Source organism: Streptomyces sp. AcH 505, assembly GCF_000818175.1.
GTDB lineage: Bacteria > Actinomycetota > Actinomycetes > Streptomycetales > Streptomycetaceae > Streptomyces.
In genome coordinates this window covers 5,464,119-5,510,388 of record NZ_JTIY01000001.1, presented here as the reverse complement: position 1 = coordinate 5,510,388, position 46,270 = coordinate 5,464,119, and the positions used below count along the sequence as shown (strand labels likewise).

The following is a 46,270-nucleotide window of genomic DNA, read 5'->3' as shown; positions in this document are numbered from 1 at the left end:
GGCGCCGGCCACTCGGTCTACACCGGCGACCCGGCCGACGTACGGGCGGCGGCGGCCGGCCATCTGGCGCGCGGTACGACCACCATGCTGGCGTCCGTCGCCACGACGGCGCCGCCGGCGATGGAGGCGGCGGCGCGCGCCGTCGCCGAGGTGATCGAGGACGGCTCGGCGCCCTCGCTCGCGGGGATCCACTTCGAGGGCCCCTTCCTGTCGCCCGAGCGGCGAGGTGCGCAGACCCGTGACGCCCTGCGCACCCCTGACCGGGCGGCGCTGGCGCGGCTGCTGGCAGCGGCGGGCGGCCACGCCCGGTCGATGACCGTCGCGCCCGAACTGCCCGGCGCCGTCGAGCTGATCCGCGAGCACGCGGACGACCTGCTGTTCTGTCTCGGGCACAGCGACGCGACGGCCGAGCAGTTCGGCCGGGCGGCGGCGGCCGGCGCACGCGCCGTCACCCATCTCTTCAACGCGATGCCGCCCCTGCACCACCGGGAGCCGGGGCCGGCGGCGGCAGCGCTGCTCGACCCCAGGCTGAGCTGCGAGTTGATCCTGGACGGGCACCATCTGGCAGACGACACGGTCCGGTTGGCCCACCGGACGGCCGGGGCCGACCGGCTGCTGCTCGTCAGCGACGCCATGCCGGCCGCCGGACTCTCCGACGGCACCTACCGGTTCGCCGACCGGGAGGTCACCGTCACCGACGGCGTGGCACGACTGCGCGGCACGGACACACTCGCCGGCTCCACCCTGTTCGTCGCTGACGCCTTCCGCCGCGCGGTGCTCGGCATCGGACTGCCGCTCGCCGACGCCGTACGGATGGCGGCGACGAACGCAGCGCGGCTGCTGGGCCTGACCGACCGGGGCGCCCTGCTCCCGGGGCTGCGCGCCGACTTGGTGTCGCTCGACGCCGAGCTGCGCCCCGACCGGGTCTGGCTCGCGGGTGAGAGCGTGCACTTGTGACACTCCTGTGACCGGAGCTGTGGCCTCCGTCACGCGTGCGTGGTCAACGCCCTGATGGGATGACCCGATGAGCAGACCCTCCGCCTTCCGCCCGGCCCCCGCCGCGCCCGCACCCTTCCTGGCGGCCCTCGCCGCGACCGCTCTGCTGCTCACGGGCTGCGGGACGGAGCCCGCGGGCGCCGGGGACCGAGGTGCGGGCGCGGCCGGTTCGCCGTCCGGCACACCGGTCGACGATCCGGGCAAGGACGGCGTACGGGTCACCTCGGTGACCTTGCCGTCGCCTTCCCGCACGCCGTCCGACGACTACTCCGTCCACGCCGACAGCCTGTATTCGGGGATCTCCGCCGCCTACGAGGTCACCAACAAGAGCGCCGAGACGCTGACTTACACGGTCATCATCACCTTCCAGAGCGCTGACGGCGGCGCCATGTCCAACCGGACCGTGACCGTGCGCGACGTCGGTCCTGGCAGGACCGTACGCGGCACGGTCCAGGCCGAAGCGCTGACGCCCGGGGCGCCACGGACCACGGGGGCCAGGGTGCTGGAGGTGACCAAGGTCCCCGCAGCCGAGGCGCCGACCGAGCCGGGTGCCTGCCCCGCCTCGGGGATCCGCGTCAGCGTCGACCGAGGAGACGCGGCCATGGGACTGCGGGTCGTGGGCCTGCACCTCGACAACTGCGGCACGCGCACCTACACCGTCGAGGGCTATCCGCTGCTGCAACTCCTCGACGAGGACCGTAAGCCCGTCGACGGCGTGCAGATACTCGAAGGCAGCGCCGAGATCTCCACCGGCGCGGGACCCGACACGCCGCCGGGGCCCGTCACCCTCAAGCCGGGCGAGGAGGCCACCTCCGCCCTGGTCTGGCGCAACACCACCCAGATGGGGACGGCGGTGAACGTGCCCTACGTACGGGTCCGGGCGAAGGCCGGCGCCGACCCGGTGACGGTGACCCCGAAGCTCGACCTCGGCACCACAGGGAAGCTCGGGGTCAAACCGTGGGCGAAGGCGAAGCCGTAACCGCGGGGCGGGTCCGCGCAGTCTCCGCCGGGTGACTCAGTCGCCCATCAGCTTCAGGGCCTGCGGCCAACTCTGCTCGGCGGCACGGGCGTTGCCCGCACGCGTACCACCCAGATCCTCGCGCGCCCCGCTCTCGACGACCGTGCCGGAGGGGAAATAGGGAAGGTTCGTCACGCCGTGCCCGGCGCCCGGGTACACCAGCGCCCGGTACGACACTCCCGTGACACTCTGCCCCGAGGCGATGAGCTGCGCCGAGGTGGCCGAGTCCCACACCTTGTCGTCGGCGCCCGCAACGGCGAGGACACTTCCGCGTACGTTGTCGAGCGGTATCGGCGCGGCCTCGGCCGGCTTGCCGTCCTTCGTCCACGCGACACCGCCGTGCGGATAGCCCGGACCGGTGCGCGCGCTCGGGGCGAACACGACCGCGTTGCGAACCAGCTCCGGGTAGTCCTGGACCAGCAGTTGGGCCGGTTCGGTGCCCCGGGAGGCGCCGACGACCGTCGTACGTCCCGGAGCGGCGCCGGCCCGCCGGTCCAGCACCCGCGCCGCCGTGGCGAAGTACTCCATGGGGATGCGCTCCAGGCTCTTCGGCGGCCCGTCGTCCTGACACCCGAAGTAGCAGACAGCCAGGGCCGGATGGCCACGCGAGGCGAGCAGCGCCGCACGACCGCTGTAGCTCACCCCGCCCTCCGAGCCGCCGAGCAGCAGGACGGGCGCTCCCTGCCGGGCGCCTGCGGGCGGCAGATACAGCTCCCCGCTGACCTGGTCGCGCGCCTCGGTGAGCGTGGTGTGCCGCACCCCGCGCCCGACCGTGGTGCGGGTGAGCGTCTTCGCCGCGACGGTGCGGTCGCCCGCGCGCAGGGTGATCCGTACGGAGAACGAGGACGTCTGCTTCGGCGGCTGGAACCACGAGGTCACCGGGTCGGCGCCGCGCGGTGTCATCGACCAGAACAGCCCCATGGCGTCGACGCCCCGGTAGGTGCCGGACTTCGGGGCGTCGCGGTCGAGATCGATCACGCCGTGCTTGTCGGCGGTCAGGACGGCCTTGCCCGTCCACGTCCGGTGCCGGGCGTCCACGGCACTGGAACCCGCGGTGACCTCTTCCCCCGGGCGTAGGCCGGTGAAGCGCAGCCGCACCGGTGCGTCGGCGAGTGAGACGGGCCTGTCGACGCTCAACACGGCGTGCTCGCTGTGCTTCACACCGCCGCTTCCGCAGCCGGCCGCCACGAGCATGGCGACCGGGAGAGCGAATACCACCGAGGCCGTACGAACCTTCGACTGCCGCATCCTCCGATTGTTCGTTCGGGCCCGGCCGGATAGCAAGTGGGCGCTCCGTGGGCCGTGTTGGCGGTTGCCGAGCCTGGGGTCCGATAGCCGCCAGCGGCGTCGCCGCCGCGCCGCTTTCATCGTATGCAGCGTGCGGCGGGAGCTTCGTCCGTCGGCGCCTCACCACGGAAGAGGGAGACGGCTCATGTCCGCACTGGACGGCAGGACTGCACTGGTCACCGGCGGCAGCCGGGGTATCGGAGCGGCGACGGCGCTGCGGCTCGCGCAGGACGGCGCGGATGTGGCGCTCACCTATGTGACGGGCGAGGAGGCGGCGCTCGCCGTCGTACGGAAGATCGAGGCGACGGGGCGGCGCGGGCTCGCGCTGCGCGCCGATTCGGCCGACCCGGCGGAGGCGGCCGGGGCGGTGGACCGTACGGTGGCCGGCCTCGGGAAGCTCGACATCCTCGTCAACAACGTGGGCGTGGGGCTGCTCGGTCCGCTCGACGGCTTCACCGCCGACGAGGTGTCCCGGACGCTTGACGTGAATGTCCGGGGTGTGTTCCTCGCCTCGCAGGCGGCGGCGTCGCGGCTGGGCCGCGGCGGCCGGATCGTCACCGTCGGCAGTTGTATGACGCAGCGCGTGCCGGGCCCCGGCGGCACGCTCTACGCGACGAGCAAGTCGGCGCTGATCGGTCTGACGAAGGCACTGGCACGGGAGTTGGGCGAGCGCGGCATCACCGCCAACATCGTCCACCCGGGCCCGACGGACACGGACATGAATCCGGCCCACGGGCCGCACTCACCGGCCCAGAGCGCCATGACGGCGCTCGGCCGGTACGGCTCGGCGGACGAGGTGGCGGCGATGGTGGCGTTCCTGGCCGGTGACGAGGCCGGCTATGTGACGGGGGCGGAGTTCGCGGTGGACGGCGGCCACGCCGCGTAGGCCGGTCGCCCAGGCCCTGCTGCCGCAGCGCGTCCCCCGTCCCTTCGGTCAGCCGGTCAGCCGGTCAGCCGGTCAGCCGGTCAGCCTCCCAACTCCTGGTGGCGGGCCGCCAGTCGGGCCGCGCCCTGTTCGGTCAGCGAGCCGAAGAGGCGGAGCCGGGAGATACCGCCGTCGGGGAAGATGTCGATCCGTACGTGCGTGGCGACCGCGGCGGACGGCAGCACGAACCGGTGGTTCGTGTCCGGCTGGAGCCGGGTGCGGGGCAGGATCTCGGTCCACGCGCCGCTCTCGCCGTCGCGCACCGAAAGGGTCGCCCAGCCCGCAGCGTTGCCCTTGAGGTAGGCGGTGTCGATCTCGACGGCGCGGATCTCGGACTGCGTCGCCAGCGCGTAGCTGATCCAGTCGTTGCCCTGGTCGCGGCGGCGCCTGGTCTCCCAGCCGTCGTCCATCTTGTGGGAGCGACCCGGCTGGATGGTGTTGGTGGCCGGGGAGTAGAAGCGGTCGGACGCGTCCTCGACCCGGCCGCCGTTCTCCAGCGCGACGAGGTCGAACGTACCGAGCGCGGTCAGCCACCCCGGGTCGGGGGCGACCTCGCCGTACACCCGCAGCCGGGCGATCCCGCCGTCCGGGTGCTGGTTGAGCCGCAGATGGGTGAAGCGCTGTTCGGCGTCGACGCTGAAGCCGTTGGCCGCGTGGCCGCCGACTGCCGTACGGGGTACCAGCGTTGTCCACTTCACGTCGTCGCCGAGCAGCGTCTCGGGGGACGGCGAGCCAGGCACCGAAGCGCCTTCGACCGACACCGCCTGCGGGTAGTTGCCACGGAAGTGGGCGGTGTCGACGACGATTCCCCGGATCACCCCGGGCGCGCCGAGCCGGACGAGAGCCCAGTCGTGGTCGGTGTCCGTGGGGTGCGGTCGGCCCGCCGAGACACCGCGCCTGCGGCGGGTCTCCCAGCCGTCCATGATCTTGCCCTTGTGTCCGAAGCGCTCGGGGTCGAACTCGGCGACGCCCGGCTTCAGCAGATTCTCGCGCTCGGCGAAGAACTCGTCGTTGGCGGCGACGACACCGGCGCCGAGCCGCCGGTCGGCGAGATCGGCGAGCTGGGTGAAGGGCAGTTCGGCGGTGCGGTAGTCGGCGTACGGGTCGCCGCCGCCGTAGGGCGCGGCGTCGCCGGTGAAGGTGGTGGAGTTCAACGGGGTTTGTGACAAGGTCAGTTGTTCCTTTCGAGCAGTCGGCCTGCGGGCGGTTCCACGAGGGCGCCGTCGATCAGGATCCGGCTGCCGCGCAGCCAGGTCGATCGGACGACGCCGTGGAGCGTCCTGCCCGCGTAGGCGGTCACCTGATTGCGGTGGTGCAGTTCCGCCGGGTCGACGGTGAAGGTCGCGTCAGGAGCGACGACGGCGAAGTCGGCGTCACGGCCGGCCTCGATCGCTCCCTTGCCCGCGAGTCCCGCGAGCGCCGCGGGGGCCGTCGACATCCAGCGGGCGACGTCCTCCAGGGTGCGGCCGCGGCGGCGCGCCTCGGTCCAGATGGCCGGCAGGCCGAGCTGGAGGGAGGAGATGCCGCCCCAGGCGGAGGCGAAGTCCGGGGTCTTGAGGTCGGTGGTGCAGGGCGAGTGGTCGGAGACGACGCAGTCGATCGTCCCGTCGATCAGTCCCTGCCAGAGCAGATCCTGGTTGGCCGCCTCGCGGATCGGCGGGCAGCATTTGAACTCCGTCGCGCCGTCCGGCACTTCCTCGGCGGTGAGGGTGAGGAAGTGCGGGCAGGACTCGACGGTGATCCGCACGCCTTCGCTTTTGGCCGCGGCGATCAGCGGCAGCGCGTCGGAGGAGGACAGATGCAGGACGTGCACCCGCGCGTCGAGCCGTTTGGCCTGGGCGATCAGATGCGTGATCGCCGCGTTCTCCGCGCCGCGCGGCCGGGACGCCAGGAAGTCGGCGTACGCGGGGCCGCCGCGCTGCGGTGCGCCGGCCAGCTCGTGCGGGTCCTCGGCGTGCACGATCAGCAGACCGCCGAAGCCGGCGATCTCGGCGAGGGAGCGGGCGAGTTGGTCCTGGTCGAGCTCGGGGAACTCCTCGACACCGGACGGCGAGAGGAAGCACTTGAAGCCGAAGACCCCCGCGTCGTACAGGGGCCGCAGATCCTTGACGTTGTCCGGCACCGCGCCGCCCCAGAAGCCGACGTCGACATGGGCCTTCGGCCGCGCGACGTCCTGCTTGGTGCGCAGATGGGCGGCCGTCGTCGTCGGGGGCAGCGAGTTGAGCGGCATGTCCAGCAGGGTGGTGATCCCGCCGGCGGCGGCGGCGCGGGTGGCGGTCCAGAACCCTTCCCACTCGGTGCGGCCCGGGTCGTTCACATGCACATGGGTGTCGACCAGCCCGGGAAGCACGACGTCGTCGCCGACGTCCTCAAGCCGCGCTCCGGGCGGTACGTCGGATCCGTACGGCAGCACGGCGGCGATCCGTCCGTCGGCGACCGCGACCGAGGCGGCGCGCGTCCCCTCGGGGGTGACGACGCGCGTCGAGCGCAGCACCAGGCTCACATCGGGCACGCGGGGCCTGCCTCTCTGAAATTCAACGAAGTGTTGAAGAAGTCTTCCCCCTCGATTCCGGTCCGTCAAGACCGACTGCCATCGCTTTTTCCACCAAGCGAAAGTACTATTTCGTTGAGCAGAATGTATCTTTACCCAGGACCGGTAGGCTGTTTGTTCGCCCAGCCCGTCCCGAAAGGACACCTGACGTGCCGTCGTCCAGCGCCAGCATCACCGACGCCGCGAAATCCGCCTCCGCCGGCGGTGGCGTCCAATCCCTTGAGCGCGCGTTCGACCTGCTCGAACGGATGGCGGACGCCGGCGGCGAGGTCGGTCTGAGCGAGCTCTCCGCCAGCAGCGGTCTGCCGCTGCCCACCATTCACCGCCTCATGCGCACGCTGGTCGTCTGCGGCTACGTACGCCAGCAGTCGAACCGGCGGTACGCACTCGGCCCGCGGCTGATCCGGCTCGGCGAGTCGGCGTCGCGGCTGCTCGGCACCTGGGCCAGGCCCTATCTGGCCCGGCTGGTCGAGGAGACCGGCGAGACCGCGAACATGGCGCTGCTGGACGGCGACGAGATCGTCTACGTCGCACAGGTGCCGTCCAAGCACTCGATGCGGATGTTCACCGAGGTCGGCCGGCGGGTCCTCCCGCACTCCACCGGAGTCGGCAAGGCCCTGCTCGCCCACATCCCGCCGGACGACGTCAGGGCGCTGCTCGCCCGTACGGGCATGCCGGCCACCACCGACAAGACGATCACCACCCCGGACGGCTTCCTGCGCGCCCTTGAGGTGGTGCGCGGGGCCGGCTACGCGGTGGACGACAACGAGCAGGAGATCGGTGTCCGCTGCCTCGCGGTACCGATCCCCAACTCCCCCACGGCGGCGGCGATTTCCATCTCGGGCCCGGCGGGACGGCTGACCGAGTCGGCCACCGCAAGGATCGTGCCGGTGCTCCAGGAGGTCGCCAGGGACCTGTCGGACGTACTGACCAGCAACGCCCAGGCCTAGAAGCCGGGACGAGCCGGCCCGGACCCGCTCCGGACCTAGGCCCGGCCGCCGAACAGCTCGACCGCGTTCCGTACGCCCATCAGCGCCGGGGTGAGCGCGCTGACCGAACCGGTCGAGCCGACGATCAGCAGCAGGGAGCGCCGCATCCGGCCGATCTCGGGTGCGCCGCCCGCCACCATCGCGGCGAGCGCGGCCAGCTCGTCCTCCGCGATTGCCCTGTCCTTGAACTCGGCCGGATATCCGGCCAGTTCACGCCGGAGCCGGGCGATGGCGGCACGCAGCCCCGCCACTCTCGGATCCTCGTCCGGGTCCTGCCCCTGGTCCCGCCCCTGCTCTGTCACCCGCGTCTGCCCCACGCTCCGCAACAAAGTGTCTCCCCCTCGCTCCGCACGTTTCCGTGCCCGTTTCCCGACCTCCCGGACGGTGGTCAAGCGCCAAGGTTCGCGGGCAAGTTAACCCCTTGGCGCGCGTTCGGCGCCACTCCGCGGACCGAATACGGCGGGAATGCGGGCGGATATCCTGCCCGCTTCGCGCCCGAAGTTCACGGCCGGCCGGGGGCCCATGCGATAGGCAGTTCCCATGACAGAGAACAACGCCGAGGAACACACCGCACCCGTCGCAGGACTGCTGCTGGCGGCCGGCGGCGGGCGCAGGCTGGGCGGCCGGCCCAAAGCACTGCTGACCCACCGCGGCCGGCCGCTGGTCGAGCACGGCGCGCTCGCCCTGCGCGCGGGCGGCTGCGGCCCGGTGCATGTGGTGCTGGGAGCGGCGGCCGACGAGGTGCGCGAGCGGGCCGTACTGCCCGGCAGTGTGCTGCTCGACAACCCGGACTGGGCCGACGGTATGGGCTCGTCGCTGCGCGCTGGGCTCGCCTCGCTCGCCGGTACGGGGGCGCGAGCGGCGGTCGTCCTGCTGGTGGACCAGCCGGGCATCGGCGCCGCGGCGGTGGCCCGGGTCGTCGCGGCGTACCGCTCGCCGGACTCGCTCGTGTCGGCCGCGTACGCCGGGCGGCGCGGCCATCCCGTGCTGTTCGGTGCGAACCGCTGGACGGCCGTCGCCGCGGATGCGCGGGGCGATCGCGGGGCACGCGACTATCTGCGGGCCAGGGAGAGCGAGATCGTCCTCGTCGAGTGCGGGGATGTCGCCGAGCCGTTCGACATCGACACGGAGGAAGATCTGTGGCATCTCGACCGGGACCACCATGAGTGAGGGAGCTGGCACCGAGCGCCACACTCCCTCGACCCGGAGAATCTCGACATCAACAAACCATTGAAGTTCCACCATGAGGAAACTACTATCCACTGGTCAGAAGCGCCCGACACCTCGGACGGCGCCGACGGCCGACCCCGGCGCCCCGGCACCCCGTGCCGTCCGAGCCGCCGGCCCGACCGCACGGACCGTTCGCCGAAGGAGTGACCACTCATGTCCGCACCAGCGCCGTCACCGCTGGCCATCGTCGCGACCGAGCCCCTGCCACGGCAGGACGAGGTTCTCTCCGAGGCGGCCCTCACCTTCCTTGCCGAGCTGCACCGGCGGTTCACGCCCCGCCGGGACGAACTGCTGGCACGCCGTGTCGAGCGCCGGGCCGAGATCGCCCGTACGTCGAGCCTCGACTTCCGCCCCGAGACCGCGGCCGTCCGCGCCGACGACAGCTGGCGGGTCGCCCCCGCACCCGCCGCGCTCAACGACCGGCGGGTGGAGATCACCGGGCCGACCGACCGCAAGATGACCATCAACGCCCTCAACTCGGGCGCGAGGATCTGGCTCGCGGACTTCGAGGACGCCTCGGCGCCCACCTGGGAGAACGTGGTCACCGGGCAGCTCAACCTGATCGACGCCTACGAGCGCAGGATCGACTTCACCGACCCGTCGTCCGGCAAGTCGTACGCCCTGAAGCCGGCCGGTGAACTCGCCACCGCAGTGATGCGCCCGCGCGGCTGGCATCTCGACGAGCGCCACCTGCGGTTGGACGGTGTCGCCGTGCCCGGCGCGCTGGTCGACTTCGGCCTGTACTTCTTCCACAACGCCAAGCGGCTGATCGACCTCGGCAAGGGCCCGTACTTCTACCTGCCGAAGACCGAGTCGTACCTGGAGGCCAGGCTCTGGAACGAGATCTTCGTCTTCGCCCAGGACTACATCGGCGTCCCGCAGGGCACCGTGCGCGCGACCGTGCTGATCGAGACGATCACCGCCGCGTACGAGATGGAGGAGATCCTCTACGAGCTGCGCGACCACGCGTCCGGGCTCAACGCGGGCCGCTGGGACTACCTGTTCTCGATCGTCAAGAACTTCCGTGACGGCGGCGCCAAGTTCGTCCTGCCGGACCGCAACGCGGTCACCATGACCGCCCCGTTCATGCGCGCCTACACCGAACTGCTGGTGCGCACCTGCCACAAGCGCGGGGCGCACGCCATCGGCGGCATGGCGGCGTTCATCCCGTCCCGGCGCGACGCCGAGGTCAACAAGGTGGCCTTCGAGAAGGTCAAGGCCGACAAGGACCGGGAGGCCGGCGACGGCTTCGACGGCTCCTGGGTCGCCCACCCGGACCTCGTCCCGATCGCCATGGCCTCGTTCGACGCGGTCCTCGGCGCGAAGCCCAACCAGAAGGAGCGGCTGCGCGAGGACGTCTCCGTCGCGGCCGGCGATCTGATCGCCGTCGACTCGCTCGACGCCAAACCCACGTACGACGGGCTGGTCAACGCCGTCCAGGTCGGCATCCGTTACATCGAGTCCTGGCTGCGCGGCTCGGGCGCCGTCGCGATCTTCAACCTGATGGAGGACGCGGCGACGGCCGAGATCTCCCGCTCGCAGATCTGGCAGTGGATCAACGCGGGGGTGGAGTTCGACCACGAGGGCCGGACCGTACGGGCCACCCCGGAGCTGGCCCGGGAGATCGCCGCCGCCGATCTCGCGGCGATCCGCGCCGAGGTCGGCGACGAGGCGTTCGCCGCCGGGCGCTGGCAGCAGGCGCACGACCTGCTGCTGACGGTCTCGCTCGACGAGGACTACGCGGACTTCCTCACGCTCCCCGCGTACGAGCAACTGCGCGGCTGAGCCGACGCTGCGCTCAGCGAGGCTGCCCCGGTCCGGCCAGGACCGGGGCAGCCTCGCGATGAGTTTCGCCGGCTCCGCCGGTCTACCCCTGCATGGAGACGAACACCGATACGGACATGATCGACCTGAAGCCCGTGTGCGACGAGGTCGCCGGGCTGCTCGACGGCGTCACCGGCGACCAGCTGGGCGGGCCCACGCCCTGTCCCGACTACGCCCTACGGGACGTGCTGACGCATCTCCTGGGGCTGACCGTCGCGTTCCGGGACGCCGCGCGGAAGGACCTCGGGCCGACGACCGACAACACGCCGGGGAACGTCCTGCCCGTGCTCGGCGCCGACTGGCGCGCCGTGCTGGCGCGGCAGCTCTACGAGCTGGCCGCGGCCTGGCAGTCGCCCGACGCCTGGCAGGGCGCGACCAGGGCCGGGGGCGTGGATCTGCCGGCCGGGGTCGCCGGGGTGGTCGCCCTCAACGAAGTGCTGATCCACGGCTGGGACGTGGCACGCAGCACGGGGCTCGGGTACGCGCCCGACGAGGCGACGCTCCAGGCGTCCCGCGCCCTGCTCACCCCCGACGACGCGATGGGACCGAACAAGAACAGCCTGTTCGGCACCCCGGTCGAGGTCCCGGCGGACGCCCCGCTGCTGGACCGCGTCGTCGGACTGAGCGGCCGCAGGCCGGACTGGAAGCCGTAACGCCGACGGGCGACGGGGCGGATCGAGTCGGGTCGGCCGACGGCGGGGCGGGGTAACACAGTTCACTCTCCGTCCACCACTCATAACGGATGTTCATAGGTTACTCACGTACGCTCGTGGCCTGATCGGCGCGAGGGCCTGTCCGACCCTGATCCGCCGGATAGGCCCTAGGCACGCGAAAGGCACGACACGTGATCCACCCGCTCCGCCGTTTGCTGCTCCTCCTGTTCGCACTGGCGCTCACCGCGTGCGCCGCCTGCACCACCGCCTCGGGCGCGTCCGTGGGGCTCGACGACCCGGTGAAGAAGAAGACCGCGATGCAGCTGGTGTCCAGCGCGGAGAACTCGTCGCTGGACTGGCAGGCGCAGTACCGCTACATCGAGGACATCCACGACAACCGCGGCTACACCGCGGGCATCATCGGCTTCTGCACCGGCTGCGGCGATCTGCTCCAGGTCGTCCGGCGGTACACGAAGGCCGAGCCCGACAACCCGCTGAAGCCGTTCATCCCCGCACTCACCGCGGTCAAGGGCAGCGACTCGCACGAAGGTCTCGGCGATCCCTTCGTCAGCGCCTGGCGGAAGGCGGCGGCGGATCCCGCGATGCGGGCCGCGCAGGACGCCGAGCGGGACCGGCAGTACTTCAACCCGGCCGTCGGCCAGGCGAAGGCCGACGGGCTCGGCGCGCTGGGGCAGTTCATCTACTACGACGCGTTCGTGATGCACGGCGCCGAGGACTCCCCCGGCTCGGTCGGCTTCAACACCCTGCGCGAGCGCGCCATGAAGAAGGTCAGGACCCCGCACGACGGCGGCGACCAGACGGCGTATCTGAACGCGTTCCTGGACGTACGGGTCGACGCGATCCGCCACGAGCCGACGCACGCCGACACCAGCAGGATCGACACGGCGCAGCGGGTCTTCCTGAAGCAGGGCAATCTGGATCTCGACACCCCGCTCAGCTGGAAGGTCTACGGCGACAGCTACCACATCGCCAAGCGCTGAGCCGACCGGCTCATTCACATCTCTTTACGTAGAACAGCTGTACGCCGTCTCCAAAAGTTGGTAGGAAAGCTTCCTAACAGAACAGCGGAAGCCCAACTCCCCCCACAGGAGGCACAGGTGCACACCCCCCACAGCAGCACCGCACGTCGGCTCAGGTTCCTCCCGCACATCGCGCTCGGCCTCGCGCTGGTCGCCGCCCCGGCCACCGCGATGGCGGCCACGGCGCCCGTCCCGACGGGTACCGTCACCGCTGTGACCGCAGCGAACCCGGCAGCAGCGACCGGCCTCGACGACCCCGCGAAGAAGGACATCGCGATGCGGCTCGTCTCCAGCGCCGAGAACTCGTCGCTGGACTGGCAGGCTCAGTACAGCTACATCGAGGACATCGGCGACGGCCGCGGCTACACCGCCGGCATCATCGGCTTCTGCTCGGGCACCGGCGACATGCTCGATCTGGTCGAGGCGTACACGGCGGACGAGCCGGACAACCCGCTGGCCTCCTATCTGCCGGCGCTGCGCGAGGTCGACGGCACGGACTCGCACGAAGGTCTCGACGGATTCCCCGAGGCGTGGCAACAGGCCGCCGAAGACCCGGCGTTCCAGACCGCGCAGAACAACGAGCGGGACCGGGTGTACTTCGACCCGGCCGTCAGCCGGGCCAAGCAGGACGGGCTCGGCACCCTCGGCCAGTTCATCTACTACGACGCCATCGTGATGCACGGCGACGGCGGCGACGACACCAGCTTCGGCTCCATCAGGGAGCGGGCGCTGGCCCAGGCCGAGACGCCGGCGCAGGGCGGTGACGAGGTCACGTACCTCAACGCCTTCCTGGACGCCCGGGTCTGGGCGATGAAGCAGGAGGAGGCGCACTCGGACACCAGCCGGGTGGACACCGCGCAGCGCGTGTTCCTCGACGCGGGCAATCTGAATCTGGACCCGCCGCTCGACTGGAAGGTCTACGGCGAGAGCTTCCACATCGGCTGACGCCCCGTCAACAGACCGTCGGTGTGCTCAGCCCTGCACGGCGCTGAGCACACTGTCGGTTTCCGGCACCGGCGGTGAACTCTCCTTCGCACCAAGGTGGTTGAAGGCGAGATTGAGCGCGATGGCGACGACGCAGCCGGTGCTGATGCCCGAGTCGAAGATGACCATCAGGTCCTTCGGGAAGGCGTGGTAGAAGTCGGGGGCCGCTATCGGTATCAGTCCGATGCCCAGCGCGACGGCCACGATCAGGGCGTTCTCGCCCTTCTCCAGGGCGGCGGAGGCCAGGGTCTGTACCCCGCTCGCCGCCACCGAGCCGAACAGGACGATCCCCGCGCCGCCGAGCACCGGCAGCGGTACGAGCGCGATCACCGACGCCAGGACGGGACACAGCCCGAGCAGCACGAGAATGCCGCCGCCGGTGGCGACGACGAACCGGCTGCGCACCTTCGTCATCGCGACGAGCCCGATGTTCTGCGCGAAGGCGCTGCACATGAAGCCGTTGAACAGCGGACTGATCGCGCTGCCCACGGTGTCGGCACGCAGCCCGCCGAGGATGGTCCGCCGGCCGGCGGGCCGCTCGACTATCTTGCCGAGCGCCAGCATGTCGGCCGTCGACTCCGTCATACAGACGAGCATGACGACACACATGGAGACGATGGCGGCGGCCTCGAAGTGCGGTGCGCCGAAGTGGAACGGCGTCGGGAAGCCGACGAGACCCGCGCCCCTGATCGCGTCGAGGTTGGTCATCCCCAGCGGTACGGCGATGAGCGTGCCGGCGACCAGACCGAGCAGGATGGCGATCTGCTGGAGGAAGCCGCGCAGCACCTTGCGCAGCACGAGCACGATCAGCAAGGTCAGCCCGGCCATGCCGAGATCACGCATCGAGCCGCGGTCAGCCCCGGCGGCCGAGCCGCCCTGCGCCCAGTCGAAGGCGACGGGCAGCAGCGAGACCCCTATCAGGGTGATGACCGTGCCGGTGACGACCGGTGGGAAGAAGCGCACGAGCTTCGAGAAGTACGGCGTGACGACGAGCCCGAGCAGGCTGGCGACGATGATCGCGCCGAAGATGACGGTGAGTCCGTCGGCTCCCCTGTCCTTGGCGATGGCGACCATCGGGGTCACGCCGGCGAACGAGACGCCGTTGACGAAGGGGAGCCGGGCGCCGACCTTCCAGAACCCGAGGGTCTGGAGCAGGGTGGCGATACCGGCGGTGAAGAGACTCGCGCCCATCAGAAAGGCGGTGTCCTTCGCGTCGAGACCCACGGCGGGCCCCACGATCATGGGCGGGGCGACGACGCCCGCGTACATCGCGGCCACGTGCTGCAGTCCGCTGGTGACCATCTTGAGCGGCGGGAGCGTTTCGTCCACCGGGTGTGTCTTCGGGGGCTGTTGGTCCGCGGATGGCGCTCCGGGGGATGGTGTGTCGGCGGGCGGTGTTTCGACGTGCTGTGTCCGGTCTGCCACGGGGATGTTCCTCCGGTCGGTTACGCGTCGTCGGTGACGCGGGTATCAGGGAGGTGGAGACATGATGCGCGCGTACTCGCATGCGTGCGGGCATGGACGAAGACACGTTTCACCGTCCCGGGAGGCGGCCGTACCGCTATGCGGCGCGGCGCCTCCCGGGCGCGGCTGCCCGTGGACCCTGAACGGGTCCACGGCTCCGGTCGGGGGCCGTCCCCCCCGACCGGACTTCCAGGGGGGATCAGCCGTCGGCGGCGATCCTCGCGAGCCGTCGGGCCTCGCTGCGGGTCGAGCGGGCGACGGCGTCCTCGTCCACCGTGGTGAGGTGGTTGTCCTCGACGACGGTCCTGCCGCCGACCAGCGAGAGGGTGACGGGGGCCGCAGCGCCGAAGACCAGTGCGGTCACCGGGTCGGCGATGGAGGAGTGGGCGACGGTGTCCAGCTTCCAGAGCACGAGGTCGGCGAGTTTGCCGGCCTCGACGGAGCCGATCTGGTCGGCGCGGCCCAGCACTTGGGCCCCGCCGTAGGTACCGAGGCGCAGTGCCTGCCGGGCGTTGAGCGCCGCTTCGCGGTGGGCGCCGAGGCGGTTGATGAGCAGGGCGTTGCGCAGTTCGGTGTGGAGTTCGCCGGACTCGTTGGAGGCCGTGCCGTCCACCCCGAGGCCGACCGGTACACCGGCGGCGAGCATGTCGGGGACGCGTGCGATCCCGGCGGCCAGGCGGGCGTTGGACGACGGGCAGTGCGCCACACCGGTGCCCGTGCGGGCGAAGGCGGCGATGTCGGAGTCGTTCATGTGGACGCAGTGCGCCATCCACACGTCGGAGCCGAGCCAGCCCGTCGACTCGAAGTAGTCGGTGGGTCCCATGCCGAACAGTTCCTTGCAGAACTGCTCCTCCTCGACCGTCTCGCTGCCGTGGGTGTGCAGCCTGACCCCCTTGCGGCGGGCCAACTCGGCGCCCTGCTTCATCAGTTCGGTGGTGACGGAGAAGGGCGAGCAGGGGGCGACGGCGATCTGGGTCATCGCGTCGAACGAGGCGTCGTGGTAGGTGTCGACGGTCTCCTCGGTCGCGGCCAGGGCGCCTTCGAGCGTCTCGACGGCGAAGTCCGGCGGCAGTCCGCCGTCCGACTCGCCGCGGTCCATGGAGCCACGCGCGAGGGTGAACCGTACGCCGGTCTCCTTGGCCGCCCCGATGATGGCGCCGGTCAGATCGCCCGAGCCGCGCGGGTAGACGTAGTGGTGGTCCATGGCGGTGGTGACACCGCCGCGGGCCAGCATCGCGAGGGAGCCCTGCGCGGCGGCGCGCACCATCGGTTCGTCGATCCGCGCCCAGGTCGGGTAGAGCGCGACGAGCCAGTTGAAGAGGTTGTGGTCGGTGGCGAGCCCGCGGGTGATCCACTGGTAGAAGTGGTGGTGCGTGTTGACCAGGCCAGGGGTGAGGAGATGACCGGTGCCGTCGATCCGGCGGACGACGTCGGCGAGGCCCTGCGGGGCGGGTCCGGCGCCGACCGACTCGACGCGGTCGCCCGCGATGACGACATGGCCCGAGGCGTACTCGGTGTCCTGGGCGTCCACGGTCGCGATGGCACAGTTCTCGATGACGATGCGCGAAGCCGTCATGGTGGTTCCTCTTCCTGAAGTCGGGCCTGCGGCCCGGATTCTTACGGGCCCGGGGGTCGAGCGGGGTGACGACCGGGTCCAGGGTGCGCAGATGCCCCCGCTCCCCCTCTGGTGGCCCCCGGGAGCGGGAAGGAACTCCCGGGGGCCGACGCCGGCGCGCGCGCCGAGGGGTGACGCTGTGTCAGAGGTTGGTCAGGTCGACCGGGATCTGCGGCTCGACACCGTCCCGGAGGATGGTCGCCTCGATCAGGCCGTACGGCCGGTCGGCCGCGTAGTACACCTCGTTCTCGTTCTTGAGCCCGAACGGCTCCAGATCCACCAGGAAATGGTGCTTGTTGGGGAGCGAGAAACGGATCTCGTCGATCTCGCTGCGGCTGTTGATGATCCGCGAACCCATCTGGTACATCGTCTGCTGGAGCGAGAGCGAGTACGTCTCGGCGAAGGCCTGGAGCATGTGCTTCTTCGCCTGCTCGTACGACTTGTCCCAGTTCGGCATGCGCTGGTCGTCGGAGGTCCAGTTGTAGCGCCACTTGGCGGCGACCTGGGTGGCGAGTATCCGGTCGTAGGCCTCGGGCAGCGTCGTGTACTTGTCCTTGGCGTAACCCCAGAACTCGGAGTTGGTCGAGTTGAGCACCGTCAGGTCCTTGAGGCCCGAGATGATCTGCCAGGACTCACCGTCGTAGGTGATCTGGCTGACCCGGGTCTCCTGGCCCTTGCGGACGAAGGAATGCCTGACCTCGTCGGCCCCGATGAACTGCGAGTTGCCGTCCGAGGTCGCGATGCGGTCCCAGGCGTACTCCTCGATCCTGATGCGCGCCTGGTGGATCTGCTCCTGGCTGGCCACGAAGTGCCGGGCCAGATGGATGCCGAACTGCTCGGCGGACTCTATGCCGTGCTCCTTGGCGAACGCGTACACCGTGTTCTTGGTGGTGTCGGTCGGCAGGACGTTGGCGTTGGAGCCCGAGTAGTGGACGTCCTCCATCTCGCCGGAGAGGGCGACGGAGACGTTCAGGTCCTTGATGTGGTGGGTGTCGCCGTCCCGCGTGATCTTGACGACGCGGTTCTCCGCTTTGCCGTACTGGTTCTGGCCGAGAATCGTGGGCATCTGCTAGCTCCCTCTGTAAACGGAGTAGCCGAACGGGTTGAGCAGCAGCGGTACATGATAGTGCTCGCCGGGGTTGACGCTGAATGTGATCGCCACCTCCGGGAAAAACGCACCGCTGTCCCGTAGCGCGGGGGCGTCCTGCTGTGCCTCGGCTCGCCTGTCTGTGTGTTCGGTGTGTTCGGTGAAGTACGCCTCGGTCGCGAAGTCGAGTCGTACGTGCGTGGTGCCCGCCGGCAGCGCCGGCAGGTCCTTGCAGCGCCCGTCGGGGTCCGTCGCGGAGCCGCCGAGCGCCACCCAGTCGCCGGCCGCGCCGCTGCGGGCGGCGAGGTCGATCCGGACGCCGGACGCCGGGCGTCCGACGCTGGTGTCCAGGATGTGCGTGGACACCGAGGCGGTGGTGTCGGTGCTCAAGACCTCACTCCTCTTCTCCGGCCGCCACGAGACGGGTCAGCCGGATACGGTTGATCTTGCCCAGTTCGGTGCGCACGATCGCACGCTCCTGCTCGGGCGTATGACCCGACCGGGTCCGCAGCGCGTCCCGCATCTGCTCGCCGGTGGCGCCGGTCGCGCAGATCAGGAAGACATGTCCGAACCTCTCCTGGTAGGCCAGATTCAGTTCGAGCATCTCGGTCCTCAGCGCCTCGGAGGCGTCCGCCATCCCGCGCTGTTCCCTGGCCGAGGCGGGATCGCCCGGCTTGGGCCGGCCGATCGGCGGATGACCCGCCATCGCCTCGGCGAGAGAAGCGTCGGACAGGTCGGCCGTCGCCCGGTCGGCGGCGGTGAGCAGCGCGTCCACGGTGGCGTAGGGACGCTCCGCGAGCAGGCTGCTCCCCCAGGCGGGGGCGGCGCACACCTCACGCAGCGCGGCGGTGGCCGCCGCGTCGGGCAAGGTGTTGAACCGGGTGAGACCCGGCGGCTGGCGATACGTCACGGGAGCCTCCGTGGCTGTGCTGGACGGGCTCCGCATAGCTAACGCCCCGAACAACAACACGTCAACACTTTGTTGAAATCTCGCGAACCCGCGTCCTCCCGCCGGACCAGGACCCGTCCGCCGGACCGGCGCTAGTCGCTGTCGGCCGCGTTGGCCCTGTTCAGGTAGTTGTACACAGTGAAACGGCTGACGCCGAGCGCGCTCGCCACCGTCTCCACCCCGTGGCGTACCGAAAAGGCACCGCGTGCCTCCAGGGTCCGGACCGCCGACTGCTTGGACTTACGGTCGAGGTCGGCCAGCGGCATCCCGTACGTGCGCTCCAGCGCCGCCAGGATGTGGTCGAGCGAGTCGGCGAGCTGCGGCAGGCGTACGGCGACGACGTCCGCGCCTTCCCAGGCCAGCACGACATCGTCGGGTCTCGCGTCGCCGGGCGCCATCAGCTCGCCGCCCATGGCGTCCACCAGCGGCTTCACCGCGGCGATGAACGGGTGATCGAGCGGCTCCATCACCGGTCACCCTCCCCGGCGGCGCCTTCGCCCGCGCCGGCGGCGTCCACCACGTTCACCTGGAGCGAGACCCGGGTGGCGCCGGCAGCGAGCGACTCACGCAGCAGCGTCCCGACCGCCGCGAGCACCTCTTCCGCACCACCTTCGGCCGTGTTGCCGAACGGACCGACGTCGACCGCGTCAAGATCAGCCCCTTGGACGACCTCGCGCGCCACCACCGCGTGCGCGGGCGCCTCGTCGAGATCGAAGGGTTCGGTCGTGAATTCCACTCTCAGTCGCACTGTGCCTCCACCGCCATCCTCACCTGCTTCTCCGCATCAGGGAAGACAGGAACAGGTGACTATAGACGGCCCGGCCAAAACCCCACCCGTGGTGAAATGTTTCAAACCTGTCTTCACCGACAACAACCACAGGCCGAATGGGCGTGAAGCCTCCTTGACAGGCGGCTCGAACGCGACCTACCTTCGCTGTGTGAATCGATTCATCTCCTACTGCCCTCGCCTCTGGAGTGAGCATGCCTGACCTGTCGACCGTGAAGGCCGCACTGAAGTCGCAGGTGATCGAGACCCCGTCGTGGGGGTACGGCAACTCGGGCACACGGTTCAAGGTCTTCACCCAGGAGGGGGTCCCCAGGGACCCGTACGAGAAGCTGAACGACGCGGCGCAGGTGCACGCGGCGACCGGCGTCGCCCCCGTCGTGTCGCTGCACATCCCCTGGGACAAGGTCGACGACTACGGCGCGCTCAAGAAGCACGCGCAGGAGCTGGGGCTGCGGCTCGGCGGGATCAACGCCAACGTCTTCCAGGACGACGACTTCAAGCTCGGGTCCGTGACCAACCCGGACCCCCGGATCAGGCGCAAGGCCGTCGCCCATCTGCTGGAGTGCGTCGACATCATGGATGTCACGGGCTCGCACGACCTGAAGCTCTGGTTCTCCGACGGCACCAACTACCCCGGCCAGGACGACATCGTCGAGCGCCAGGACCGGCTCGCCGAGGCGCTGGCCGAGGTGTACGCGCGGCTCGGCGACGACCAGCGGATCCTGCTGGAGTACAAGCTCTTCGAACCGGCCTTCTACACCACCGACGTACCGGACTGGGGCACGTCCTACGCGCACTGCCTCACCCTCGGCGAGAAGGCACAGGTCGTGGTGGACACCGGGCACCACGCGCCCGGCACCAACATCGAGTTCATCGTGGCGTTCCTGCTGCGCCAGGGGAAGCTCGGCGGCTTCGACTTCAACTCGCGCTTCTACGCCGACGACGACCTGATGGTGGGCGCGGCCGACCCGTTCCAGCTCTTCCGGATCCTGCACGAGGTGGCCAAGAACGGCGGCTTCGCCCCGGAGACCGGCGTCGCCTTCATGCTCGACCAGTGCCACAACATCGAGGCGAAGATCCCGGCCGTCATCCGTTCGGTGATGAACGTGCAGGAGGCGACGGCCAAGGCGCTGCTGGTGGACATCGAGGCACTGCGTGCCGCGCAGCGCTCCGGTGATGTGCTCGCCTCCAACGCGGTGCTGATGGACGCCTACAACACCGACGTACGCCCGCTGCTCGCCGAGGTGCGCGAGGAGCAGGGGCTGAACCCCGATCCGGTCGCCGCCTACCGCGCGAGCGGCTGGGCCGAGCGGATCGTCGCCGAGCGTGTCGGCGGCGAACAGGCCGGCTGGGGCGCCTGAGCCGTACGGCCCTTCCCGCCCCCTGTTCCGTCGCCCTCTCGCCACGTCCCCCCTTCTTCCGTCTCCCCCTTGTTCCGTCTCTCCCTCCCGCCAAGACCTGCCGCCAGGAACCGAAGGAATCCACGCCATGACGTCCCACCCCGAGGCATCGGCGCTGCTCGCGCGTTCCAACCGCTTGGGCGCCGACCCGCGCAACACCAACTACGCGGGCGGCAACACGTCCGCCAAGGGCACGGCCACCGACCCGGTGAGCGGCACCGACACCGAGCTGATGTGGGTCAAGGGGTCCGGCGGTGACCTGGGCACGCTCGGCGAGTCCGGGCTGGCCGTGCTGCGGCTCGACCGGCTGCGCGCCCTGGTGGACGTCTATCCGGGGGTGGAGCGCGAGGACGAGATGGTCGCGGCCTTCGACTACTGCCTGCACGGCAAGGGCGGCGCGGCACCGTCCATCGACACCGCCATGCACGGCCTGGTCGACGCGCCGCACGTGGACCATCTGCACCCCGACTCCGGCATCGCGCTGGCCTGCGCCGCCGACGGGGCAGCACTGACCCGCGAGTGCTTCGGGGACAGCGTGGTGTGGGTGGACTGGCGCCGCCCCGGCTTCCAGCTCGGGCTGGACATCGCCGCCGTCAAGGAGGCCAACCCGGCGGCGATCGGCTGTGTCCTCGGCGGGCACGGCATCACCGCGTGGGGGCGTACCTCCGACGAGTGCGAGGCCAACTCGCTGCGCATCATCGGGGAGGCGGAGCGCTTCCTGGCGGAGCGCGGCAGGCCCGAGCCCTTCGGGCCCGCGCTGGACGGGTACGGCGCGCTGCCCGAGGCCGAGCGGCGGGAGCGGGCCGCCGCCCTCGCGCCGCTGCTGCGCGGTCTCGCTTCCACGGACCGGCCGCAGGTCGGCCACTTCACCGACACCGAGCCCGTACTGGACTTCCTGGCGAGCGCCGAGCATCCGCGGCTCGCCGCGCTCGGCACCTCCTGCCCGGACCACTTCCTGCGCACGAAGGTCCGGCCGCTGGTGCTCGACCTGCCGCCGGCCGCGCCGGCGGAGGAAGTGACCGCCAGGCTCCGGCAGTTGCACGCGGAATACCGCGCCGAGTACGCCGCGTACTACGAGCGGCACGCCACCCCTGACTCGCCCGCGATGCGCGGAGCCGACCCGGCGATCGTGCTCGTGCCCGGCGTGGGCATGTTCTCGTTCGGCAAGGACAAGCAGACGGCGCGGGTCGCCGGGGAGTTCTACCTCAACGCGATCAATGTGATGCGCGGCGCCGAGGCCGTCTCCCGATACACCCCCATCGAGGAGTCGGAGAAGTTCCGTATCGAGTACTGGGCGCTGGAGGAGGCGAAGCTCCAGCGGATGCCGAAGCCCAAGCCGCTGGCGACCAGGGTCGCGCTGGTGACGGGGGCCGGTTCCGGCATCGGCAAGGCCGTGGCGCACCGGCTGGTCGCCGAGGGTGCCTGTGTGGTCGTCGCGGATCTGAACGGGGAGAACGCCGCCACCGTCGCCAAGGAACTGGGCGGCGCGGACAAGGCGGTGGCCGTCACCGCCGACGTGACGGACGAGGAGCAGATCATCGCCGCCTTCCGGCAGGCCGTGCTGGCCTTCGGCGGGGTCGACCTGGTCGTCAACAACGCGGGCATCTCCATCTCGAAGCCGCTGCTGGAGACCACCGCGCGGGACTGGGACCTGCAGCACGACATCATGGCGCGCGGCTCGTTCCTGGTGTCGCGGGAGGCAGCCCGGGTCATGACGGAGCAGGCGATGGGCGGTGACATCGTCTACATCGTCTCGAAGAACGCCGTCTTCGCCGGCCCCAACAACATCGCCTACTCGGCGACCAAGGCCGACCAGGCGCACCAGGTGCGGCTGCTGGCAGCGGAGTTGGGGGGCGAGGGGATCAGGGTCAACGGGGTCAATCCGGACGGTGTGGTGCGCGGCTCCGGGATCTTCGCGGCCGGCTGGGGCGCGCAGCGCGCCGCCGTCTACGGGGTGGAGGAGGAGAAGCTGGGCGAGTTCTACGCGCAGCGCACCTTGCTCAAGCGCGAGGTGCTGCCCGAGCATGTCGCCAACGCCGTCTTCGCGCTCACCGGCGGCGATCTGACCCACACCACCGGGCTGCACGTGCCGGTGGACGCGGGCGTGGCGGCGGCGTTCCTGCGCTGAACCCGCCCGCAGGGCCGAGCTGTTCGCCCCGCCGTCTCCGTGTCCGCCGTACCCGCCGTACCCGCCGTCCGCGCCGTTTCGCACCGCCGAGGTAGCCACCGTGTCGACCCCCCACCGTTCGTCCTCCGCCGACCACTCGGCCTTCGCCGCCGCCGACCTGGGCGCCACCAGCGGACGGGTGATGGTCGGCCGGGTGGGCCCGGCGGGCGGCGGGGGCACGCCGTACCTCGATCTCCGCGAGGTGCACCGCTTCCCCAACCGGCCGGTGCGGCTGCCCGGCGGGCTCCACTGGGACGTGCTGAGTCTCTTCCAGGGGGTGCTGGACGGCCTGGCCGAGGCAGGCCGCTCCTGCGAACCTGCCTCGATCGGCGTCGACAGCTGGGCGGTGGACTACGGACTCCTCGACGCGGAAGGGGAGTTGCTCGGCAACCCGTACCACTACCGGGACACCCGCACCGAGGGCATGGCGGCGCGGGTGTGGGCCGACGTGCCGGCCGACGAGCTGTACCGGATCAGCGGGCTGCAGCATCTGCCGTTCAACACGGTTTTCCAACTGGCCGCCGAGCGGACCGGATCGCGCCTGCCCCAGGCGCGGACGCTGCTGCTGATCCCCGATCTGATCACGCACTGGCTGACCGGCAGCGTCGGCGCCGAGGCCACCAACGCCTCCACCACCGCCTTGTTCGACGCGCGCACCGCCGACTGGTCGGGGCAGGTGCTGGACCGGCTCGCCGTCGACCGCGCGCTGCTGCCCCCGGTCCGCCACCCCGGCGATCCGGCGGGGACGCTGCTGCCCGAGGTGGCACTGGCCACCGGCCTGTCCGTCAACACCCCGGTCACGGCGGTCGCTTCGCACGACACCGCGTCCGCCGTCGTCGCCGTCCCCGCGTCCGGAGCCGACTTCGCCTACATCTCGTGCGGTACGTGGTCGCTGGCCGGCCTCGAACTGGCTGCGCCTGTGATCACCGAGGCGTCACGCGCGGCGAACTTCACCAACGAGCGCGGTGTCGACGGGTCGATCCGCTTCCTGCGCAACATCATGGGGATGTGGCTGCTGACCGAGAGCCTGCGCACCTGGGCCGCGCGGGGGCTGCCCGCCGATCTGGCGCCCCTGCTGGCCGAAGCAGCCCGCGCACCCGCCTTCGCCGCGCTCGTCGACCCCGACGCCCCCGATTTCCTCACCCCCGGCGACATGCCGGCCCGGATCGCCGCCTACTGCGAGCGGACGGGACAGCGCGCCCCCGAAGGGCAGGCCGCCGTGGTGCGCTGCGTCCTGGAAAGCCTGGCGCTGGCGCACCGCGCCACGTTGCGTGCGGCCGCCGAACTGGCGGGCCGGGACATCCGGGTGGTGCATCTGGTCGGCGGCGGCAGCCGTAACGACCTGCTCTGCCAGCTCACCGCCGACGCCACGGGACTGCCGGTGGTCGCGGGGCCCACCGAGGCGACGGCGCTCGGCAACGTCCTCGTCCAGGCACGCGCGCGGGGACTCGTCGGCGACCGCGCCGAGATGCGCCAACTGGTGGCGGCGACGCAGGACTTGCGGCACTACACACCGCGCGGTGACGAACGGGCCTGGGCGGCGGCAGCGGCGCGGGTCGGGCTCGGCTGAGCGCTGCCGTACGGGCCACCGTCACTTCGTACGGCAGCTCTCCGCGTCTCAACGGCGGGCTCGGCTCGACCCTCTGACGACCAGTTCGGGCTGGAGCACCACATGCTGGTGCTCGTGGCCCGCCCCTTCGGCGCGGATCTCCTCCAGCAGCAGATCCGCGGCGAGCCGCCCCATCGCGGCGGCCGGCTGGCGCACCGACGTCAGCGGTACGGCGGCGGCTGCGGCGAACTCGATGTCGTCGTACCCGACGATGGCCAGGTCCTGCGGCACGGCGAGGCCCGCCGCGTACACCGTCTGGAGCACGCCGAGGGCCAGCAGGTCGTTGGCGCAGAACACGGCGGTCGGACGCGGCGCGAGGCCGAGCAGCCGGGCGCCCGCGTCGCGGCCCGCCGCCACGTCGAGCCGGTCGGCTGGGATCTCCAGCAGCGCCTCGGGCGGCAGCCCCGCCTCGGCGAGGGCGAGCAGCATGCCCGCACGTCTGTCGCGCACCTGCTGGAGGTGGGGCGGGCCGCTGATGTAGGCGATGGTGCGGTGTCCTGCGCCGATGAGATGCCGTCCCGCGAGGGCGCCGCCGACCGTGTCGTCCACCGAGACGGAGCACTCCTCGGCCTCCCCCGCCACCCGGTCCACCAGCACGAAGGGGATCTCCTGCTGGCGCAGCGCGTCCAGGTTGGCGCCGGTCGAGTCGACGGGGGTGACCAGCACGCCGCGCACCCGGTGCTCCACGAACAGCGAGAGGTACGTCGCTTCCTCGGCCGGGTCCTGGGCGCTGTTGCACACCATGACGCCGAGTCCCGCGCCGCGCGCCGCCGACTCGGCGCCGCGTGCGACGTCCACGAAGAAGGGGTTGCCCATGTCCAGCACCAGCAGCGCCATGATGCGGCTGTGTCCGGCCCGGAGCTGTCTCGCGGACTCGCTGCGTACGTAGCCGAGGCGTTTGATGACGGCCTGGACCCGTTCCTTGGTCTCCTTGGACACCATCTCGGGGCGGTTGATCACATTGGACACCGTGCCGACGGAGACCCCGGCCTGCCGTGCCACATCCTTGATCCCGACCATGCCGTCCCACTCTCCGCCGGAGGCTCTACCGGCAGCCCCTATTGAAACATTTCATTTCCCCCTCGGGGCCCTGCGCCTGCGGACAAGGACGATGCCGAACACGAGCAGCAGCAGGCCGGATCCGACACCCGCCACGCTGTAGAACGACGACGTGGCCCAGCCGGGGCCCGGCCAGATCCGTACGGCGACCCCGGCCGTGTCGTTGGCCGGCCGGTCGTCGTGGGTGGGGCGCTTCGCGTCGGCTCCCCGTACGGTGACCTGGCCGCCGCGGTCGGCGATGTCCCGGTCGATGCGCAGCGTGAAGGGGAAGAGGGTCAGCTGTCCCACCTTCCCGCCCGGCGCCGTGCACGCGTAGCGGCGGGCGGGCGGCTGCCTTTCGCTGGCCGACCCGGTGATCGGGGTGCCGTCGTCGCGCAGGGCCCGGCACGGCTGGTCGAGCACCTCCTCGTCGCGCTCGGGCTCGTAGGGCGACTCCACGACGCTGGTGCCGGCCGGCACGGTGAAGCCGACCGTCACGGGGGCGTTGCGCGGGGAGCCGGGACCGCGCGTGCGGAAGCCGATCCGCATGCTCTGCCTGCTGCCGACGGGGCCTTTGACGGTGGCTCCCACGGCGGCGAGGTCCGCGTGCGTGGCCACGGCGACGTGCAGTTCGTCGCCCGCCGGACGGGCGGACGGCGTGACCGGGACCAGCCGCAGGTCAGGGCCGGACCCCGCCGTGAAGAGCGCCGCCCACTCCGGTGGGGGCGTGTAGTCCTCCGCGAGGGCGTCGGCGGAGTAGGTGACGCCGGGATACATGGCGTCGGCGGCCACCCGGACCCGCTCGGGTACGGCGAGCGCGTACGCCTCGCCGGGCGCGACGACGACCGTGGCGGCCGGCAGCCGGCACCACGCCGAGGCCCCCCGGTAGCGGCAGTTGCGGTGTTTGCTGTCGAACGAGAAGCCGTCCCGCGCGTCCATCCGGAGGGCCACGCCCCGCGCGGGGACGCCACCGGTGTTACGGATGACGAGCCGGACGCCGACCGTGCCGCCGGGCGCCACCGTCGTACGGTCGGGCCGCTGTTCCACCGCGAGGGTCGGCTTGCCGACGGTGACGGTGGTCCGGCCGGTGACGTCCGGGACGCCGGGTGCGCGCACGGTGTAGCGCACGACGCCGGTGTCCCCCGCCTTGCTGCCCTTGACCGGTACGACATGGAAGGTCTGCGACGCCGCGTGCTGCTGGTCCGTGCGCATGGTGCAGCCGAAGACCGGCCGCCTGATCCGGTCGATCTCGCACCGGTCCCCGCCCCGCTTGAGCACGGCGACCCCGGCCAGCCCCCGGATGTCGAAGGTGATCGAGACGTCGGTGGGTCCCTTGCCGGTCAGTCGCTGGCCGACGTCGAGATCGTTCTCCGAGCTGAGGGCGCGGGACGGGTCGGTCGACACGTACAGAACCTCGGGCACCTGCAAGCTCAGGCGCGGCTCACCCGACAGGCCACCACAGCCGCCGAGCAGCGCGACCAGGGCCACGACCACCAGTACGACCGGCCAACGACCCCTGAGACATGTGCCGTTCATCCGACCACCCTGCCCGACGGAGATCACGGCGGGACAACGGAGTGGTCGCGGATTCCGGTGGGGACACTTGACAGCTCCCGAGCAGCGCGGGCAGTCTTCCATTAAGCAGAAAACAACTTCCGCAATACGGAAGGAGCAGCTGACCCCTCATGGGCTACGCAGACCAGCGCTTCGATGTGAACCTCTCGATCCTCTACACCGAGCTTCCGCTCCTGGAGCGCCCGGCGGCCGCCGCCGCAGCGGGCTTCACCGCGGTCGAGCTGTGGTGGCCCTGGACCGACACACCCACCCCGCCGCAGGCCGAACTCGACGCCCTCAAGAAGGCGCTCGACGACGCGGGCACCCAGCTGGTCGGGCTGAACTTCTACGCGGGGCAGCTGCCGGGGCCCGACCGTGGCGCGCTCTCCGTGCCCGGCGAGGAGTCCGACCGCTTCCGCGCCAATATCGAGGTGGCGGCGGAGTTCGCCGCCTCCGTCGGCTGCACGGCGCTGAACGCGCTGTACGGGAACCGGATCGACGGCGTCGATCCCGAGCTCCAGGACGCCCTCGCCCTGGAGAATCTGGTGCTCGCCGCGCGGGCGGCCGACCGGGTCGGCGCGACCCTGCTCGTCGAAGCCCTCAACAAGCCGGAGTCGCCGCGCTACCCGCTCGTGAGCGCGCCGTCGGCCGTCGAGGTGGTCGACAAGGTGAACGCGGCGACCGGCCTCGGCAACGCCTCGTTCCTGCTCGACCTCTACCACCTGTCGATGAACGGCGAGGACCTGGCCGAGGTCGTCGACCGGTACGCGGGCAAGGCCGGGCACGTACAGATCGCGGACAACCCGGGCCGTGGCGCGCCGGGCACCGGGGCGCTGCCGCTCCAGGAGCTGCTGGACCGGCTGCGCGACGCGGGGTACCGCGGCTGGGTCGGCCTGGAGTACAAGCCGGGCGACCGGCCGAGCGCCGAGTCCTTCGGCTGGCTGCCCGCCGAGGCGCGCGCGGCCCGCTGAATCCCGTCCCGCGGCGGCAGGTCCCTTTGCGGACCGGCGGCAGGTCCCTTTACAGAAACGTCAGAAGAGTCCAGGAAGGCATCCCATGAGCACGCTCCCCAAGATCGCATGGATAGGTCTCGGCATCATGGGCTCGCCCATGTCGGAGAACCTGATCAAGGCCGGTTACCAGGTGACCGGTTACACGCTGGAGCAGGACAAGCTGGACCGGCTGGCGGCGGCGGGCGGCGCCGCCGCCGCCTCGATCGCCGAGGCGGTCGCCGACGCCGATGTCATCGTCACCATGGTGCCCGCTTCGCCGCAGGTCGAGGCCATCGCGTACGGCGACGACGGCATCCTCGCGCACGCCAGGCGCGGCGCGCTGCTCGTCGACATGTCCTCGATCACCCCGCAGACGTCGGTCGATCTGGCCAAGGCCGGTGCGGAGAAGGGCATCCGCGTCCTCGACGCGCCGGTCTCCGGCGGCGAGGCCGGTGCGATCGAGGCCGTCCTGTCCATCATGGTCGGCGGCGGCCAGGCCGACTTCGACGAGGCGAAGCCGCTGCTGGAGGCCCTGGGCAAGACCATCGTGCTCTGCGGCCCGCACGGCTCGGGACAGACGGTGAAGGCCGCCAACCAGCTCATCGTGGCCGTCAACATCCAGGCGTGCGCCGAGGCCGTGGTCTTCCTGGAGAAGTCCGGTGTGGACCTGAGCGCCGCGCTGGACGTGCTGAACGGCGGTCTGGCCGGCTCGACCGTGCTGACCCGCAAGAAGGACAACTTCCTCAACCGCGACTTCAAGCCCGGCTTCCGGATCGATCTGCACCACAAGGACATGGGCATCGTCACCGACGCGGCCCGCAATGTCGGCGCGGCGCTGCCGGTCGGCGCCGTGGTGGCCCAACTTGTCGCGTCCCTGCGCGCGCAGGGCGACGGCGGCCTCGACCACTCCGCGCTGCTGCGCTCCGTCGAGCGCCTTTCCGGCGACCAGGTCTGACCCACCGCGGCCGGGTCAGCCCGGCCCCTGAAGCCTGACCCCTGAAGTCCGGCCCCCGAACCCCGGGCGGCGGTGGCGCTGACACCTGTCCTGTCGCGCCCAGGCGCCGCCGCCGCCCGGAACCCACTCCTCCAATTTCAACAAACTGTTGACGTTTCCTTCGGTGTGAATTTACGCTCCAGAGGCTCCAGAAGCCTCTCGCCGAACCCCCTCAGCAGTCCCGCACGGAAGGTCACCATGTCGAAGCGCGTGCTTACGACCGAGTCAGGCGCCCCGGTCGCCGACAACCAGAACGCAGCGACCGCAGGCGCCGGCGGTCCCCTGCTCCTCCAGGACCAGCACCTGCTGGAGAAGCTCGCCCGCTTCAACCGCGAGCGCATCCCGGAGCGTGTCGTGCACGCACGCGGCTCCGGTGCCTACGGCTACTTCGAGGTGACCGACGACGTCACCGCGTACACCAGCGCCGACTTCCTGTCCGCCGTGGGCAGGCGCACCGAGACCTTCGCGCGCTTCTCCACCGTCGCCGACTCGCTGGGCGGCGCGGACGCGGTCCGCGACCCGCGTGGTTTCGCGCTGAAGTTCTACACCGAGCAGGGCAATTACGACCTGGTCGGCAACAACACCCCGGTGTTCTTCGTCAAGGACCCCGTCAAGTTCCCTGATTTCATCCACTCGCAGAAGCGCGACCCGTTCACGGGCCGTCAGGAGCCGGACAACGTCTGGGACTTCTGGGCGCATTCGCCCGAGGCGACCCACCAGGTGACATGGCTGATGGGCGACCGCGGTATCCCCGCCTCGTACCGGCACATGAACGGCTACGGCTCGCACACCTACCAGTGGACGAACGCGGAGGGCGAGGCCTTCTTCGTCAAGTACCACTTCAAGACCAACCAGGGCGTGCGCTCGCTGAGCGCCGAGCAGGCGGCGGAACTCGTCGGCAGGGATGCCAACTCCCACCAGACGGACCTGCTCCAGGCCATCGAGCGCGGGATGAACCCGTCCTGGACGCTGCACGTCCAGCTGATGCCGGCCGCCGACGCCGCCCACTACCGCTTCAACCCGTTCGACCTCACCAAGGTGTGGCCGCACAGCGACTATCCGCTGCGCCGGGTGGGCCGGCTGGTGCTCGACCGCAACCCCGACAACGTCTTCGCCGAGGTCGAGCAGGCGGCGTTCTCGCCGAACAACTTCGTTCCCGGCATCGGCCCTTCGCCGGACAAGATGCTCCAGGGCCGGCTGTTCGCCTACGCCGACGCCCACCGCTACCGGCTCGGCGTCAACCACACCCAGCTGGCCGTGAACGCGCCGAAGGCCGCCACCGTCGACAACTACGGGCGTGACGGTGTCATGGCAGCGCGCCGTGGCGGGCGGCACGACAAGAACTACGAGCCCAACTCGTACGCGGGGCCCGTGCAGAGCGACGCGGCGCTGTCCGCGCCGTACGCCGTGCACGGCTGGACGGGGACCCACCCGGCGCCCGCGCACACCAAGGACGACGACTTCTTCCAGGCCGGTGAGCTGTACCGGCTGATGTCGGCCGAGGAGAAGTCCCGGCTCGTCGCGAACATCGCCGGCGGCCTCTCGCAGGTCTCCCTGGACGATGTGATCGAGAAGAACCTGGCCCACTTCCACGCCGCGGACCAGGAGTACGGCAAGCGCGTCGAGGAAGCGGTACGCGCGCTGCGCGAGGAGTGAGCCTTCCTCCCTTGATCGGACCGCGGCGGCTGAGTGAGCCAGTGCGGTGGTAACGGGCGCGAGCGGCCCCCTCCCGACGTGAGGGAGGGGGCCCCGCTCCCTTCGCCCACCGCCGCGGTCTGCCCGACGGAGCGCGGGGTACGGAGACAACTGGTCCCGTGCCCCGCGCTCTTGTGCGTCCGGGGCTCCCTTGTGTGTCCGGGCTGATCGAGACGTAAGACCCGAAGCCGGTGCCGGTGCCGGTGCACGCGTACGGCCCCGGTCACCGGAGGTGGTCCGGTGACCGGGGCCGTACAGGGTCTGCCGCCGGGGTCAGGCCAGCGGCAGGATCGCGGTGGGCGCGTGGCCCGGTTCGGTGGCGATGTCCTCGAACTCGTTCACACTGGCGATGTCACTGCCGCTCATGGCGATGTTGGTGACGCGCTCCAGGATGGCCTCCACGACGACCGGCACCCGGAATTCGGCCGCCAGCTTCTTGGCCTCCTCGAAGGCGGGCAGCAGCTGATCGGGCTCGGTGACCCTGATCGCCTTGCAGCCGAGACCCTCGGCGACCTTCACATGGTCGACCCCGTAGACGCCCAGCTCGGGCGAGTTGAGGTTCTCGAACTCCAGGTTGACCTGGAAGTCGATGTCGAAGTTGCGCTGCGCCTGGCGGATCAGGCCCAGATAGGAGTTGTTCACCAGCACATGGACGTACGGGATGTGGTGCTGGGCGCCGACCGCCAGCTCTTCGAGCATGAACTGGAAGTCGTAGTCGCCGGACAGCGCGACGACGGTGGCCTCCGGGTCGGCCGTCGCGACGCCCAGCGCCGCGGGGACGGTCCAGCCGAGCGGGCCCGCCTGGCCGCAGTTGATCCAGTGGCGCGGCCGGTAGACGTGCAGCATCTGCGCGCCGGCGATCTGGGAGAGGCCGATGGTGGTCACGTACCGGGTCTCGGGCCCGAAGGCCCTGTTCATCTCCTCGTACACGCGCTGCGGCTTCAGCGGCACGTTGTCGAAGTGCGTACGCCGGTGCAGCGTGGCCTTGCGCTCCCTGGCGGACGCGGCCCAGGCGCTGCGGTCGGGCAGCCGCCCGGCCTCCTTCAGCTCCCGTGCCACCTCGACGAAGAGTTCCAACGCGGCCTTGGCGTCGGACGCGATGCCGAAGTCCGGGGCGAATATCTTGCCGAGCTGGGTGGGTTCGATGTCGACGTGGACGAACGTCCGTCCCCGCGTGTAGACATCGAGCTTGCCGGTGTGCCGGTTGGCCCACCGGTTGCCGATGCCGAGCACGAAGTCCGACTCCAGGAACGTGGCGTTGCCGTAGCGGTGCGAGGTCTGGAGCCCGACCATGCCGGCGTTCAGCTCGTGGTCGTCGGCGATGGTGCCCCAGCCCATCAGGGTGGGGATGACCGGCACCCCGGTCAGCTCGGCGAACTCGACCAGCAGCGCGGACGCTTCGGCGTTGATGATGCCGCCGCCCGCGACGATCAGCGGCCGCTCGGAGGCGGCGAGCATCGCGACGGCCTTCTCCGCCTGGGCGCGGGTCGCGGCCGGCTTGTAGGGCGTCAGCGGCTCGTACATCTCCGGGTCGAACTCGATCTCGGTGAGCTGCACGTCGATCGGCAGGTCCACGAGGACCGGGCCCGGCCGTCCCGAGCGCATCAGATGGAAGGCCTGCTGCAGCACGCCGGGCACCTGGGCGGCCTCCAGCACCGTGGTGGCGGCCTTGGTGACGGGCGCGGCGATCGACGCGATGTCGACGGCCTGGAAGTCCTCCTTGTGGATCACGGCGGTGGGTGCCTGTCCCGTGATGCACAGGATCGGGATGGAGTCGCCGAGCGCGGAGTACAGCCCGGTGATCATGTCGGTGCCGGCCGGCCCCGACGTACCCACACAGACACCGATGTTGCCGTTCTCGGTGCGGGTGTAGCCCTCCGCCATGTGCGAGGCGCCCTCGACATGGCGCGCGAGTGTGTGGTGGATGCCCCCGGACGCCTTGAGGGCGGCGTAGAAGGGATTGATCGCGGCACCCGGCACACCGAAGGCGTGTGTCACGCCCTCGCGCTTGAGGATCTCAACTGCCGCTCGGGCAGCGGTCATTCGAGTCATGGGGTTACTCCTCATCCGGCAGGCGGATTCGGGCTCTGTCGCGCCACCTGAGAGCGCCAATTCCGTAATGTGGAAGTACTGTTCTGCTATACGGAAACAATCTAGGGTCGATACGACACCCCGTCAAGGGAGGGATCCCGGCGGCCCCTCCCCAATACCTCGCTCTTGGTGGACGATGGGCCACGCAGCGCAGTCGATCAGGCATATGCGAACGTGGTTGATGGGGGTCGTGATGGGAGAGAGCGTTCCGGTGAGCTGCCCGACCTGCAGCCGTCGGCACACCTTCGTGGTGTCGGTGTACCCGTGCGCCTGTGGCGCGCCGGTGGCCCCGCCGCTGGCGCGGGACGCACCTCCGCAACCGATCACCCACCGCACCTGGACCGACGAGTGGGTCATGGTCCGCTGCGCCGCCTGCGGCCGGCAGGGGCACTGGCCGCAGCCCGAACTCGGCTGCCCCTGCGGGGCGGTGCTGCGCATCCCGGTACGGCCGGTGAATCCGGCGGGACCGCCCCGGGAGCCGCAGGAGTCGCACGAGCCGCAGGACACGGCGCGGGTCCGGCCGACGCTGTCGCGCAGGCCGGCGGCGCCCCGGCCGTCCTTCCATCCGCTGACGATCCGCACGGCGCGCGACGTGGTGACGGCCGCCGCGCTCTATCTGCGCTGGCTCGGCTTCCACGGCATCGTCCAGGCCGAGGAACAGCCGGCGTCCGGCATCGACCTGCGCGGCCCCGAGGTCGTCGCCCAGGTCGACCCGACGACCAGCCCGGCGTCGCTCCGCTCGGTGGAGACGCTGTGGCTGCACGGGCTGAGCGCTTCGGCGGTGAGCGTCTTCTTCTCGCTCGCCGGGTACGCGGACGACGCGCGCGCCCGCGCCGACGACCTCGGGGTGCCACTGTTCGTCATGGACCTCACGGGCGCCCCGCAGCCGGTCAACACCCCGGCGACGGAATTGGTGTCGTCCGGAGCGTGAGGGCGCGCCATAATCGGCCGATGCGCATACGCCCCGCCGCCCCGGCGGATCTGCCGCTGCTCCAGGACATCGAGGTCGCGGCGGGCGAGCCGTTCCGCACGGTCGGGATGGCGCTCGTCGCCGACGACACTCCCCCGTCACTCCACGTGCTGGAGCGCTACCGCGCGGACGGCCTGCTGTGGGTGACGGACGACGGCAGCGGCGCGCCCGTCGCCTATGTGATCCATGAGGAGGTCGACGGCGCCGGGCATGTCGAGCAGGTCTCGGTCCACCCGGCGGCGGCACACCGCCGGCTCGGCAGCGCCCTCATCGACCACGTCGGACAGCTCGCCAAGGACGCCGGGCTGCCCGCGCTCACGCTCACGACCTTCGCCGAGGTCCCCTGGAACGCGCCGTACTACGCGCGGCTCGGCTTCCGCACCCTCGGCGCGGACGAACTCACCGACGGGCTGCGGGAGATCAGGCGCGCGGAGGCGGAACACGGCCTGGATGCCTGGCCGCGGGTGTGCATGCGCCGCGAACTCTGATCCTGGGCCGCCGACTTCTCACCGCCGCGTACTTGCACCGCCGCTTCCACGCCGGGGGCATCTCCGCCGTCGCCCACCACCCCGGCAATGTCGCGTCGAGCTTCGGCACCCGCTCCGAGAGCCGGCTGATGAAGTTCATCACCACCAACCCCATCACCCGTGGCATGTTGATCTCCCCGGAGAAGGGCGCGGACCAGCTGGTCCGGTTCGCCGAGAGCCGCCCCGGCACCGACTGGGAGCCGGGGCGCTACTACGAGAAGGGCAAGCCCGCCAAGCGGGTCAACCCGCAGGCACGGGACGCCGAGCTGGCCCGTCAACTCTGGGAGCGCTCGGAGGAGTTGCCGGCCTGAGCGCCGAACCGTTCGCGCAGTTCGATCTTTCTGACCTTGCCGCTCACCGTCATCGGGAAGGCGTCCACGATCTCCACCCGGCGCGGGATCTTGTAGTGCGCGAGCCGGTCGCGGCAGTACGCGGCGATGTCGTCCTGGGTGGGCGGGTCGGCCGGGTCGCGCGGGATGACACAGGCCAGGATCTCCTCGCCGTACTTCGCGTCGGCGACACCGACGACCTGCACATCGGCGACCTTGGGGTGGGTGTACAGGAACTCCTCGATCTCCCGGGGATAGACGTTCTCACCACCCCTGATGATCATGTCCTTGATCCGGCCCACGATCTGCGCGTAGCCGTCCTCCCTGATCACCGCGAGATCGCCGGTGTGCATCCAGCGCCCCGCGTCGATGACCTCGGCCGTGCGCTCGGGCTCGTCCCAGTAGCCCAGCATCACGCTGTAGCCCCGGGTGCACAGCTCGCCCGACTCGCCGCGCGGCAGGGTCACCCCGGTCACCGGGTCGATCACCTTGACCTCGATGTGCGGCAGCGCCCGGCCGGCGGTGCCGGTGCGCCGCTCCAGGTCGTCGTCGCGGCGGGTCTGGGTGGAGACCGGCGAGGTCTCCGTCATGCCGTAACAGATGGACACCTCGGCCATGTTCATCTCGGCGACGACCCGCTTCATCACCTCGACCGGGCAGGGCGAGCCCGCCATGATGCCGGTGCGCAGCGACGACAGGTCGTACCCGGCGAAACCGGGGAGGTTCAACTCGGCGATGAACATGGTCGGTACGCCGTACAGGGAGGTGCAGCGCTCGGCCTCGACCGCGCGCAGGGTCGTGTCGGCGTCGAAGGCTCCGGCGGGGATGACGATGCACGCGCCGTGCGAGGTGGCGGCGAGGTTGCCCATGACCATGCCGAAGCAGTGGTAGAAGGGGACCGGCAGACAGATCCGGTCCTGCTCGGTGTAGCCGACCGTCTCCCCCACGAAGTAGCCGTTGTTGAGGATGTTGTGGTGCGAGAGCGTCGCGCCCTTGGGGAAGCCGGTGGTTCCTGAGGTGTACTGGATGTTGATCGGGTCGTCGCAGGACAGCTCGGCCTCGCGCGCCCTCAGTTGATCCCCGCTGACGCCGCCGGCCGCTTCGTGCAGTTCGTGCCAGCTCGGGTCGCCGATGTAGTGGACGGCGTGGAGGGCCGGGCAGTTGGCGCGCACCTGCTCCACCATGGCCCGGTAGTCGCTGGTGCGGTGGGCGACGGACGCGACCAGCAGGGAGATCCCGGACTGCTTGAGTACGAACTCCAACTCGTAGGCGCGATAGGCCGGGTTGATGTTGACCATGATGGCGCCGACCCGGGCGGTCGCGTACTGCACGAGCACCCACTCGGGGCAGTTGACCGCCCAGATGCCGACCCGGTCGCCCTTCGCGATGCCGCTGCCGAGCAGCGCACGCGCGAGTTCGTCGACGGCCGCCCCGAACTCCCCGTACGTCCAGCGCCGTCCGGACGGTACATCGACCAGGGCCTCGCGGTCGGGGAACGCCTCGATCGCCCGGTCGAGATTGGCACCGATGGTGTCGCCGAGCAGCGGGGTCTCCCCCGTGCCGTGGGTGTACGACGCAGCCGTGACCGGTGTGCTCATCGCAGGTCTCCCTCGTCGTATTCGGCGTCCGAACCGTTGGCGGTCAGCTCGCGCAGCTCGATGCGGCGGATCTTCCCCGAGACGGTCTTGGGCAGCGGGGCGAACTCCAGCCGACGCAGCCGCTTGTACGGAGCGAGGACGGACCGCGAGTGCTCGAAGATCACCTTGGCCGTGTCGGGCCCCGGCTCCCAGCCTTCGGCGAGGACGATGTAGGCCTTCGGCACGGCGAGCCGCAGCGGGTCGGGCGCGGGCACGACGGCGGCCTCGGCCACCGCCTCGTGCTCCAACAGGGCGCTCTCCAGCTCGAAGGGCGAGATCTTGTAGTCACTCGCCTTGAACACGTCGTCACTTCGGCCGATGTAGGTGATGTAGCCGTCGGCGTCACGTGCGCCGATGTCACCCGTCCGGTAGTAGCCGCCCGCCATCGCCTCGGCCGTACGCTCCGGGTCGCCGTGATAGCCGGTCATCAACCCGACCGGAAGCGTGGACAGATCGAGCGAGATCTCGCCCTCGTCCACCCCCGCCTCACCCGTCACCGGGTCGACCAGCACCACCCGGTAGCCGGGGGTCGGCCGGCCCATGGAGCCCGCCTTGACCAACTGTCCCGGCGAGTTGGCGACCTGCACCGCCGTCTCCGTCTGGCCGAACCCGTCCCGGATCGTCAGGCCCCACTCGCGGCGTACGGTCTCGATCACCTCGGGGTTGAGCGGTTCGCCCGCAGCGACGACCTCACGCGGCCGGGTGCGCAGCTGCGACAGATCGGCCTGGATCAGCATCCGCCACACGGTGGGCGGGGCACAGAAGCTGGTGACCCCGGCGCCGTCCATCTCCGCCATCAGCCGCGCCGGGTCGAAGCGGGTGTAGTTGTGGATGAAGACGGTCGCCTCGGCGTTCCACGGCCCGAAGAGGTTCGACCAGGCGTGCTTGGCCCATCCGGGTGAGGCGATGTTGAGATGGACGTCGCCCGGCTTGAGACCGATCCAGTACATCGTGGCCAGATGGCCGATCGGGTACGAGACGTGGGTGTGCTCGACGAGTTTGGGCCGCGCAGTGGTGCCCGAGGTGAAATACAGCATCAGCGGATCGTCCGCTCGGGTGACCCCGTCGGGTTCGAAGGTCTCGGGCTCGGCGTACGCCTGCTCGTACGGCAGCCAGCCGCCGGTCTCCGCGCCGCGCTCCGCCCCGACCACGACGCGGGTGAAGTCGCCGGGCACCGAGTCGAACTTCGCGGTGTCGTCGGCCCTGACGATCACATGGCGGGCCCGGCCGCGGTCGACACGGTCGCGCAGGTCGACCGGGCCGAGCAGCGGGGTCGCGGGGATGACGACGGCCCGCAGCTTCATCGCCGCCAGCGCGGTCTCCCACAGCTCGACCTGGTTGCCGAGCATGACGATGATCCGGTCCCCCGCCCGCACCCCCCGCGCGCGCAGCCAGTTGGCCGCCTGGTTGGAGCGGGCCGCCATCTCGGCGAAGGTGACCCGGGTGCGGGCGCCGTCCTCCTCCACGATGTGCAGGGCGAGCCGGTCGTTGCCTTCGGCGATGCGGTCGAACCAGTCCAGCGCCCAGTTGAACAGCTCGGGCCTCGGCCACTCGAACCCCGCGTAGGCCGCCGCGTAGTCCTCGCGGTGCGCCAGGAGGAAGTCCCGCGCGGCCCTGAACTGCTCGGTCGGGCCGGTCGGAATGGATTCCGTCATGTGTCCTCCTCATTGCGGGGTCGTGCACTGCCACTGTGTAATCGTGACGCAGGTCTCACCACCCCCGAACGGGGGTGGCCGGGCGGGGCGAGAGGAACGAGCGGCGTGGCCGAAGCGGTGGAGGCGGTGGAGATGCGCGCGGCGCTGCTGCGGCTGCGCCGTACGACGGGGCTGCCGGTCGCCTTCGGCGGGCTGCTGCACGACCCGGGTCAGGTCAGACTCGCCGAGCTGACAGGGGCGGCGACGAGCGCCCTGCGCGGCCTGCTGATCTCCTCGGGCAACGGCCTCGGCGGCAAGTCGATCGCGCTGCGCCGGCCGTTCGCCGTGACCGACTACCACGAGGCGCGCCACATCAGCCACGAGTACGACGCGGCGGTCGCCGCCGAGGGGCTGCGCTCGGTGCTCGCCGTGCCCGTGGTCGTACGGCGCAAGGTGCGCGGCGTGCTGTACGGGGCGCTGCGCACGGCGCTGCCGATAGGCGACCGCACCTTCGACGCGGCGGTCGCCGCCGCGAAGGACGTGGAGCAGTCGCTGGCAGTACACGACGAGGTGCAGCGGCTGCTGTCACTGACCCGCGAGCCGGCGGCCGGATCGGCGGCGTGGGAGGAGGTACGCGCTGCCCACAGCGAACTGCGCGCCCTGGCCCCCCGGGTCCCCGACGCCGGGCTGCGCGACGAACTCCTCGCCGTCTGCGGCCGGCTGGCGGGCGCGACGGCGACGGACGGCACCCTGATGCCGATCGGCCTCGCACCCCGCGAACTGGACGTCCTGAGCTGCGTCTCGGCCGGCGCGACCAACGCGGCGGCGGCCGAACTGCTCGGCCTGCGCCCCGAGACGGTGAAGGGCTACCTCCGCTCGGCCATGCGGAAACTGGGCGCCCACACCCGCCTCGAAGCGGTCGTGGCAGCCCGCCGCGCGGGCCTGCTGCCCTGAGCGAATGCGCAGGTCAGGGCCGATCAGCGACAGGGGGGCGTCAAGATGTGGGGGGTGGTGATCAATGGTGCGTCATGGGACCCCAGGGAGGGTTCCCCGCGGGCATAGCTTCCAGGTGTCAGGCAGTGAACTACTCCTCCGGAGGACACCATGGAGCGCATTTCCGACGACGAGGCCGCGGACCCCGACCCGGCCGACCTGCCGTGCGGTGCGGGCATGCTCTACGTACCCGTGCGGCGCGGCCCCTCGGGCGACTGCCAGCTGCGTTTCGCGCGCACACCGCTCGGGGCACGGACCGCTGTCGGGTTCACCAGCAAGGGGCGGCTGGCCGCCGTGTTCGGTGAGCGGCAGCCCTGGATCCTGCTCGCCGAACCGGCCCTGCGCGCGCTCGGCGCGCCGCTCGGGGCGCTGGTGGTGACGGTCGACCCGCAGCTCACCGCCGTCCCGTCCGCTCCCCCTTCGCCGGCCGGGCGGCGCACCGCACCGGTCATGAGCTGTGCGCGCCGCACCCTGGGCCCGCTGGACGTCCCGGAGGCGATGGCCGTATGACCACCGAACCGCAGCCGCTGCTGCGCATCGACGAGCTGAGCACGGCGACGGTGTGGCCCACGTCCGCCGTGGTGGCCCCCGGCGGTGACATCGCCGTGGCGGGCGTGTCCCTGGCCGAGCTGGCCGAGCGGTACGGCACACCGGCGTACGTCCTGGACGAGGGCGAGGTCAGATCCCGTGCCCGGGCCTGGCGTGCCGCGCTGCCGCAGGCCGATGTGGTGTACGCGGCCAAGGCGTTCCTGTGCCGTGCCGTGGTCGACTGGGTCGAGCAGGAGGGCCTGGGGCTCGACGTCTGCTCCGCCGGTGAACTGGAGCTGGCGGCCACCCGCGGCTTCCCGCCGGAGCACATCGTGCTGCACGGCAACGCGAAGTCGCCGGAGGATCTGCGGGCGGCGCTGCGGCTCGGTGTCGGCCGGATCGTCATCGATTCGGACAACGAGATCGCCCGGCTCGCCGCGCAGGTCGCGGGGCCCGACCCGCAGCAGGTGATGGTGCGGGTGGTGCCCGGTGTGGCGGCGGGCGCGCATCACAAGGTGCGTACGGGTGTGGCCGGCCAGAAGTTCGGCATGTCGATCGCGGACGGTGACGCACTGGACGCCGTCGGCCGGATCCTCGGCCAGCACCGTCTGCGACTGGTCGGTCTGCACTGCCACTTGGGCTCCCAGATCACCCGGGCCGAGCCGTACGCCGAGGCCGTGCGGCGGGTGGTCGCCTTCATGGCGCTGATCCGGGAGCGGTTCGGGGTGACGCTGCCCGAGCTGGACATGGGCGGCGGCTTCGCCGTGGCGTATCTGCCGGGAGATCCCGCGCCCGCGCCTTCGGTATACGGGCGGCTGATCACCGAAACACTGGCGGAGGCCTGCGCCGCGCACGACCTGCCGGTGCCGAGGCTGACCGTCGAGCCGGGCCGGTCGATCATGGCACCGGCCGGGATCGCCCTCTACCGGGTGCTGTCGGTCAAACACACCGGCGGCCGGGCCTTCGTCGCCGTCGACGGCGGGATGAGCGACAACCCGCGCCCCGCGCTGTACGGCGCGCGCTACACCGTACGCAGGGTGGGCCGGGCGTCGGACGCGCCCATGCGGACGGCGACGGTCGTGGGGCGGCACTGCGAGGCGGGCGATGTGCTCGCCGAGTCGGTCGAGCTGCCCGACGACATCAGGGCGGGTGACGTGCTGGCCGTACCGGCGTCGGGGGCCTACCAGGTGTCGATGGCGTCCGGCTACAACATGACGGGCCGCCCGCCGGTGGTCGCGGTGTCGGAGGGCCGGTCCCGGCTGCTGGTCCGGCGGGAGAGCTTCGACGATCTGCGGATGCGGGACGTCGGGCTGTGAGGTAACGGTGCGTCAGGAACCGGTGTGGGGCGCGGGCCTCAGGAGCCGGTGAAGTTCGCGTAGCGGACTCCACCGGCCGCGCCGCCGTACATGGTGGTGAGCAGCCGCTCGCCCTCCTCCGTCACCGCGCCGCGCTGTTCACGGCCGATGCCGGCGAAGAGTTCGACGGTGAGCGGCGCGCCGTCGCCGCCTTCCGGCGGCTGCCAGACGCCCGCGAGGAAACCGTCCACGAGGAGCGTGCGGTATCCGGTGTTCCCGCGCCAGGAGCGGCCCCGGTAGGCCGGCGGGACGATCCGGCTCCGGTCGGCGTGCGAGAGCAGCAAGTTGTCGAACTCCGGCAGGAAGCGCGGCGGCGCCGGGGTAGCGGGGTCGGGCCTCGGCGCTTCGGGCAGGTCGAAGAGTTCGACGCCGTTCTCGTCCTGGAAGGTGCGCAGCCGGGGCCGTAGCCGCTCGAAGACGGCCCGCAGCCGGGTAAGACCCGCCCAGGTCTGCATGTCCTGCACGGAAGCGGGTCCGAAGGCCGCGAGATAGCGCAGTACGGTCCCGTCGGCGGCGGGCGCGGGCTCGGCGGCCCTGCCGAACCAGTGTTCCGCCGTGGTGAGGGTGACCTGCGCGCTGGTGTCCCACAGTCCGCGCGGGGTGGTCTGCACGAGCGGCAGCAGACAGCGGGCGGCGACGGTCAGCGCCTGCGGATCGGCGTCCGGCCACTGCTTCAGCAGCGCTTCGCGCAACTCCTTGACCGGGCGGGGCTGTTCCTCGACGAACGCGCGGCTGTACGCGGCGAGCCGGTCGAGGTCCACGCCGGGCAGCCCCTTGCGGAAGAGCCCCAGTTCGCGGTCGCGGGCGGCCTGGACGAGCGGGCGCAGGGTGAGGCAGTCGTCGGCGGTGTGCGTATGGATCGTGGAGCGCATGGTCACGAGCCGGGCCACGGCGCGGGAGGCCATCAGGCTGGACAGGTCCTCGGGGACGAACCCCGCCAGCCGGGCGGCGAGCTGGAAGTACGGCGGTTTCACGTTCTGCGCCTGCAGCCCCAGGAGGTGCGCGACGGCGTCCTCGGCCGGCCTGTCGTCGCGGCGCAGGAGCAGTTGCCGCTCCAGGGTCGCCCGGTTGAGGGCGCGTACCCCGAGCACGGGGGCGGTCGTCTTCGAGGCCATGCCCGAACCGTACCGAGCCTTGCGGACAGCTTCGGTCCGCAACACCCGCCGACGAGGGGGGCCGGTTACCGCAGCGCCGCGAGGACGACGGACGTCATGATGACCCCGTCCCGCACCGCCCAGCGTCCGGTGAACCCCTTGAGGGTGCCGTGACCCGGCAGTTCGGGTCCCGGGACGAGCAGCCGCGCCGTGAAGCCCCCGTTCGCCGGGTCGATGTCGAACTCCGCCTCGGTGAAGTCCAGCCAGCGTCCGGTGATCGGGTACCACGCCTTGTACACGGACTCCTTGGCGCTGAACAGCAGCCGGTCCCAGTGGACTTCGGGCCGGGTGTGGACGAGTTTCCCGATCATGGCGGGCTCGTCCCCGACCGTGATGGTCTCCAGCACGCCTTCGGGTATCCGGGCGTGCGGTTCGGCGTCGATGCCGAGGGTGACGATGTCGCTCTTCCTGGCGACGGCGGCGGCGCGGAAGCCGTCGCAGTGGGTCATGCTGCCGACCGTCCCGGCCGGCCAGCCGGGGGCGCCGCGTTGGTCGCGCAGGATGGGCGCGCGTGCCACACCCAGCTGCGCGAGCGCGCTGCGGGCGCAGTGCCGGGTCGTGCCGAACTCGCGCACCCGCTTGGGCACGGCCTTCTCCACCAGGGCCGCCTCTTCGGGGAAGAGGTCGGGCGCGGCGACGTCGTCGGTCGTGGCCACGGACACCACCGCGGGGGGCAGTATCTCGCCGATCATGACGCGGCCCCGGGCACGGGCAGGATCTGCCGCAGCGCGGGGTCGGGGTGCCGCTGGCGCTGCCATTCGCGGGGGTAGCCGACGGACACCTCCTCGAACCGCACCCCGTCCTCGTAGGTGGTGCGCGGGATGTGCAGATGGCCGTAGACGACCGTCTTGGCCTCGTAGCGCACATGCCAGTCGGCCGTGGCTTCCGTGCCGCACCACAGCGCGAACTCGGGATAGGTGAGGACGCGGGTGGGGTGGCGGGTCAGCGGCCAGTGGTTGACCAGAATGGTCGGCAGGCCGGGTGGCCTGTCTTCGAGCCGCTTCTCGGTGATCCTGACCCGCTCGGCGCTCCAGGCCTCGCGGCTCTGGTACGGGTCGGGGTGGAGCACCATCTCGTCCGTGCACACCACGCCCGACTCGTGCGCGACGGCCAGCGCCTCCTCCTTGGTCGTGGTGCCCGCGGGGCGGAACGTGTAGTCGTAGAGGACGAAGAGGGGTGCCACGGTGACAGGGCCGCCGGGGCCCCGCCAGACGGGGTACGGGTCTTCGGGCGTCGACACGCCCAACTCCCGGCACCGCGCCACCAGATGCTGGTAGCGCGCGTCGCCCCGCAGCTGGACCGGGTCCTGTTTGTGGGTCCACAGCTCGTGGTTGCCCGGTGTCCACACGACTTTCGCGAACCGGCCGGCGAGGGTGCGCAGCGCCCATTCGACGTCCGCGACCTTCTCCGCGGTGTCGCCGGCGACGATGAGCCAGTCGTCCGGGGACTCCGGCCGCAGCAATTCGACGATGTCGCGGTTCTCGGTGTAGGCGACGTGGAGGTCACTGATCGCGAAGAGTTTCGGCGTCCGGTCAGAGGCGTCGGAGGCGCTGGGCACAGTCACGCGCGCCAGGCTATCGCGGCGGCTTCCGGCGCTGCGAGGGTGCGTGTCCCGTGAGCGGCCTTCCGTGAGCGGGCTCCGCGCGAGCCTGCTTTCGTCAGCAGGCCCTCTTCACGCGGGCCCCTGTACGCGGGTGCCCCGTACGCGCACGGCTCCGGGGTCCTGTGGGTGAACAGGCCCCCGGAGCCGACTGTTTGGGCGCTTGCGCGCTCAGTACTGCGCCGGCGGGGGCGGCGAGGCCACCCGGCGCCGCGAGGGCCGGGCCAGGGTGTAGCCCGCGATGGCGGCGAGTGCGCCGAGCACGCCGCCGCCGACCGTCCACAGCCAGCGGTCGGACCAGCGGCCCGACGACCAGCCGTCCTCGGGCGCTGTCGCCGCTTCGTCGTCGGCGACGCCGGGCGTCAGCGGTGCGGCGAGCTTGCCGCCGACGGCATGCGCACCGCCCTCGCCGGACGTCCGTACCCCGATGGCCGCCTTCATCGGCAGTCCGAGGTCCTGCTCCTGCGCGTCGACCGCCGTCAGCCGGATGTAATAGCTGCCCGGCAGCGGGTCGTTGGACCACGGCTCGGCCCAGGCCCGTACGGTGCGCAGCGTGCAGCGCAGTTCGACCGTGCCCGCGCCGCCCGCGACCGCTCGGGTCTGCGCGCCGTAGACGCACGGCTGGCGGCGGCGCAGCCCGTCGTACACGTCGACCTGCCAGGTCGAACTCGACTTCCTGGCCGAGGAGTCGGGGAAGGTGACCTCGGCGGTCACGGTGGCCCGCTGCCCCACGTCGACGGGGAACATCCAGTACAGGTAGTCGCCGGTCGACGCGTCGGCCGTGGGCCGCTGCCCCGGCCGGAAGGCCGTCGCCGTACGGAACGACGTGCCGGCCTCGGTCGGCGCTGCCGAGCCGTCGTCGCCCGTGGCGGCCGTGGACGTGTCGGACGGGGTGGGGCTGTCGGCGGAGGCAGCTCCCGCCGCGCCGGCGAACACCGCGCCCGCCAGGGCGCCCGTGAGGAGAACACTTGTGAACACATCTGTGGTACGCATCAGTTGCTCCTCCAGACAGCGACACGCCAGCGGGAGATCCAGCCCCACAGCAGACCTGCGACCAAACCGGTGAGGGTCAGCAGACCGAGCAGCCACCAGCCGCGGCCGAGGCCGAAGGAGGCGACGTCGGACGGATCGTCGGGCGAGTCCACCAGGGCGACGGTCAGCTCGACCGGCAGTCCCGGGGTGGTCTTGACCGAGTCGGGCGCCGCGAAGGCGTTGCCGACCTCAAGACACACCGCCTCGGCGGGCGGTGGCGTGCCGTCGTCGCTCTCGTCCTCCGGCGGCTTCGGGTAGCGCAGACCGGTGGAGATCACATCGGTGCGTCCGGCGCCGGCCTCCGAGCCACGGACGATCTCCCTGCCGTGCACGGTCACAGCCCGCAGCAGGACGCCGTAGTCGGGGTCGACGGCGCGGTCGGCGGAGACGCTCACCGAGGCGCGCAGCTCCTGTCCCGGCCGGACGTCGACGCGGTACCAGCGGTGTTCGGAGAACCGCTCACGGTCACTGTAGAGACCGGGCTTGAGTTCGGGGGCCTGCGCGCACCGCGCGGCGCCCTCGGTGGCCACGGGCGTGACCACGGGATCGGCGGCCCGGTCGACCAACTGGGTCACCCGGCCGGACAGTTCGTCGGTGTGCCGTACGGACGTGTAGGTGCCGCCGGTGGCCTCGGCGATACAGGTGAGCTGCTTGCGCGTCTTGTCGTCGGGCACGAGACCCAGCGTGTCGATGACGAGGTGGATGCCCTTGGCCGCGATGTCGCGCGCCACCTCGCAGGGGTCGAGCGGCGCGCAGGTGTCCTCGCCGTCGGTGATGAGGACGATACGGCGGGTGGCCTCACCGCCTTCGAGGTCGTCGGCCGCGCGCAGCAGCGCGGGGCCGATGGGCGTCCAGCCGGTGGGGGCGAGGGTGGCGACGGCGGTCTTCGCCTCGGTACGGTCCAGCGGGCCGACCTTGTAGAGCTGCTCGGTGTCCTTGCAGCCCACCTTGGTGTCCTTGCCCGGGTAGTTGGCCCCGAGGGTACGGATCCCGAGCTCCACCCCCTGCGGTACCGAGTCCAGGACTTCGTTGAACGCCTGCTTGGCCGCCGTCATCCGGGTCTGGCCGTCGATGTCGCGGGTCCGCATCGAACCGCTGACGTCCAGCACGAGATCGACCTTGGCCGCGGGCTGCGCGGCGGGTTCGTCGTCGGCTGCCGCGGTGGAGGGAGCGAGGAGCCCGAAGGACAGTGCGGCCAGCAGACCGCACGCGGCGACCGCCGACCGTTTACTTATGATCATCGCCGGATGATATGGAGAATCAGCCACCGGGGCCAAATGAGGACTGACGCCCCGTCATATCGGGTGCGGACTTGTCGGGATGAACGGATCAGGCCACTGTGGTGGGCGCGTTCACGGCCCCCGCGGTGAGCGCGTCCGCCCCGTCCGTCCGCCCCGGCACGACCCCCCGACCGGCACGACCCCCATCCGTCACAACCCCCCACCCGTCACAACCCCCCACACGCAGAGGTGACCGGTATGAGCAGCAGCGCAGGACAGGAAGCACGACCGACCGGCGGTCCCGGCAGGCGCCGGGTGCTGGGCGCGTTCGCGGCGGCGGCGGCGCTGGCCG

Annotated in this window: 42 protein-coding genes; 21 read left to right on the top strand and 21 right to left on the bottom strand. The window is 71.1% G+C overall.

Annotated elements, in window-relative coordinates; genetic code table 11:
• Together nagA and HY68_RS24750 are read left to right on the top strand one after the other, a co-directional pair.
• Window positions 1–957: N-acetylglucosamine-6-phosphate deacetylase (nagA, locus tag HY68_RS24755; protein WP_052457175.1), on the top strand; the 957-nt coding region annotated here is incomplete at its 5' end.
• A gap of 67 nt (window positions 958–1,024) precedes the next feature.
• Window positions 1,025–1,975 (top strand): DUF4232 domain-containing protein, encoded by a 951-nt coding sequence (locus HY68_RS24750; RefSeq protein WP_041992444.1) that lies wholly within the window; start codon window positions 1,025–1,027, stop codon window positions 1,973–1,975.
• Window positions 1,976–2,011: 36 nt separating this feature from the next.
• Here HY68_RS24750 and HY68_RS24745 read toward each other — a convergent pair whose 3' ends face one another.
• Window positions 2,012–3,232 carry an acyl-CoA thioesterase/bile acid-CoA:amino acid N-acyltransferase family protein gene (locus tag HY68_RS24745; RefSeq protein WP_198533335.1) on the bottom strand — a complete coding sequence of 407 codons (1,221 nt, stop codon included), beginning with the start codon at window positions 3,230–3,232 and terminating at the stop codon, window positions 2,012–2,014.
• Window positions 3,233–3,446: 214 nt separating this feature from the next.
• On the opposite strand from HY68_RS24745, the gene HY68_RS24740 reads away from it, so the two are divergent.
• Window positions 3,447–4,187: a 3-oxoacyl-ACP reductase family protein gene (locus tag HY68_RS24740; protein ID WP_041992441.1), complete on the top strand. Its 741-nt coding sequence runs from the start codon at window positions 3,447–3,449 to the stop codon at window positions 4,185–4,187.
• An 80-nt stretch (window positions 4,188–4,267) separates the two neighbouring features.
• Here the strand turns inward: HY68_RS24740 and alc are convergent, their stop codons facing one another.
• On the bottom strand, window positions 4,268–5,380 hold the full coding sequence (alc, locus tag HY68_RS24735) for an allantoicase (RefSeq protein ID WP_041992436.1): 1,113 nt from the start codon (window positions 5,378–5,380) through the stop codon (window positions 4,268–4,270).
• 17 nt (window positions 5,381–5,397) lie between these two features.
• Entirely contained in the window at window positions 5,398–6,738 is a 1,341-nt protein-coding gene (gene allB, locus HY68_RS24730; protein WP_041992433.1) for an allantoinase AllB, read from the bottom strand.
• Window positions 6,739–6,926: 188 nt separating this feature from the next.
• Between allB and HY68_RS24725 the strand changes: the two genes are divergently transcribed.
• Complete coding sequence (locus HY68_RS24725) at window positions 6,927–7,727, top strand: IclR family transcriptional regulator (protein ID WP_041992430.1); 801 nt, start codon at window positions 6,927–6,929, stop codon at window positions 7,725–7,727.
• Window positions 7,728–7,762: 35 nt separating this feature from the next.
• On the opposite strand, the gene HY68_RS24720 is transcribed toward HY68_RS24725, so the two are convergent.
• On the bottom strand, window positions 7,763–8,068 hold the full coding sequence (locus HY68_RS24720) for a DUF5955 family protein (protein ID WP_107070127.1): 306 nt from the start codon (window positions 8,066–8,068) through the stop codon (window positions 7,763–7,765).
• Window positions 8,069–8,306: 238 nt separating this feature from the next.
• Between HY68_RS24720 and HY68_RS24715 the strand changes: the two genes are divergently transcribed.
• From HY68_RS24715 to HY68_RS24695, 5 genes are all read left to right on the top strand, one after another.
• Window positions 8,307–8,936: a nucleotidyltransferase family protein gene (locus tag HY68_RS24715; protein ID WP_041992425.1), complete on the top strand. Its 630-nt coding sequence runs from the start codon at window positions 8,307–8,309 to the stop codon at window positions 8,934–8,936.
• 213 nt (window positions 8,937–9,149) lie between these two features.
• On the top strand, window positions 9,150–10,781 hold the full coding sequence (gene aceB, locus HY68_RS24710) for a malate synthase A (protein ID WP_041992422.1): 1,632 nt from the start codon (window positions 9,150–9,152) through the stop codon (window positions 10,779–10,781).
• A gap of 116 nt (window positions 10,782–10,897) precedes the next feature.
• Complete coding sequence (locus HY68_RS24705; RefSeq protein ID WP_241778671.1) at window positions 10,898–11,473, top strand: TIGR03086 family metal-binding protein; 576 nt, start codon at window positions 10,898–10,900, stop codon at window positions 11,471–11,473.
• A gap of 191 nt (window positions 11,474–11,664) precedes the next feature.
• Entirely contained in the window at window positions 11,665–12,474 is an 810-nt protein-coding gene (locus HY68_RS24700; RefSeq protein WP_041992416.1) for a chitosanase, read from the top strand.
• Between the two features lie 210 nt (window positions 12,475–12,684).
• A complete protein-coding gene (locus tag HY68_RS24695) occupies window positions 12,685–13,458 on the top strand; it encodes a chitosanase (RefSeq protein WP_107070222.1) in 774 nt (257 codons plus the stop codon).
• A 27-nt stretch (window positions 13,459–13,485) separates the two neighbouring features.
• Here the strand turns inward: HY68_RS24695 and HY68_RS24690 are convergent, their stop codons facing one another.
• From HY68_RS24690 to HY68_RS24660, 7 genes are all read right to left on the bottom strand, one after another.
• Window positions 13,486–14,826, bottom strand: a complete 1,341-nt coding sequence (locus HY68_RS24690) for a nucleobase:cation symporter-2 family protein (protein ID WP_241778670.1) — start codon at window positions 14,824–14,826, stop codon at window positions 13,486–13,488.
• A 334-nt stretch (window positions 14,827–15,160) separates the two neighbouring features.
• Complete coding sequence (locus HY68_RS24685; protein ID WP_041992411.1) at window positions 15,161–16,537, bottom strand: 8-oxoguanine deaminase; 1,377 nt, start codon at window positions 16,535–16,537, stop codon at window positions 15,161–15,163.
• A gap of 181 nt (window positions 16,538–16,718) precedes the next feature.
• Complete coding sequence (pucL, locus tag HY68_RS24680; protein ID WP_041992408.1) at window positions 16,719–17,642, bottom strand: factor-independent urate hydroxylase; 924 nt, start codon at window positions 17,640–17,642, stop codon at window positions 16,719–16,721.
• 3 nt (window positions 17,643–17,645) lie between these two features.
• Window positions 17,646–18,053 carry a hydroxyisourate hydrolase gene (gene uraH, locus HY68_RS24675; RefSeq protein ID WP_041992405.1) on the bottom strand — a complete coding sequence of 136 codons (408 nt, stop codon included), beginning with the start codon at window positions 18,051–18,053 and terminating at the stop codon, window positions 17,646–17,648.
• Window positions 18,054–18,057: 4 nt separating this feature from the next.
• The gene (gene uraD, locus HY68_RS24670) at window positions 18,058–18,609 is read right to left on the bottom strand and encodes a 2-oxo-4-hydroxy-4-carboxy-5-ureidoimidazoline decarboxylase (protein WP_041992402.1); all 552 of its coding nucleotides are present in this window, start codon (window positions 18,607–18,609) and stop codon (window positions 18,058–18,060) included.
• 95 nt (window positions 18,610–18,704) lie between these two features.
• A complete protein-coding gene (locus HY68_RS24665) occupies window positions 18,705–19,079 on the bottom strand; it encodes a helix-turn-helix domain-containing protein (protein WP_041992400.1) in 375 nt (124 codons plus the stop codon).
• Complete coding sequence (locus HY68_RS24660) at window positions 19,079–19,360, bottom strand: hypothetical protein (protein ID WP_078863767.1); 282 nt, start codon at window positions 19,358–19,360, stop codon at window positions 19,079–19,081. Before HY68_RS24660 ends, HY68_RS24665 begins: the two co-directional genes overlap by 1 nt.
• A 233-nt stretch (window positions 19,361–19,593) precedes the next feature.
• On the opposite strand from HY68_RS24660, the gene rhaI reads away from it, so the two are divergent.
• The 3 genes from rhaI (at window position 19,594) to HY68_RS24645 (ending at window position 24,536) form a co-directional block, all read left to right on the top strand.
• Window positions 19,594–20,760 carry an L-rhamnose isomerase gene (gene rhaI, locus HY68_RS24655; RefSeq protein ID WP_041992393.1) on the top strand — a complete coding sequence of 389 codons (1,167 nt, stop codon included), beginning with the start codon at window positions 19,594–19,596 and terminating at the stop codon, window positions 20,758–20,760.
• A gap of 127 nt (window positions 20,761–20,887) precedes the next feature.
• Window positions 20,888–22,927 (top strand): bifunctional rhamnulose-1-phosphate aldolase/short-chain dehydrogenase, encoded by a 2,040-nt coding sequence (locus tag HY68_RS24650; protein WP_041992390.1) that lies wholly within the window; start codon window positions 20,888–20,890, stop codon window positions 22,925–22,927.
• 181 nt (window positions 22,928–23,108) lie between these two features.
• Entirely contained in the window at window positions 23,109–24,536 is a 1,428-nt protein-coding gene (locus HY68_RS24645; RefSeq protein ID WP_041997057.1) for a rhamnulokinase family protein, read from the top strand.
• 48 nt (window positions 24,537–24,584) lie between these two features.
• Here HY68_RS24645 and HY68_RS24640 read toward each other — a convergent pair whose 3' ends face one another.
• Window positions 24,585–25,595 (bottom strand): LacI family DNA-binding transcriptional regulator, encoded by a 1,011-nt coding sequence (locus tag HY68_RS24640; protein ID WP_041992387.1) that lies wholly within the window; start codon window positions 25,593–25,595, stop codon window positions 24,585–24,587.
• 51 nt (window positions 25,596–25,646) lie between these two features.
• Entirely contained in the window at window positions 25,647–27,149 is a 1,503-nt protein-coding gene (locus HY68_RS24635) for a hypothetical protein (RefSeq protein ID WP_157874385.1), read from the bottom strand.
• Window positions 27,150–27,298: 149 nt separating this feature from the next.
• Between HY68_RS24635 and HY68_RS24630 the strand changes: the two genes are divergently transcribed.
• From HY68_RS24630 to HY68_RS24620, 3 genes are all read left to right on the top strand, one after another.
• The gene (locus HY68_RS24630) at window positions 27,299–28,138 is read left to right on the top strand and encodes a TIM barrel protein (RefSeq protein WP_041992381.1); all 840 of its coding nucleotides are present in this window, start codon (window positions 27,299–27,301) and stop codon (window positions 28,136–28,138) included.
• 85 nt (window positions 28,139–28,223) lie between these two features.
• A complete protein-coding gene (locus HY68_RS24625; protein WP_041992378.1) occupies window positions 28,224–29,114 on the top strand; it encodes a 2-hydroxy-3-oxopropionate reductase in 891 nt (296 codons plus the stop codon).
• Window positions 29,115–29,351: 237 nt separating this feature from the next.
• A complete protein-coding gene (locus HY68_RS24620; RefSeq protein WP_041992375.1) occupies window positions 29,352–30,809 on the top strand; it encodes a catalase in 1,458 nt (485 codons plus the stop codon).
• Between the two features lie 312 nt (window positions 30,810–31,121).
• Here the strand turns inward: HY68_RS24620 and gcl are convergent, their stop codons facing one another.
• Window positions 31,122–32,891: a glyoxylate carboligase gene (gene gcl, locus HY68_RS24615; RefSeq protein ID WP_041992372.1), complete on the bottom strand. Its 1,770-nt coding sequence runs from the start codon at window positions 32,889–32,891 to the stop codon at window positions 31,122–31,124.
• Between the two features lie 241 nt (window positions 32,892–33,132).
• On the opposite strand from gcl, the gene HY68_RS24610 reads away from it, so the two are divergent.
• From HY68_RS24610 to HY68_RS24600, 3 genes are read left to right on the top strand one after another with little or no spacing between them, the layout of a single operon-like run.
• Window positions 33,133–33,870, top strand: a complete 738-nt coding sequence (locus HY68_RS24610; RefSeq protein ID WP_041997055.1) for a hypothetical protein — start codon at window positions 33,133–33,135, stop codon at window positions 33,868–33,870.
• A 20-nt stretch (window positions 33,871–33,890) separates the two neighbouring features.
• Window positions 33,891–34,397, top strand: a complete 507-nt coding sequence (locus HY68_RS24605; protein ID WP_041992369.1) for a GNAT family N-acetyltransferase — start codon at window positions 33,891–33,893, stop codon at window positions 34,395–34,397.
• Window positions 34,376–34,747 carry a hypothetical protein gene (locus tag HY68_RS24600; RefSeq protein WP_052457174.1) on the top strand — a complete coding sequence of 124 codons (372 nt, stop codon included), beginning with the start codon at window positions 34,376–34,378 and terminating at the stop codon, window positions 34,745–34,747. The genes HY68_RS24605 and HY68_RS24600 overlap by 22 nt, the downstream gene beginning before the upstream one ends.
• Here the strand turns inward: HY68_RS24600 and HY68_RS24595 are convergent.
• Entirely contained in the window at window positions 34,711–36,363 is a 1,653-nt protein-coding gene (locus tag HY68_RS24595) for an AMP-binding protein (protein WP_041992366.1), read from the bottom strand. The genes HY68_RS24600 and HY68_RS24595 overlap by 37 nt on opposite strands.
• Window positions 36,360–38,057, bottom strand: coding sequence for an AMP-binding protein (locus tag HY68_RS24590; RefSeq protein WP_041992364.1), 1,698 nt, complete (start codon window positions 38,055–38,057; stop codon window positions 36,360–36,362). The genes HY68_RS24595 and HY68_RS24590 overlap by 4 nt, the downstream gene beginning before the upstream one ends.
• A gap of 105 nt (window positions 38,058–38,162) precedes the next feature.
• Here HY68_RS24590 and HY68_RS24585 point away from each other — a divergent pair, with 105 nt between their 5' ends.
• From HY68_RS24585 to lysA, 3 genes are all read left to right on the top strand, one after another.
• Window positions 38,163–38,990: a helix-turn-helix transcriptional regulator gene (locus HY68_RS24585; protein WP_041992362.1), complete on the top strand. Its 828-nt coding sequence runs from the start codon at window positions 38,163–38,165 to the stop codon at window positions 38,988–38,990.
• A 150-nt stretch (window positions 38,991–39,140) separates the two neighbouring features.
• Window positions 39,141–39,539, top strand: coding sequence for an SAV_915 family protein (locus HY68_RS24580; protein ID WP_041992360.1), 399 nt, complete (start codon window positions 39,141–39,143; stop codon window positions 39,537–39,539).
• Window positions 39,536–40,873, top strand: coding sequence for a diaminopimelate decarboxylase (lysA, locus tag HY68_RS24575; protein WP_041992357.1), 1,338 nt, complete (start codon window positions 39,536–39,538; stop codon window positions 40,871–40,873). The genes HY68_RS24580 and lysA overlap by 4 nt, the downstream gene beginning before the upstream one ends.
• A gap of 38 nt (window positions 40,874–40,911) precedes the next feature.
• On the opposite strand, the gene HY68_RS24570 is transcribed toward lysA, so the two are convergent.
• The 5 genes from HY68_RS24570 to HY68_RS24550 form a co-directional block, all read right to left on the bottom strand.
• Window positions 40,912–42,027: a winged helix DNA-binding domain-containing protein gene (locus tag HY68_RS24570; RefSeq protein ID WP_041992355.1), complete on the bottom strand. Its 1,116-nt coding sequence runs from the start codon at window positions 42,025–42,027 to the stop codon at window positions 40,912–40,914.
• Between the two features lie 65 nt (window positions 42,028–42,092).
• On the bottom strand, window positions 42,093–42,758 hold the full coding sequence (locus HY68_RS24565) for a 4'-phosphopantetheinyl transferase superfamily protein (protein ID WP_041992352.1): 666 nt from the start codon (window positions 42,756–42,758) through the stop codon (window positions 42,093–42,095).
• On the bottom strand, window positions 42,755–43,624 hold the full coding sequence (locus HY68_RS24560) for a metallophosphoesterase (protein WP_041997049.1): 870 nt from the start codon (window positions 43,622–43,624) through the stop codon (window positions 42,755–42,757). The genes HY68_RS24565 and HY68_RS24560 overlap by 4 nt, the downstream gene beginning before the upstream one ends.
• A gap of 213 nt (window positions 43,625–43,837) precedes the next feature.
• On the bottom strand, window positions 43,838–44,659 hold the full coding sequence (locus HY68_RS24555; protein WP_041992349.1) for a hypothetical protein: 822 nt from the start codon (window positions 44,657–44,659) through the stop codon (window positions 43,838–43,840).
• Window positions 44,659–45,939, bottom strand: coding sequence for a VWA domain-containing protein (locus tag HY68_RS24550; protein ID WP_041992346.1), 1,281 nt, complete (start codon window positions 45,937–45,939; stop codon window positions 44,659–44,661). Before HY68_RS24550 ends, HY68_RS24555 begins: the two co-directional genes overlap by 1 nt.
• Between the last annotated feature and the right edge of the window lie 331 nt (window positions 45,940–46,270).

Excerpts from the sequence above, each read along its gene's own strand:
- HY68_RS24580 (WP_041992360.1), top strand. The coding sequence starts at position 39,141 with ATGGAGCGCATTTCCGACGACGAGGCCGCGGACCCCGACCCGGCCGAC.
- HY68_RS24565 (WP_041992352.1), bottom strand. The coding sequence starts at position 42,758 with ATGATCGGCGAGATACTGCCCCCCGCGGTGGTGTCCGTGGCCACGACC.
- aceB (WP_041992422.1), top strand. The coding sequence starts at position 9,150 with ATGTCCGCACCAGCGCCGTCACCGCTGGCCATCGTCGCGACCGAGCCC.
- HY68_RS24715 (WP_041992425.1), top strand. The coding sequence starts at position 8,307 with ATGACAGAGAACAACGCCGAGGAACACACCGCACCCGTCGCAGGACTG.
- HY68_RS24650 (WP_041992390.1), top strand. The coding sequence starts at position 20,888 with ATGACGTCCCACCCCGAGGCATCGGCGCTGCTCGCGCGTTCCAACCGC.
- HY68_RS24550 (WP_041992346.1), bottom strand. The coding sequence starts at position 45,939 with ATGATCATAAGTAAACGGTCGGCGGTCGCCGCGTGCGGTCTGCTGGCC.
- HY68_RS24625 (WP_041992378.1), top strand. The coding sequence starts at position 28,224 with ATGAGCACGCTCCCCAAGATCGCATGGATAGGTCTCGGCATCATGGGC.
- HY68_RS24635 (WP_157874385.1), bottom strand. The coding sequence starts at position 27,149 with ATGAACGGCACATGTCTCAGGGGTCGTTGGCCGGTCGTACTGGTGGTC.
- HY68_RS24590 (WP_041992364.1), bottom strand. The coding sequence starts at position 38,057 with ATGACGGAATCCATTCCGACCGGCCCGACCGAGCAGTTCAGGGCCGCG.
- HY68_RS24645 (WP_041997057.1), top strand. The coding sequence starts at position 23,109 with ATGGTCGGCCGGGTGGGCCCGGCGGGCGGCGGGGGCACGCCGTACCTC.
- HY68_RS24595 (WP_041992366.1), bottom strand. The coding sequence starts at position 36,363 with ATGAGCACACCGGTCACGGCTGCGTCGTACACCCACGGCACGGGGGAG.
- HY68_RS24605 (WP_041992369.1), top strand. The coding sequence starts at position 33,891 with ATGCGCATACGCCCCGCCGCCCCGGCGGATCTGCCGCTGCTCCAGGAC.
- lysA (WP_041992357.1), top strand. The coding sequence starts at position 39,536 with ATGACCACCGAACCGCAGCCGCTGCTGCGCATCGACGAGCTGAGCACG.
- HY68_RS24640 (WP_041992387.1), bottom strand. The coding sequence starts at position 25,595 with ATGGTCGGGATCAAGGATGTGGCACGGCAGGCCGGGGTCTCCGTCGGC.
- rhaI (WP_041992393.1), top strand. The coding sequence starts at position 19,594 with ATGCCTGACCTGTCGACCGTGAAGGCCGCACTGAAGTCGCAGGTGATC.
- HY68_RS24630 (WP_041992381.1), top strand. The coding sequence starts at position 27,299 with ATGGGCTACGCAGACCAGCGCTTCGATGTGAACCTCTCGATCCTCTAC.
- HY68_RS24705 (WP_241778671.1), top strand. The coding sequence starts at position 10,898 with ATGATCGACCTGAAGCCCGTGTGCGACGAGGTCGCCGGGCTGCTCGAC.
- HY68_RS24740 (WP_041992441.1), top strand. The coding sequence starts at position 3,447 with ATGTCCGCACTGGACGGCAGGACTGCACTGGTCACCGGCGGCAGCCGG.
- pucL (WP_041992408.1), bottom strand. The coding sequence starts at position 17,642 with ATGCCCACGATTCTCGGCCAGAACCAGTACGGCAAAGCGGAGAACCGC.
- HY68_RS24695 (WP_107070222.1), top strand. The coding sequence starts at position 12,685 with ATGGCGGCCACGGCGCCCGTCCCGACGGGTACCGTCACCGCTGTGACC.
- uraD (WP_041992402.1), bottom strand. The coding sequence starts at position 18,609 with ATGCGGAGCCCGTCCAGCACAGCCACGGAGGCTCCCGTGACGTATCGC.
- HY68_RS24685 (WP_041992411.1), bottom strand. The coding sequence starts at position 16,537 with ATGACGGCTTCGCGCATCGTCATCGAGAACTGTGCCATCGCGACCGTG.
- HY68_RS24620 (WP_041992375.1), top strand. The coding sequence starts at position 29,352 with ATGTCGAAGCGCGTGCTTACGACCGAGTCAGGCGCCCCGGTCGCCGAC.
- HY68_RS24610 (WP_041997055.1), top strand. The coding sequence starts at position 33,133 with ATGGGAGAGAGCGTTCCGGTGAGCTGCCCGACCTGCAGCCGTCGGCAC.
- HY68_RS24750 (WP_041992444.1), top strand. The coding sequence starts at position 1,025 with ATGAGCAGACCCTCCGCCTTCCGCCCGGCCCCCGCCGCGCCCGCACCC.
- gcl (WP_041992372.1), bottom strand. The coding sequence starts at position 32,891 with ATGACCGCTGCCCGAGCGGCAGTTGAGATCCTCAAGCGCGAGGGCGTG.
- HY68_RS24570 (WP_041992355.1), bottom strand. The coding sequence starts at position 42,027 with ATGGCCTCGAAGACGACCGCCCCCGTGCTCGGGGTACGCGCCCTCAAC.
- HY68_RS24555 (WP_041992349.1), bottom strand. The coding sequence starts at position 44,659 with ATGCGTACCACAGATGTGTTCACAAGTGTTCTCCTCACGGGCGCCCTG.
- HY68_RS24665 (WP_041992400.1), bottom strand. The coding sequence starts at position 19,079 with ATGGAGCCGCTCGATCACCCGTTCATCGCCGCGGTGAAGCCGCTGGTG.